We start from the raw sequence: 54,079 nt of genomic DNA on the forward strand, positions 1-54,079 counted from the left end.
GCGGGCGGGGCGCCGCGCGCCCGGCGCGCGGCCCCGCCCGCCCCCCCCCCCCCCGCCCCCCCCCCCCCCCCGCCGCACGATCAGCTCACCTGATCGTGCGGAACGGGGTCAGTGGCTGTGGCCGTGACCGTGCGAGTGGCCGTGGGTGTGGTGCCCGCCGCCCGCGTGGTCGTGCTCCTCCTCCGGCGCCTCGACGACGGCGGAGTCGGTGGTGAGCACCATCGCGGCGATCGACGCGGCGTTGCCCAGCGCGGCCTTGGTGACCTTGACCGGGTCGATGACGCCCTGGCCGGCCAGGTCGCCGTACTCGCCGGTGGCGGCGTTGAAGCCCTGGCCCACGCCGAGGTCGCGGACCTTGGCGACGACGACGCGGCCCTCGAAGCCGGCGTTGTCGGCGATGCGGGCCAGCGGGGCCTCCAGCGCGCGCTGCACGGCACGGGCGCCGGTCAGCTCGTCGCCGGTGAGGTCCAGCGCGTCGATGGCGGTGGCGGCGTGCACGAGCGCGGAGCCGCCCCCGGGGACGACGCCCTCCTCCACCGCGGCGCGGGTGGCGGCGATGGCGTCCTCGATGCGGTGCTTGCGCTCCTTGAGCTCGACCTCGGTGGCCGCGCCGACCCGGATGACGCCGATGCCGCCGGCCAGCTTGGCCAGCCGCTCCTGCAGCTTCTCGCGGTCCCAGTCGGAGTCGGTGGCCTCGATCTCGCGGCGGATCTGGGCGACCCGGTCGGAGATCGCGCCGGCCGTGCCGCCGCCGTCGACGACCGTCGTCGTGTCCTTGGTGACGGTCACGCGGCGGGCGGTGCCGAGCACCTCGAGGCCGACCTGGTCGAGCTTGAGGCCGACGTCCTCGCTGACGACCTGGCCGCCGGTGACGATGGCGAGGTCGGTCATGAAGGCCTTGCGGCGGTCGCCGAAGTAGGGCGACTTGACCGCGACGACGCGGATCGTCTTGCGGATCGAGTTGACGACGAGGGTCGACAGCGCCTCGCCCTCGACGTCCTCGGCGACGATCAGCAGCGGGCGGGCGCCGTTGCCGAGCACCTTCTCCAGCAGCGGGAGCAGGTCGGCCAGCGCGCTGACCTTGCCCTGCACCAGCAGCACGAGGGCGTCCTCGAGGACGGCCTCCATCGCCTCCTGGTCGGTGACGAAGTAGGGCGAGAGGTAGCCCTTGTCGAACTGCACGCCCTCGGTGACGTCGAGGTCGGTCGAGAGGGTGTTGCTCTCCTCGACGGTGATGACGCCGTCCTTGCCGACCTTCTCCATCGCCTCGCCGATCAGGGCGCCCACCTCGGCGTCCTGGGCGGAGATGGTGGCGACGCCGGCGATGGCCGACTGCTCGTCGACGGGGATGGCGACCTCGTCGAGGGCCTTCGACACCGCGTCGACGGCGGCGCGCATGCCGCGGCCGAGACCCATCGGGTTGGCGCCGGCGGCGACGTTGCGCATGCCCTCCTTGACCAGCGCCTGGGCCAGCACCGTGGCGGTGGTGGTGCCGTCACCGGCGACGTCGTTGGTCTTGGTGGCGACGTTCTTGGCCAGCTGGGCGCCGAGGTTCTCGTACGGGTCCTCGAGCTCCACCTCGCGGGCGATGGTGACGCCGTCGTTGGTGATGGTCGGGGCGCCGAACTTCTTGTCGAGGACGACGTTGCGCCCGCGCGGGCCGAGGGTGACCTTGACGGCGTCGGCGAGCTTGTCCACGCCGCGCTCGAGCGAGCGGCGGGCGTCCTCGTTGAACTTGATGATCTTGGCCATGGGGCCCTTCCGATCAGATCGCTACGGGGGTGAGACGGCGACCGCCCCGGGACCCGGTCAGTCGGGTCGCCGGGGCGGTCTGGTGCCGTGCTGGAACGGCCACTCCTCAGGGGCCCGCGCCGAGCTCGCTCGGCGTGGGGGGAAGGGTGGTCCTTCTACTTCTCCACGACGGCGAGCAGGTCGCGGGCGGAGAGCACGAGGTACTCCTCGCCGGCGTACTTGACCTCGGTGCCGCCGTACTTCGAGTAGATGACGACGTCGCCGACGTTGACGTCGAGCGGGACGCGGTTGCCGTTGTCGTCGATGCGGCCGGGGCCCACGGCGATGACCGTGCCCTCCTGCGGCTTCTCCTTGGCGGTGTCCGGGATGACCAGGCCGGAGGCGGTGGTGGTCTCGGCCTCGTTGGCCTGGACGACGACGCGGTCCTCGAGCGGCTTGATGGAGACCTTGGTAGCGGTCGTCACGAGGTGACGCCCCCTTCGGGATCGGACGGCTGGTGGGGTTGCACGTTGTGGCACGGGGGCCGGGCCTGCCGTCGCGGGGGTCAGGCGCCTGCCCGTGTCGGTTGGCACTCTACCCACGAGAGTGCCAGCCCCTCAACCGGGTCCACCGCTCGGAGGACGGGCCGCTGCGGGAGGCTGGTCGCCGTGCCCGATCCCGCCGCGCTGACCCTGCTGCGCACGCCCGAGGGAGCCGCCGCGACCGCCCGCGCCGCGGCGCTGCTGGCCGGGGGCGCCGACGTGCTGGCGGGGGTCGCGGCGCTGCGCGCGGAGGTCGGGCCGGAGCTGGCCGGTCCCGCCTGGGAGCTGGCCCGGCTGCGGGCGCGGGCCCGCCCGGTGTTCGGCACCGACGCCGACCGGCTGTTCCTCACCGCCGACACGCTCGAGCAGGCCGGCCGTCCCGCGCTCGCCGCCCGCCGGGCCGCCCGCCTGCTCGCCGACGGCACCGACTCCGCCGCCGACCTCGGCTGCGCGTCGGGCACCGACACCGTGGCGCTCGCCCGGGCCGGCGCGCGGGTGCTCGCCGTCGACCTCGACCCGGTGGCCCGCGAGCTCACGGCCGCCAACGCCGAGGCGCTCGGGGTGGCCGACGACGTGTGGGTGGTCGCGGGCGACGTCGTCGAGCTGGTGGACGCCGCCCGCGGGGGCGAGGTCGCCGGGTGCGCGGCCGCCGTCCTCGACCCCGCGCGGCGGGCGGGCGGCCGCCGGCAGCTCGACCCCGACCGCTGGTCGCCGCCCTGGTCGACGGTGACGGCGCTGCTCGACCGGGTGCCGCGCGCGGTGGTGAAGGTGGCGCCGGGCCTCGACCACGACCGGGTGCCCGAGGGCGTCGAGGCCGAGTGGGTGTCGGTGCGCGGGTCGATCGTCGAGGCGCTGCTGTGGGGCCGCGGGGTGTCCGAGGTGTGGCGGCGGGCGACCGTCGTCCGCGGCGACGACGTGCACGAGCTCACCGCCAGCGCCGACCCCGGGCCCGCGCCAGCCGGCCCGGTCGGGGCGTGGCTGCACGAGCCCGACCCCGCCGTCATCCGCTCCGGGCTGGTGTCCCTGGTGGCCGCGGAGCTCGGCGCGACGCTGGTCGACCCGACGATCGCCTACCTGACCTCCGGCGCGGCCGCGGACTCCCCGTGGGCCATCTCGTACCGCGTCGACGAGGTGCTGCCGTTCAACCTCAAGCGGCTGCGCGCGCTGCTGCGGGATCGCGGCGTCGGCCGGGTGGTGGTGAAGAAGCGCGGGTCGGCGATCGAGCCGGAGACCCTGGCGCGGCAGCTGCGCGGCCCGGGCGACCGGAGCGCCACCGTCGTCGTCACCCGGGTGGCCGGCGCCCCGACCGCCCTGGTGTGCGACGTCAGCGGGTGAGGAAGGACCCCGTCCCCCTCACCCCTCGCACGCTCGGGGTGAGCCTCTGGACGGGGCCGCGACCGCAACAGTCGTCGCTCAGCGGCTCACCGTCTGGATCGGCAGGCTGCTGTCGGCGCCCAGGTCGGGCGCGGAGGGCTCGACGCCCGCCGCGACCAGCCGGGAGCCGAGCGCCGCGACCATCGCGCCGTTGTCGGTGCACAGCCGCGGGCTGGGCACGCGCAGCACGATCCCGGCCGCGGCGCAGCGCTCCTCCGCCAGGGCCCGCAGCCGCGAGTTGGCCGCCACTCCCCCGCCGAGCACGAGGTGGTCGACGCCGGAGTCGCGGCAGGCGCGCACCGCCTTGGCCGTGAGCACGTCGGCGACCGCCTCCTGGAACGACGCCGCGACGTCGGCCACCGGTACCGGCTCCCCCGCCTTCCGCCGCGCCTCCACCCAGCGGGCGACGGCGGTCTTCAGGCCGGAGAAGGAGAAGTCGTAGGGCGCATCCCGGGGGCCGGTGAGCCCGCGCGGGAAGTCGATGGCCGCCGGGTCGCCGTCGCGGGCGGCGCGGTCGATGGGCGGGCCGCCGGGGAACGGCATGCCGAGCACGCGGGCGACCTTGTCGAAGGCCTCGCCGGCGGCGTCGTCGATGGTGCGGCCGAGCGAGGTGACCTCGCGGGCGAGGTCGGGCACGAGCAGCAGCGAGCTGTGCCCGCCCGACACCAGCAGCGCCAGCGACGGCTCGGCCAGCGGGCCGTGCTGCAGCTCGTCGACGGCGACGTGCGCGGCCAGGTGGTTGACCCCGTACAGCGGCTTGTCCAGCGCGAGGGCGTAGGCCTTCGCGGCGGCCAGCCCGACCAGCAGCGCGCCGGTGAGGCCGGGCCCGGCGGTGACCGCGACGGCGTCGACGTCGGACGCCGACACCCCGGCCTCGGCGAGCGCGCGGTGCACGGTCGGGACCATCGCCTCCAGGTGCGCCCGCGAGGCGATCTCGGGCACCACGCCGCCGAAGCGCTCGTGCTCGGCCATCGAGGTCGCCAGTGCGTCCGACAGCAGGGTGTGGCCGCGCACCAGGCCGACCCCGGTCTCGTCGCACGAGGTCTCGAACCCCAGGACCAGCGGCTCGCTCACCGCCGCACCTCCCGCTTCATCACGACGGCGTCGGTGCCGCTCGGCTGGTAGTAGCGCGGGCGCCGGCCGATCTCGGCGAACCCGCGGCGCCGGTAGAGGCCCTGCGCCACCTCGTTGTCGGCGCGCACCTCGAGCAGCACGACGGGGCTGCGCCGGTCGGCCTCGGCGAGCAGCGCGTCGAGCAGGGCCGCGCCGAGGCCCTCGCCCTGCCGGTCGCGGGCGACGCCGATCGTGGACACGTGCGCCTCGTCGTCGTAGGCGATGAGGCCCGCGTACCCGACGACGGCGCCGTCGTCCTCGCCGTCCGTGTCGACGGCCACGAGGTAGTGCCGGGTGTCGGTGCGCGACAGCTCGTCGCGGTACATCGCCCGGGTCCAGGTGTCCGGCGCGAAGAGCTCCTCCTCCAGCGCCAGCACGGCGTCGAGGTCGGCCAGTCGCATCGGCCGCAGCCGCGCGCTCACGACGTCGTCACCGGCTTGAACGACGTCGGCGGGACCGCGTCGGGGCGGCGCAGGTACAGCGGGACGAGCGGCCCGGCCGACGACGGGTCGTCGAGCAGCGGCGCCGCCGCCCGCAGCAGACCGGCGACCGTCACCTCGGCGGGCGTGACCGCGGCGCCGAGCCGCTCGGCGAAGCGCGGGTCGCCGACCAGCGGGCCGCGTGCGGCGAGCTCCTCCGGGCGGACGACGCCCGGCCCGTCGACGCGCGCTCCGGCGGCGTCGTAGGCGGCCCAGTAGACCTCCTTGCGCCGCGCGTCGGTGACCACCGTCCGCTCCCCCGACCCGACGGCGTCGAGCGAGCAGACGCCCACGGCGGGGACGCCGCCGGCGTCGGCAAGGGCGGCCGCGGTGACCACGCCGACCCGCAGGCCGGTGAACGGGCCGGGCCCGAGGCCGGTGACGACGGCGCCGACGTCGGCCAGCGCCACGCCGGCCTCGGCCAGGGCCTCGCGCACGGCGGGGACGAGCAGCTCGGCGTGCCGGTTGCCGGAGGGCACCGCCCGCTCGGCGAGGACCTCCACGCCGCCGTCGTCGGAGCGGCGGGCGACGCCGGCGACCAGCGTGGGGGTCGCGGTGTCGAGGACGAGGACCAGCACGACCGGCCAGCGTAGTCAGCCGTTGTCGCCCGGCGGCCCGGTCGGGCAGGATCGCCCGGCCCACGCCGTCGGGGAAGAGGACGCCGATGACCGCATCACTGCTGCTCGTGCACGGCGCCTGGCACGGCTCGTGGTGCTGGCGCCCCCTGGTGGAGGAGCTCGGCGACGACGTGCGGGCGCACACCGTCGACCTGCCCAGCGTCGGCGAGGACCCGGCCGCGCTGGGCGACCTCCGTGCCGACGCCGCGGCCGTGCGGGACGCCCTCGCGCGGGTCGACGGCCCGGTCGTCGTCCTCGGCCACTCGTACGGGGGCGCGGTGGTGACCGAGGCGGTCGCCGCGGACAGCGGCGTCGCGCACCTCGTCTACCTGTGCGCCTTCCAGCTCGACGTCGGGGACTCCCTCCTCGGGAGCGTCGGCGGGCAGGCGCCGCCCTGGTGGGAGGTCGGGGAGCACGCGATCGGGGTGACGGACCCGGCGGCGGTCTTCTACAACGGGGTGCCCGAGGAGCTGACGCGCGACGCGGTGGCCCGCGTCGGGCTGCAGTCCCGCGCCTCGGTGGAGCAGCCGCTGACCGGCGCGGCGTGGCGGCACGTGCCGAGCACCTACGTCGTGTGCGAGGACGACCAGGCCATCCCGGTGTTCGCCCAGGAGGCGATGTCGTCCCGGGCCGGCGAGGTGCTGCGTCTGCCGTCGGGGCACTCGCCGTTCCTCTCCCACCCCGCCGAGCTGGCGGCGCTGCTGCGACCGGTCCTCGACCGCGCCGGCTGAGCGGTCGCGGCGCCGGTCCTGGCGCGGACGGTCACACCGACAGCTCGGAGACGACCTCGACGCCGTCGACCGGGTCCACCTGCTCGCCCACGACGACGAAGCCGAACGGCCGGGCCACCGCCTGCGACGCGGTGTTCGACGGCGCGATCGACAGCCGCACCACCGACACGGCCGGCTCCGCCCGGGCGCGGGCGAGCAGCGCGGCCAGCGCCGCCCGCGCGTAGCCGCGGCGCCGGTGCTCGGGCAGCACGGCGTAGCCGATCTCGACCATGCCGCGCCCGTCGGGCGGGCCGTGGAAACCGGCGCGCCCGACGGCCAGCCGCCGGTCGGGGTCCCACACGACGCCGGTCACCCACGCGGCCGCGGCCGGGTCGGCGGCCACCTGCTCCGCGCGCATCCGCCACACCTCCGACCAGTCGGGATCGGCGAAGCCCGGCGGCAGCGGGACCGGGGACGCGGCGCCCGCGGCGGCGAGGTCGCCGGCGGCCAGCGCGGCGAACGCCGCCGCCGGGAGGGCGAGCACGTCGACCCGGACGCTCACCCGGCGCTCCCCGCCCAGCGGAGCACCTCGACGTCCGGGCCCAGGACGGCCCGCAGCCTCGCCAGGTCCCGCGGCGTCGGGTCGACGAGGTGCGGGACGCGCGCGGCGCGCAGCAGCGGCAGGTCGGAGGCGCTGTCGGAGTAGGCGTGGTCCAGCGGCAGCGGCACCCCGGCCGCCCGCAGCGCCTCGAGCTTCCCCTGCCCCCGGGCGGGGACCGCGGGTGCCGGCAGCCCCCAGCGGCTGCGCCGCAGGTCGGTGTCGACCACCTCGACGTCCGGCAGGCCGATCACCCGGCACACCTCCGCCGCCAGCGGTCGGGCGCACGCGGTGGCCACGACCACCCGGTCGCCGCGGGCGACGTGCTCGCGGACCCGGGCGACCGCGGCCGCGGCGGTGCGCCCGCCGGCCGGGCCGGCGTGCTCGGCGGCGAAGGCCCGCGCCGCCGCGGTGAACCCCTCGGCGTCGAGGCCCACCGCGGCAAGCCACACCAGCCAGCGCTCCGCGGGCACCCGCAGGCGCCCGGTCGCCAGCGCCGGCAGCCACACCGGCGCGGTCAGCAGCGCCGCGGCCAGCCGCAGGGGCTGCCGGGTGAGCAGGCGGCGGAGGAAGCCGCCGAAGGAGTCGCCGGCGACCAGCGTGCCGTCGAGGTCGAAGACGACGACCGCCGGCCGGCCCGGGGGGCTCACTCCGACAGCCGCCGCTCCCAGCCGGCGCCGGAGGGCACGAGGACGGCGGTGCGGACGTCGTCGTCGCGGCGGTCCAGGCGCACCTCGAGGTGCTCGTCGGTGAGCCGCTCGACCAGCCCGGCGCCCCACTCGACGACCGTCACCGACTCCTCGGTCGACGCGTCGAGGTCGAGGTCGTCGACGTCGGCGACGCTCCCCAGTCGGTAGGCGTCGACGTGCACCAGCGGCAGCCGCCCGCCGCGGTGCACGCGGGCGATGACGAAGGTCGGCGAGGTGACCGGCTCGGTCACCCCGAGCGCGGCACCGAGGCCCTGGGTGAGCGCGGTCTTGCCGGCGCCGAGCGGGCCGGTGAGCACCAGCAGGTCGCCCGGCTCCACGACGGCGGCGAGGGCGGCACCGAGGGCCCGGGTGTCGTCGACGGTGGGCAGCACGTGCTCGCGCCTCATGCCGCCAGGCTCCGGGCGACCGACGTCAGGTCCTCGAGCAGGCCGGCGCGGGGGGCGCCGTGGGGGCCGAACCGGATGGCCGCCGACGGGTGGTAGGTGGCCCAGACCGCCCGGCCGCCGACGTCGTGCGGGCGGCCGCGGGCCCCGGCGAGCACGGTGCGCGGGCCGAGGAACCACTTGGCCGACGACAGGCCCAGCGCCACGACGACCGGCGGGTCGAGCAGCTCGAGCTGGCGGCGCAGCCAGCCGCTGCAGCGGGCCACCTCCGGCGTCTTCGGCGTCCGGTTGCCCGGCGGTCGGCACTTCACGATGTTGAGCACGGCCGCCTCGGCGCGGTCGAGCCCGGCCTCGGCGAGCAGCTGGTCGAGCAGCTGGCCCGACTTCCCGACGAAGGGCCGGCCGGTCTCGTCCTCGTTGGCACCGGGCGCCTCGCCGATCAGGGCGAACCGCGCCCGCCCGCGCACCGGCGGGTCGCCGACGACGACGTGCTGCCGGGTGGCTGACAGCTCGGGGCAGGCGACGCAGGGCGTCGCGGCGGCGGCGAGCGCGGGCCAGTCGGCGGCGGCCGCGGCCGTGGCGGCGACCTCCTCGGCCGCGGCGTCGAACCGGGGCGGACGGGGGGCTGCCACGTCCCCGACCCTACGGCGGGCGCGGCCGGGGGGCTTCCGCGCCCGCTCCCGCCCTGTCACCGTGGGACAGGGCCCCCGCCGCGGGAGGAGTCGCCATGACCGAGCACCCCGACGTCTACGAGGTCGCCTGTCTGGCCGGCGGGCCGCAGCGGGTGGTCGACACCGCGCTGGTGGCCCTCGTGGTCACCGGCCGGGTGCGCGCGGTGGCGCCCGGGGAGCTGCAGGTCGTCGAGCCGCGGCGGCGCCACCCGGTGGAGGCCGCCGTCCTCGACGCCGTCGGGGGCCGGGGCCGCCGGTCGGTGGAGACGGTGCGCTGGCGCGCGCTGGCCGACGACCGGGTCACCGTCCTCCCCCGCCGGCTGCGCGCCGAGCGCCTGCTCGGCCGGTTCACCGGCCCGACCGCGGCCGGCCGGCGCGTGCTCGAGCGGGCGCGCGCCGCCGACGTCGGGCCGGTGCTGCACGTCGCCCTCGAGGGCCGCGACCGGCTGACCGACCCCGCGCTGCGGGAGGCCGTCTGCGACCCGCCGCGCCGCCCGGTGCTGCCCGGCGTCGCCGCCTCGCCGTGGGCGCTGTCCTACGCCGACGGGTGCGAGGTGGCCCAGCGGACCCGGGACACGCTGGTGGCCCGGGGCCTCGACGGCCGCCCCTGACGACGGACCGGCCGGGCTCCCCGCGGGGACCTACCGGCCGGGTTCCTGGCGGATGCGGGCGGTCTCCGCGGCCACCCGGCGCACCAGGCCGGCCAGCGCCCGGGTGACCTCCTGCGGCTTCTCCAGCGTCACCAGGTGCCCGGCGTCGTGGACGACGACGTGCTCGACCGCCGGCCCCTCGCCGCCGAGCAGCTCCACCAGGGTGTCGCTGTGCGCCGGCGGGATCATCCGGTCGGCGTCGCCGGTGAGCACGAGCGTGGGCACCCGGCGCAGCGGCGCGAGCGCGCCGGTCTCGTCGAGGCCGGCCAGCGCCGGGTAGAACTCGGCGATCACGTCGACCGGGGTGCCGGCGATCATCGCGTCGACGTAGCGGCCCAGCCGCGGATCGACGTCGGTGGAGGCGAACGACAGCGACCAGGTCGCCGCGGAGACGACGTCGGCGGCGAGCCGGCGGGTGCGCTCGGCGAACACCGGCCGCCGGCGCATCGTCCAGGCGGCCACGGGCAGCACCGCGGCGCGCACGCGGGTGAGGAAGTCGGGCAGGCCGAAGTCGAGGTCGGCCAGCTGGCCGCTGGAGGTGGACACCAGCGCGACGCCGGCGACCTTCGTGCCGAACAGCTCCGGGTGCAGGTCGGCCAGGCCCATGACGGTCATGCCGCCCATGGAGTGGCCGACCAGCACGACCGGCCCCTCCGGCACCCGCTCCTCGAGCACCCGCGCGAGGTCGCGGGCCAGCTGCTCGATCGTCGAGTTCTCCGCCGGCCCGCGGGACGACGAGCCGTGCCCGCGCTGGTCGTAGAAGACCAGCCGAGCGGTGGGCCGGTGGCCGTTCGCGGTGGCCAGCTCCGCGCCCAGGGACCGGCGCTGGTAGGTCCAGGAGGCCATCGACAGCGTGTAGCCGTGCACGAAGACGACGGTCAGCGGCGCGTCGAGCGGGCCGACCTCGTCCACGGCGAGCAGCACGCCGTCGTCGGCCTGCACCTGCGCCGTCCGGTCGGCCCGGCGCGCGGCGGCGCCGAGCGGGTCGTCCTCGCGCAGCTCGGCGTCGCTGGCGCCCTCCGGCAGCGCTCCGCCCGGGCTGAGCCGCTCGGCCCGCACCCGGCGGGTGGCGATGCGCGCGACGGCGACGCCGACGGCGGTGGTGGCCGCCGCGAGGCCGACGACCGCGCCGGCGATCCCGACCGCCGGGTGCCGCTCCAGCGCCCCGGTCAGTCCCGGGTGCGCCGGCGCCCGCCGGCTCGACCGCTGTGCCATCAGACCGCCCCCGCCGACCCGACGTGGCGGCGGGTGAACCGCCCGCCGACCCGGGTGACCAGCTCGTAGTGGATGGTGTCGACCGCGTCGGCCCACTGCTGGGCGGTCGGCTCGCCGCGCTCGTCCGAGCCCCACAGGACCACCTCGTCGCCCGGGGCGACGGCGTCGTCGCCGACGTCGAGCACGAACTGGTCCATGCACACGCGGCCGGCGATCGTCCGCTGCGCGCCGGCGGCGAGCACGGGTGCGCGGTTGCCCGCGGCGCGCGGGACGCCGTCGGCGTAGCCGACCGGGACCAGCGCCAGCGTCGTCTCCCGCTCCGGGGAGTAGGTGTGCCCGTAGGAGACGCCGACGCCGGCCGGCACCCGCTTGGTCAGCGCCACGCGTGCGCGCACGCTCATGGCCGGCCGCAGGCCGTGGACGGCGGGGTCGCCGCCGAGCGGGTCGAGGCCGTAGAGGGCGACGCCGGGCCGGACCATGTCGTACCAGGTGTCGGGCAGCGCGACGGTGGCCGCGGAGTTGGCCAGGTGCCGGGTGCCGTCGAGGCCGGCGGCGCGGGCGATGCCGACCGCCTCCTCGAACACCCGCACCTGCGCGCCGATCGTCGGGTGGGTGGGGGCGTCGGCGTAGGCCATGTGGCTCCACAGCCCGACCACCTCGACCTCGCCGTCGGCCTGCGCGCGGGCCGCCGCGGCCACCAGCGCGGGCCAGTCGGCGGTCGTGGCGCCCTCGCGGGACAGGCCCGTGTCGGCGCACAGGTGCAGCCGCGCGGGACGGCCGGTGGCGCGGGCGGCGGCCACGACCTCGGCCAGCCCCCACTCCGCGTTGGCCGACACCTCGACGCCGGCCTCCAGCGCGGGCGCGAAATCGGTGCCCGGCGCGTGCAGCCAGGCCAGCAGCGGCGCCGTGACCCCGGCGGCACGCAGCGCGAGCGCCTCCTCGAGGACGGCGACGCCGAGCGCGTCGGCACCGCCGGCGAGCACCGCCCGCGCGGCCGGCACCAGACCGTGCCCGTAGCCGTCGGCCTTGACCACCGCCATGAGCGGACGGCCGACCCGCTCGCGGAGCACGGCGGTGTTCGCCGCGATCGCGTCGAGGTCGACGACCACCTCGGCCCGGGGAGCTGGCTGCTTCACGCCCCCGAGTGTCCCAGGAGCGCGTCGCCGCCCCCGCGCACCCGGCCGACGGTGTCCGGCAGCACCCGCACGAGGTCGGAGGCGAGGATCGGCCCGCGAGCCGCGGCGACCTGGCCGGCCCGGCCGTGCAAGTGGGCGGCCGCCGCGGCCGTCTCCGCCGCGGGCGTGCCGGCGGCCAGCAGCGAGCCGAGGACCCCCGACAGGACGTCGCCGCTGCCGGCCGTGGCCAGGTCGGAGGTGCCGGTGGCGTTGACGAACGCGGTGCCGTCGGGCGCGGCGACCACGGTGGCGTCGCCCTTGAGCAGGACGACGGCGCCGAGGTCGGCGGCGAGCCGGCGGGCGCTGCCGATGCGGTCGCCGCCGACCGGGACGCCGAAGCGCTCGAACTCCCGGTCGTGCGGGGTCAGCACGGTGGGCGCGGTGCGGCCGCGGACGAGGTCCGGCTCGCGCGCGGCCATCGTCAGCGCGTCGGCGTCGACCACCACCGGCAGGTCGGTGGCCAGCACCTCGGCCAGCACGCTCCGGGCGTCGTCGTCGGTGCCCATCCCGGGGCCGGCCACCCAGGCCTGCACGCGGCCGGCGTCGCCGGGCCGGCCGTCGGTGACGATGGCCTCCGGCCAGGCGGCGCGGACGCCGTCGGCGGCGGTGCCGGCGTAGCGGACCAGCCCCGGGCGGGTGCGCAGCGCCGCCCCGGTGCACAGCACGGCGGCGCCGGGGTAGACCGCCGAGCCCGCCACCACCCCGACGACGCCGCGGGAGTACTTGTCGTCGGTGGGGCCGGGCGGTTCCAGGTGCGCGGCGACGTCGGCGTCGGTGAGCTGGTGCGCGCGGGCCGGGGCCAGGTGCGGGGCGAGACCGATGTCGACCAGGTGGACCGTGCCGGCGTACCCACGCCCCTCCCCCACGACGAGGCCGGGCTTGACCGCGCCGAAGGTGACCGTGTGCACCGCGGCGAACGCCGCGCCCTCGACCGCGCCGGTGTCGGCGTCCACGCCGCTCGGCACGTCGACGGCGACGGTCAGCCCCGGTCCGGTGGCCGCCCGCTCCGCCAGCCGGGCCGCCCCGGGGCGCAGGCCGCCGCGGCCGCCGATGCCCACGATGCCGTCGAGGACGAGGTCGGCGCGGTCGAGCTCGCCGGGCCCCTCCGGGCCGGTCACCCGCCCGCCGGCGCGGCGCAGCGCGGCCAGCCCGGCCGGGTGGGCGCGGTCCGCGTCGAGCAGGACGGCGGTCACCCGGGCGCCGCGGGCGGCCAGCTGCGCGCCGGCGAACAGCGCGTCCCCGCCGTTGTTGCCCGCGCCGACGAGCAGCGTGACGCGGGCGCCGTGCGCCCGGCCGAGCAGCCGCAGGCAGACGACGGCCAGGCCGGTGGCCGCCCGCTGCATGAGCGCGCCCTCGCGGGTGGCGGCGAGCAGCACGTCCTCGGCGGCGCGGACCTCGGCGGCGGTGGACAGCCCGATCACGCGGGTCCCCCCTCGGCGACGACCACCGCGGAGGCGATCCCGCCGTCGTGGCTCAGGGACACGTGCCAGCGGGTGATGCCGAGCTCCGCGGCCCGGGCGGCGACGGTGCCGCGCACCTCAAGGTGCGGGCGGCCGTGCTCGCCGACGGTCACCTCGGCGTCGTGCCACTGCAGTGCGCCGGGGGCGCCGAGCGTCTTGGCGACGGCCTCCTTGGCGGCGAACCGCGCGGCCAGCGACTCCGCCGTCCGCGGGTTGCCCGACGGCGTCACCTGCTCGGAGGCAGTGAACAGCCGGTCGCGGATGCCGGGCGTGCGGGTGAGCGACTCGGCGAAGCGGGTCACGGGGACCACGTCGATCCCCACCCCGATGATCACCGGGCCAGTCTGCCGTGCCGCCGTCGCCGTCGCCGTGCGGCCCGTCGCGCGGCTACTCGACGGTGACGCTCTTGGCCAGGTTGCGCGGCTGGTCGACGTCGAAGCCGCGGGTGTCGGCGATCTCGCAGGCGAGGATCTGCAGCGGCACCGTGGTCACCACCGGCGCGAGCAGGGTCGGCGTGCGCGGCACGCGGATGAGGTGGTCGGCGTAGGGCACGACGTCGTCGTCGCCGTCCTCGGCGATCACGATCGTGCGCGCGCCGCGGGCCCGGACCTCCTGGATGTTGGAGACGACCTTGCCGTGCACCGACTCGCGACTCCGGGGGGAGGGGACGACGACGACCACCGGCGTCCCCTGGTCGATGACCGCGATCGGGCCGTGCTTGAGCTCGCCTGCGGCGAAGCCCTCGGCGTGGATGTAGGCGAGCTCCTTGAGCTTGAGCGCGCCCTCGAGCGCCACGGGGAAGCCCACGTGCCGGCCGAGGAACAGGATCGTGTCGGCGTCGGCCAGCGAGCGGCCGAGCTCGCGCACCGGCTCCATCTGGGCCAGCACCCGCTCGACGGCCTCGGGCAGCTTCTGCAGCTCGTGGACGATCGAGGCGACCTCGTCGGTGTACTTGATCCCCCGCACCTGCGCGAGGAACAGCCCGACGAGGTAGCAGGCGACGATCTGCGCCAGGAAGCTCTTGGTCGAGGCGACCGCGATCTCGGGGCCGGCGTGGGTGTAGAGCACGGCGTCGGACTCGCGCGGGATGGTCGACCCGTTGACGTTGCAGATCGCCAGGACGCGGGCCTTCTGTTCCTTGGCGTGCCGCAGCGCCATGAGGGTGTCCATCGTCTCGCCGGACTGGCTGATGACGACGACGAGCGTGGAGCGGTCGAGGACCGGGTCGCGGTAACGGAACTCGCTGGCCACCTCGACCTCGACCGGGATGCGGGTCCAGTGCTCGATGGCGTACTTCGCGATCAGGCCGGCGTGGAACGAGGTGCCGCAGGAGACGACGAAGATCTTGTCGATGTCGCGCAACTCCTGGTCGGACAGCCGGACCTCGTCGAGGAGGAGCTCCCCGTCGTCACCGAGCCGGCCGAGCAGGGTGTCGGCGACCGCCTGGGGCTGCTCGGCGATCTCCTTGAGCATGAACCAGTCGTGGCCGCCCTTCTCGGCGGCGGCGGCGTCCCAGTCGACGGTGTAGGCGAGCGGCTCGACGGCAGCGCCGTCGAAGTCGGTGACCGACAGGCCGCGGGCGCGGTCGATCTCGACGACCTGGTCCTGGCCCAGCTCGCGCGCCTCGCGGGTGTGCGCGATGAAGGCGGCGACGTCGGAGCCGAGGAAGTACTCGCCGTCGCCGACGCCGACCACCAGCGGGCTGTTGCGGCGGGACGCGACGAGCGTGTCGGGCTCGTCCGCGTGCGTGGCGACGAGGGTGAAGGCGCCCTCGAGGCGGCGGGAGACCAGGCGCAGCGCTTCGGCGAAGCGGCCCGTGCCCGCGGGGAGCTCGGCGTACTGGGCGGCCAGCAGGTGGGCGACGACCTCGGTGTCGGTCTCGGACGTCATCTCGACGCCCGCGGCCTCGCACTCGGCGCGCAGCGCGGCGAAGTTCTCGATGATCCCGTTGTGGATCACGGCCACCCGGCCGTCCGCGGACAGGTGCGGGTGGGCGTTGCGGTCGGTCGGCCCGCCGTGGGTGGCCCACCGGGTGTGGCCGATGCCGATGGTCGACTCCGGCAACGGCGCGTCGGCCAGCACCTTCTCGAGGTTGGCCAGCTTGCCGGCCTTCTTGGCCGAGGCGAGCTCTCCGTCGCCGTCCCCGCCGACCCGGACCGCCACGCCCGCGGAGTCGTAGCCCCGGTACTCGAGCCGCCGCAGGCCCTCCAGGACGACGTCCAGGGCGTTCTGCGGGCCGACATAACCCACGATGCCGCACATGTGGACCGAGGGTACCGGGGAAGGAGGACCGATCCGTCCCTCTGCGGTGTGAGACGCGGTGCCCCTCCCACCCGCCCCACCCGACCGGTCAGGACCAGGGGGTGACCGGGCGGGCGCGCGGCGTGCCGTCGACGGCGACGTCGAAGCGCTCGTCGAAGAAGCACAGCAGCCCGGTGAGCTGGGCCGCGTCGGGCAGCGGGTCGGGGTAGCTCCACACCGCGTCGGGCACGAGGCCGTCGTCGGTGCGCACCGACCAGTAGTGCGCCACGCCCTTGTAGGCGCACTCCGTCCGGGTCGGGCTCGGCTCCAGGTCGGCGACGACGTCCGCGGCGGGCAGGTACCAGCGGACCGGCAGCAAAGTCTCGAAGACCAGCGCGGGCCGCGCCGAGTCGGCGAGCAGCTGGCCGCCGGCCGACACCCGCACCGAGCGCGACCCGGCGCGGACGTCGACCCGGTGGAAGGGGTCGCGCGGGTGGCCGTGCAGGCGCTCGTCCTCCTCGAACCAGGCGTCGCAGCCGGCCCAGTCGAGGACGACGTACCCGGCCAGCGCCGGGTCGGCCGGGCAGAACCCCTCGACCGTGCGGTCGCTCCCGGGGACCGGCACCAGCACCGGCTCCCCCGGCGTGCTGCGGACGGCGAAGGGCACCCGCGGGTCGAGCACGCGCAGCCCGGTCACGTCGGGCAGGGCGAAGCCGGTCCCCGCGGGCTCGTCCGGCACGACGCCGGGGTCCGGGACCGGCGCCGCGCGCAGGTCCTCGACCGGCACCGCGTAGGCGGGCACCACCCGGCGGGGCTCCCAGACCAGCAGCGCCCGGTCGGTCAGGGCGACGACGGCGCCGTCCACCTCGGCCCGGACGCGCTTGGCCGTCGGCTCGTACCGGAGCCGGTCGACCACACCGCCGAGCAGGTCCCTCATCCGCACGGTCACGACGTCCCTCCCGGAGGCCGGTGGGGACGATCGTCGTCCCGCCCGGCCCGGCGGTCCAGGGGTCAGTCGACGGCGGCGACGACCTCGGCCAGCCGCGCGGCGATCGCGTCGGCGGACTCCTGGGTGGGCGCCTCGACCATGACCCGCACCAGCTGCTCCGTGCCCGACGGGCGCAGCAGCACCCGGCCGTCGTCGCCGAGCTCGGCCTCGGCGGCGTTGACCGCGCCGGCGACGGCGTCGCTCTCGACGACGGCGATCCGGTCGCGCACCGGCACGTTCACCAGCACCTGCGGCAGCCGCTGCACGACCGAGGCGAGCTCGGCGAGCGAGGCGCCGGTGACCGACATCCGCGACAGCAGCGACAGGCCGGTGAGCAGGCCGTCGCCGGTGGTGGCGTGGTCGAGGAAGACCAGGTGGCCGCTCTGCTCGCCGCCGAGGGACAGCCCGCGGGCGCGCAGCGCCTCGAGCACGTAGCGGTCGCCGACGGCGGTGGTGTGCACGGCGATGCCGGCGTCGCGCATCGTGTGGTGGAACCCGAGGTTGCTCATCACGGTGGCGACGACGGTGTCCTGCGCCAGCGCGCCGCGCTCCTTGAGGCCGAGTGCGCAGACGGCGAGGATCGCGTCGCCGTCGACGACCTCACCGTCGGCGGTCACCGCCAGGCAGCGGTCGGCGTCGCCGTCGTGGGCGATGCCGAGGTCGGCGCCGGTGGCGCGGACGGCCTCGGTCAGCGGGCCCAGGTGGGTGGAGCCGATGCCGTCGTTGATGTTCCAGCCGTCGGGCTCGCCTCCGATGACGGTGACCTCGGCGCCGGCGCGTCGATAGACGTCGGGGGCGACGGTGGCGGCCGAACCGTGCGCGCAGTCGACGACCAGGCGCAGGCCGGACACCGACGCCGGGAGCGTCGACAGCAGGTGGTCCGCGTAGTCGTCGACTGCGCCAGGCACGTCCCGGACCCGGCCGATGTCGGCCCCGGTCGGGCGGCGGCCGTCGGTGCTCCGACGGGAGGTGGCGATGCTCGCCTCGATCGCCGCCTCGACGGCGTCGGGCAGCTTGTGGCCGCCGCGGCTGAACAGCTTGATGCCGTTGTCGGGCATCGGGTTGTGGCTCGCCGAGATCATGACGCCGAGGTCGGCGCCGGTCTCGGCGGTGAGGAAGGCGACGGCCGGCGTCGGGAGCACGCCCACGCGGAGCACCTCGGCGCCGGCGCTGGCCAGGCCCGCGACGACGGCCGCCTCGAGCATCTCCCCGCTGGCGCGGGGATCACGGCCGACGACCGCGACGGGACGCGAGGTCCCGTCGCGGTCGGCGAGCACACCGGCGGCCGCACGGGCCACCGAGAGGGCCAACTCCGGCGTGAGGTCGGCGTTGGCCCGACCCCGGACGCCGTCGGTCCCGAACAGGCGACCCACGGCGGTACCGGTCAGCGCTTCGAGTACTGAGGCGCCTTGCGGGCCTTCTTGAGGCCGTACTTCTTGCGCTCCTTGACCCGCGCGTCGCGGGTGAGGAAGCCGGCCTTCTTGAGCGCCGGGCGGTCCTCGGCCTCGACCTCGATGAGGGCGCGGGCGATCGCCAGGCGCAGCGCGCCGGCCTGGCCGGTGACGCCGCCGCCCTTGAGGATGCCGACGACGTCGTACTGCTCGGCCTTCTCGAGGGTCACGAACGGCTCACGGATGAGCTGCTGGTGGACCTTGTTCGGGAAGTACTGCTCGAGCGTCCGGCCGTTGAGGCGGAACTGGCCGGTGCCCGGCACGAGCCGCACGCGGACGACGGCCTCCTTGCGCCGGCCGACGGTCTGGACGGGACGCCCCTCGGCGTCGGTCACGGTCAGGGCGGAGGTCACTGGGCCACCTGCTTGATCTCGAAGGTCTGGGGCTGCTGGGCGGCGTGCGGGTGCTCGGGGCCCGCGTACACCTTCAGCTTCTTGATCATCTGCCGGCCGAGGCTGTTGTGCGGCAGCATGCCCTTGACGGCGCGCTCGACGACGCGGTCGGGGTGCGTGCGCAGCTGGTCGCCGACGTTGATCGCCCGGAGGCCGCCCGGGTAGCCGGAGTGCCGGTAGGCGGTCTTCTGGTCCCGCTTGGAGCCGGTCAGGGCGACCTTGCCGGCGTTCACGACGACGACGAAGTCGCCGACGTCGACGTGCGGTGCGAACTGGGGCTTGTGCTTGCCGCGCAGCAGGGTCGCGATCTGGCTGGCGAGTCGACCGAGCACCACGTCGGTGGCGTCGATGACGTGCCAGACCCGGTCGACCTCGCCGGGCTTGGGTGAGTACGTGCGCACGGCACTGTCCTCCGTCGTCGTCGGGGCGGCTGGTGGGATCGCCTCACCGAGCACGGGAGACGGGGACGGCGCGCGCGCACCAGCCGGCGGCCGCGCACCAGCCGACGACGATACCAGCCGGTTCAGCCGTCGATCAGGTCGCGCTGGGCGGGCAGCAGCCGGTCCATCGCGGCGACGTCGTCGGCCGCGGTGAGGCCGAGCACGTCGACGCTCGCGAGGTAACTGCCGTAGCCGACGTAGCAGCGCTGGTAGAAGCTCTCCCCCGACTCGAACCAGAAGCAGGGCGCGTCGGGGATCGACGGCAGCGTGAACCGGGTGCCGCCGAACTCCGTGGCCTCGAGCTCGGCGAACGTCGTGTAGACGGCGTTGGTCTGCGTCGACGTCGGGAAGGCGTAGAGCGCCACCGCGTAGCTGAGCTCGTCCTCGTCGGACTGCTTGGAGTAGAAGCCGCGGAACCCGTTGGCCGACAGCAGGTCGCGCTCGCGCGCCGGGTCGATCGCCAGCCGCAGGTAGCCCTCGAGGTCGTAGGGGCCGGAGAAGTCGGTGAAGTCACCCGGCGGGTCGAGCGTGAGCGACTGGAGGCCCACCGGGTCGGTGGGCAGCGTGGGCACCTGCGCCTGCGGCGTGGGCGTGAACCCCTGCAGCAGCCCGACCTGGTCGGTCATCAGCCGGCCGACGTCGCCGAGGCCCTGGCCCGCGGCCGCCGTGTGGTACGCGTAGGCCAGCATCCGGCCGACCGGCACGAAGACCTGGACGACGTCCTCGCCGCCGTCCTCCAGCAGCACGGCCTCGCCGTCGACGCCGGGCACCGAGGCCGGCTCGTAGCCGGCGCCGGCCTGGTCGGCGGCGAGCTCGACGGCGGCCCGCCGCGCCGACTCCGGGTCCGACAGCTCGGCCACCATCGTCAGGGTCGCGCGGCCGTCGGCCGGGTCGCTGTTGCACTGCCCCCACGCGGTGACGAAGCCCCAGCGGTCCAGGACCGTCCCCGCGGTGCCCGAGCCGAAGTAGGCCGCGTCGAGGGCGCCGGCGTCGCTCCACGGCCCGCTCGGGAAGCAGGTGTCGGTGCGCGCCGGGAAGGTCGCCTGCACCAGCGAGGTCACCGAGGCGATGCGGTGCGCCTCGAGCAGCGTGCCGACCGTGGGCGCGGGCGCCGGGGTGACGTCGACCGGCGGCTCCGACGGCGTGGGGTCGGGCGCCTCGCTCGTCGTCGGCGGGGCGCTGGCCAGCGGCGTCGCCGTCCCGGACACCGTGCTGGTGCAGCCCGCCAGCAGCACCCCCGCCGCGACCGCGCCGGCCGCCGTCCACCTGCTCCGCGTCCCCGTCACGGGGCGCGAGCCTAGTGACGGGGACGGGTGGTCAGTCGGCCTCGACGCGGTGGAGTCGCCCGGTCGTGACGTCGTAGACGGTCCCGCAGACGTCCTTCGACAGCAGGAACGGGCTCGCGCGCAGCTTCCGGATCGACTCGCGGACGTCCTCGTCGACGTCGGTGAAGGCCTGCGCCGGCCACGGCGGGCGCGCCCCGGTGGCCTCCTCGACGAGGTCGGCGAAGGAGGCGTCGTCGGTCTTCTGCAGCCCGCAGTCGGTGTGGTGCACGAGCACGATCTCGCGGGTGCCGAGCAGGTGCTGGGAGATGGTCAGCGACCGGATGGTGTCGTCGGTGACGACGCCGCCGGCGTTGCGGATGACGTGCGCGTCGCCGACGGCCAGCCCCAGCAGCGGGAACAGCGGCATCCGGCTGTCCATGCAGGCGACGACGGCGACCTTGCGCGCCGGGGCCACGGGCAGGGCGCCCGGGAAGTCGCGGGCCCACTCCTCGTTGGCGGCCAGCATCCGCTCGTACTCGGCCACGTGGTGCTCCTCTCGGGTGGCAGGCATCGGAAGCTGTCCGCACGTTCCGGGCGTGCGGACGCAGGGAGAGCTTCCTATGCCCGCGCCGCGCGCTCGCGGGCGACCTGCGCGGCGAGGTCCGCGGCGGTCAGCGCGGGGCGCCCGCCGAGCCGGCCGACGGTCAGCGTGGCCGCCGCGGACGCCGCCCGGGCCGCGTCCTCCGGGGTGGCACCGCCGAGCACCGCGGCCGTCAGCGCGGCGACGGTGGAGTCCCCGCCGCCGGTCGGGTCGGCGGGGTGGTGGTCGTGCAGCGGCATGAGCAGGTCGCCGTCGTCCGGCCACGGCTGCCCGCCGGCCGCCGGGGAGGGGCCGCCGCGCCAGGCCACCAGGTCGCCGTCGGCGCCCGCGGACAGCGCGACCAGCCGCGGGCCGGCCGCGAGCAGCTCCCGCGCGGCCGCCCGGACGTCGCCGACCCCGTCGAGCCCGCGGCCGACCAGCAGCGCGGCCTCGGAGGCGTCGGCGCGGAGCACGGCGGCGCGGGCGAGCACCGCGTCCCGCGTGCCGTCGTCGGCGGGGGCGCCGTCGGCGACGACGAGCGCCTCGGGGCCGACCCGGTCGAGGGCCGCCCGGACCGCCTCCCCCGGCTGCTGCAGCTGCAGGACCAGCGCGGCGCACCCGGCGAGCAGGTCCCCGGCCGCGGCGACGTCCGCGGCGGTGAGCAGCACGCCGTCCGGGACGTCCTCGAGCAGCCGGCGGGTGCCGTCGGCCTCGACGACGTCGACCAGCAGCGCGCTGGGGACGCCCGGCCGGCGGACGACGGCGGTGACGTCGACCCCGTCGGCGCGGGCCCGGTCCAGCAGCGGCTCGCCGTCCTCCCCCACGACGCCGACCAGCGCCACCGGGAGGCCGAGCTGCGCGAGCGCGACGGCCTGGTTGGCGCCCTTGCCGCCGGCCACCTCGCGGCGCTCGCCGACGTCGGCGGACCCGCCCGCGCCGGGCAGCTCCGCGACCCGCAGCACGAGGTCTCGCCCCACCTGCCCGAGCACCACCACGCCGGTCACGGCTGCCCACGCTGCCCGCCGCCCCGGACGCCCGCCAGCCGGCCGCGGGGCGATCGGCCAGGATGACCCGGTGCGCACGGTCGAGGAACACCAGGCGGCGGTGGCCGCGCTGCTCGCCCCGCTCGGCGAGGAGGAGGTGCCGGTCGCCGCGGCGCACGGCCGGGTGCTCGCCCGCGACGTGACCGCCGGCGTCCCCCTGCCCGGCTTCGACAACTCGGCGATGGACGGCTACGCCGCCCGCGCCGCCGACCTCGGGCGGCTGCCCGTGCGGCTGCCGGTCGCCGACGACCTGCCCGCCGGGCGCACCGGCGTCGACCCGCTGCAGCCTGGCACCGTGCAGCGGATCATGACCGGCGCGCTGCTGCCCCCGGGCGCCGACGTCGTCGTCCCCGTGGAGCTCACCGACGCGGCCACCGACGTCGTCGAGATCCGCGACGCCCCCGCCGCCGGCACCCACCTGCGCCGCGCCGGGGAGGACATCACCGCCGGCACCGTCGCGCTGGAGGCCGGCAGCCCACTGGGCGCCGCGCAGCTGGGCCTCGCCGCCGCGGTCGGCGCGCGCACGCTGTGGGTGCGCCGCCGCCCGCGGGTGCTCGTGCTGTCCACCGGCAGCGAACTGGTGGAGCCCGGCGAGCCGCTCCTGCCCGGCCAGGTCTACGAGTCCAACTCGCTGCTGCTGTGCGCGGCGGTCGAGGACGCCGGCGGCACCGCGCGGCGGCTGCACTTCGTCCCCGACGACGTCGACCAGTTCCTCGCCACCGTGCGCGCCGAGCTGGCCGAGGCCGACCTGCTGGTCACCAGCGGCGGGGTGAGCGCGGGCGCCTACGAGGTGGTCAAGGACGCGTTCCGCACCCTCGGCACGGTCGAGTTCCTCAAGGTCGCGATGCAGCCCGGCGGGCCCCAGGGCTGCGGCACCGTCGACGGCGTGCCGGTGGTGACCCTGCCGGGCAACCCGGTCAGCTCGTTCGTGTCCTTCGAGGTGTTCGTGCGCCCGGCGCTGCGGCAGGCGCTCGGCCACGCGGCCCCCGGCCGGCTGCGGGCGCCCGCGGTGCTCACCGCGCCGCTGCGCTCCCCCGCCGGGCGCCGCCAGTTCCTCCGCGGCCGCTACGACGCCGGCCGCGTCTCCCAGGTCGGCGGGCCCGGCTCGCACCTGGTCGCCCACCTGGCCCGGGCCAACTGCCTGGTCGTCGTGCCCGAGGACGTCACCGAGCTGCCCGCGGGCGCCGAGGTCGACGTCGTCCTGATCGAGGGAGCGCTGCAGTGAGCGACCGTCTCACCCACGTCGACGAGTCCGGGGCGGCCCGGATGGTCGACGTCTCCGCCAAGCCCGTCACCGCCCGCGAGGCCACCGCGGCCGGCCGGGTGCTGGTCAGCCCCGAGGTGGTGGCGCTGCTGCGCGGGGAGGGCGTGCCCAAGGGCGACGCCGTCGCCGTCGCGCGGATCGCCGGCATCGCCGGGGCCAAGCGAACGCCGGACCTCGTTCCGCTGTGCCACCCGATCGCCCTGCACGGCGTCACCGTGGACGTGACCGTCGCCGACGACGCCGTGGAGATCACCGCCACCGCCCGCACCGCCGACCGGACGGGCGTGGAGATGGAGGCGCTGACGTCGGTGGCGGTGGCCGGGCTGACCGTCATCGACATGGTCAAGGCGGTCGACCCGCGGGCGGCGATCACCGACGTGCGGCTGCTGGCGAAGTCCGGCGGCAAGAGCGGGGAGTGGCGGCGGTGAGCGAGCTCCCAGCGGACGCGCGCGCCGTCGTCGTCACCGCGTCCAACCGGGCCTCGGCCGGGGTCTACGAGGACCGCAGCGGGCAGGCGCTGGCCGAGGGGCTGCGCGCGCTGGGGTTCGCCGTCGAGGGCCCGCACGTGCGCCCGGACGACGCCGAGGCGCTGGCCGCGGTGATCCGCGAGGCGGTCGCGTCCGGCGCCGACGTCGTCCTCACCACCGGCGGCACGGGCCTCTCCCCCACCGACGTGACGCCCGAGGCGACCCGCGCGGTCGTCGAGCGCGAGGCGCCCGGCCTGGCCGAGGCGGTGCGCCGCTACGGGGAGGGGAAGGTGCCGACGTCGGTGCTCTCCCGCGGCATCGCCGGCACCGCGGGACGGACGCTGGTCGTCAACCTGCCCGGCTCGACCGGCGGGGTGCGCGACGGGCTCGCGGTCCTCGGTCCGCTCCTCCCCCACGTCGTGTCGCAGCTGCGCGGCGGCGACCATGTCTGACGTCGGCCTCCGGCTGACACCGCGGCCAGGTGCCGTCCCGGCCTGCGCTGAGCCCCTTCCGGCGACCCGCCGGGGACCCTCCGGGCCCGCCACCGGGTCACCGCCTCGCGGGGCGGCTCAGTCCAGCAGCACTCTGTCCGTCCTGCTGTAGACGTTGCAGCCGTCGCCGCGGAGGAAGCCGACCAGCGTGATCCCGGCGTCCGCGGCCAGCTCCACCGCGAGCGACGACGGCGCCGACACCGCCGCCAGCACCGGGATGCCGGCCATCGCCGCTTTCTGCGTCAGCTCGAAGCTGGCCCGCCCGCTCACCATGAGCACGTGCCCGGCCAGCGGCAGCCGGCCCTCGCGCACGCCGTCGCCGATCACCTTGTCCACCGCGTTGTGCCGGCCCACGTCCTCGCGCAGCGACACCAGCTCGCCGTCGGCGGTGAACAGTCCGGCCGCGTGCAGCCCGCCGGTCTTGCTGAACACCTCCTGCGCCGCCCGCAGCCGGTCCGGCATCGCGAGCAGGGTGCCGAGGTCGAGCCGGATGGGATCGGCGGCCACGTCGTGGCGGCTGCGGGTGCGGATCGCCTCGATGCTCGCCTTACCGCACACCCCGCAGGAGCTCGACGTCAGGAAGTTGCGGTCCAGCGCGGTGGCCGGCGGCTCGACGCCGGTGGCCAGGTCGACGTCGACGACGTTGTAGGTGTTGCGGCCCTCGTCGTCCACGGAGTTGCAGTAGCGCAGGCCCGCGACGTCCTCGATGCCGACGATCACGCCCTCGGTGGCGAGGAAGCCGTGCACCAGGTCGAAGTCCGCGCCGGGGGTGCGCATCGTGACGGCCAGCGGCGACCCGTTGAGCCGGATCTCCAGCGGCTCCTCCGACGCCACCGTGTCGGGCCGGGTGGTGTGCACGGGGCCGCGGATGCGGAGCACGGGCGTGCGGCTGGTGACTCGTCCCACGAACGGCGACGGTACCCACGCCGGGCCCCTACGGTGCGGTCGTGGACGCGACGCCGGCCCCCCTGCCGCCCTACGCGGCCGTGGTGCTCGCCGGCGGGCGGGCGGCGCGGCTCGGCGGGCGCGCCAAGCCCCAGCTCGAGGTGGGCGGCCGCCCGATCCTCGCCCGCGTCCTCGACGCGGTCGCCGACGCCGACCACCGGGTGGTCGTCGGGCCGCCGCAGCCGGTCCCCGACGGCGTCGTCGTGGTGCGCGAGCACCCGCCCGGCGGCGGGCCGGTGGCGGCCCTGCGCGCGGGGCTGGCGGCCGTCGGCACCGACGTCGTGGCGGTGCTCGCCGGCGACCTCCCGTTCGTGACCCCGGCGGTCGTCTGCGAGCTACGCGGGCGGCTCACCGCCGACGGGGTTCTCGTCGTCGACGACGCCGGACGCGACCAGTACCTGCTCGGCGTCTGGCGGACCGCGGCGCTGCGGCGGACGGTCGGCGCGGCGCAGGGCCCGGCGCCGGTCCGCCGCGTCGTGGCCGCGCTGACGGTGACCCGCTGGCGCCCCGTCCCGGCGCCCGGCGCCCCGGCCCCCTGGACCGACTGCGACACCCCCGCCGACCTCGCCCGCGCCCGCGAGCAGGCCGGCGGGTGACCGGGCGCCCCGGCGGGTAGCCCGGCGGCATGCGCGTCGTCATCGCCGGTGCCCACGGACAGATCGCCCGCCGCCTCGGCCGGCTCCTCGCCGCCCGCGGGGACACGGCGGTGGGGATCGTCCGCAACCCCGACCACACGGCCGACCTCGAGGCCGACGGCGTCGAGCCCGCCGTCCTGGACCTGGAGTCCGCTTCGGTCGAGGAGGTGGCCGAGGTGGTGCGCGGGGCCGATGCCGTCGTCTTCGCGGCCGGGGCCGGACCGAACAGCGGCGAGGCCCGCAAGCACACCGTCGACCACGGCGCGGCCGTGCTCCTCGCGCACGCCGCCGAGCACGCCGGGGTGCGGCCCTACCTCCTGGTCTCCTCGATGGGCGTCGAGCAGGCCCGGCACGGCACGCCGCAGGGCATGGACCCGGTCTTCGCAATCTACCTGCAGGCCAAGCTGCGAGCCGAGGACGAGATCCTGCCCCGCACGGCCCTCGACACCGTCATCGTGCGACCCGGCCGGCTCACCGACGACCCGGGCACCGGGCGCGTCACCCTCGCCCACGGCGTCGGGTACGGCGAGGTGCCGCGCGACGACGTCGCCGCGGTCCTGCTCGCCCTGCTCGACGCGGGGAAGGTGGACGAGGTGGTCGAGCTGGTCGGCGGCGACACCCCGATCGACGAGGCGGTCGCGGCGCTGCCCTGACGCCTCAGCTGCGCAGCGCGCGGGTCCGCTCCACCCGGGCGGCGAGGTCGGCGTCGGCCGGGTAGTCCACCCGCACCAGCGTCAGCCCGCCCGGCGGGGCGACGACGACCTCGTCGGCCCGCACGCGGCGGGTGAGCAGCTGCGCCGGCCAGCCGGGCTCCCGGCGGCCCTCCCCCACGGCCAGCAGCGCGCCGACGAGGCTGCGCACCATCGAGTGGCAGAACGCGTCCGCCGACGCCCGCACCGTCACCAGGTCGCCGTCGCGTTCGACGCCGAGGTCGAGCAGCACGCGGATCGTGGTCGCGCCCTCGCGGCGGCGGCAGAACGCGGCGAAGTCGTGCTGGCCGAGCAGCAGCCCCGCAGCGGTGTCCATGGCGGCCGCGTCGACCCGGCGGGGCCAGCCGACGGTGTCGGCCCGCCGCAACGGCGGGGGGCCGCCGTCGGCGTCGGTGAGCCGGTAGCGGTAGTGCCGGGCGAGCGCGGCGAAGCGCGCGTCGAAGCCCGCGGGCGCCTCGCTCACGGTGTGCACGGCGACGTCGGGCGGCAGGACGCCGCGCAGCCGCCGCACCAGCCGGGCGCGGTGCTCCTCCCACAGGTCGCGGGCCACGTCGGCGTGCGCCACCTGACCGGTCGCGTGCACGCCGGTGTCGGTGCGCCCGGCGACGGTGAGCCGGACCGGACGGCGCAGCACGGTGGCCAGGCCGTCCTCGAGCTCGGCCTGCACGGTGCGCCGGCCGGGCTGGCGGGCCCAGCCGGAAAAGGCGGTGCCGTCGTAGGCGACGTCGAGGCGGAGACGGACGAGCCCGCCCCCGGGATCGGGGGCGGGCTCGTCCGTGGTGTGCGCGGGGTTCAGCGACGGCTACCGGGGGTCGGGTGCCGACTCGCCGCCGGGGGCGTGGGTGCCCGCGGTGGCGGCGTCGCCGAGCTCGGCGGCCTCGACCTCGGCCGCGGCCGCGGCGGCCACGTCCGGGGACAGCGCCGGGTCCTCGACGACGGCGACGTTCTCCGCCTTCGGCTGCTCGGTCACCGCGCCGTCGTCCTGACGGTCGCCGTCGGGGTTGAAGACGTCGGTGACGACCTGCTGCGCCTCGGGGTCGACCTCACCGGAGACCACGGCGGGCGAGGTGTCGCCGCCGGGACCGGTGGTCTCGCCCTCGAACGTGGCGCCCTGGTCGCCGCCGCCGGGGCGGACGCCGGCCGCGCCGGCGTCGCCGCCCTGGCCGGGCTGCTCGCTCACTTGGCGCCGTCCGCGGCGGCCTCGTCCGCGTCGGTCTCCGCCGGGGCGGCCTCGTCGACGGCGTCGCCGCTGGTGTTGCTGCCGGCCTCGGCGTCGTCGGAGGCCTCGATCGCCTCGACGGCGGCGTCGGTGTCGGCGTCGGTGACTTCGGCGTCGTCAGCCGTGGTGTCGGCCTCGACGGCGTCGGCGGTGACCTCACCGGACGCGGCGGCCGCGCCGGCACCGGCGGCGAAGCGGGTCCCGCGGGCGCGCTCGGCCTCGCCGACGGCCTCCTGCGCCACGGTCAGGCCCTCGACCAGCTCGATGACCGCCATGGGGGCGTTGTCGCCCTTGCGCGGGCCGACCTTGGTGATGCGGGTGTAGCCGCCGGGCCGGTTCTCGAAGCGGGGGCCGATCTCGGCGAACAGGTGGTGGACGACGTCCTTGTCCCGGATGACGGTCATCACCTGGCGGCGCGCGTGCAGGTCACCGCGCTTGGCGAAGGTCACCAGCTTCTCGGCGAACGGCCGCAGCCGCTTCGCCTTCGCCTCGGTGGTGGTGATCCGCCCGTGCTCGAACAGCGAGGTGGCCAGGTTGGCCAGCATCAGCCGCTCGTGGGAGGCGGACCCGCCGAGACGGGGGCCCTTGGTGGGGGTGGGCATGTCGGTCCTTCCTCAGGCGGCCGGGGGCGTCTGCCGGCTGCAACCAGGTGGTGCTGTCGTTCGCTGGATCGAGTGTGGCGGGCGCTCCCGCCCGGACGGGCGGCAGGTCCCCCCGCCGCCCGTCCGTGGCAGCGTCAGAGCTGCTCGGTCTCCTGGTAGGAGCCGTCGTCGTACTGGACCTGGCCGTACTCGGTGCCGTACTCGGCGCTGCCGTGGTACGCGTCGGTCTCGTAGCCCTCGTCGTAGCTCTCGACGGAGGTGGGGATGAACCCGGGCGGGCTGTCCTTGAGCGCGAGGCCCATGGCCGCCAGCTTCATCTTGACCTCGTCGATCGACTTGGCCCCGAAGTTGCGGATGTCGAGCAGGTCGGCCTCCGAGCGGGTGACCAGCTCGCCGACGGTGTGCACGCCCTCGCGCTTGAGGCAGTTGTAGGACCGGACGGTGAGGTCCATGTCCTCGATCGGCATCGAGAAGTTCGCGATGTCGGCGGCCTCGGCCGGGCTCGGGCCGACCTCGATGCCCTCGGCGTCGACGTTCAGCTCGCGCAGCAGGCCGAACAGCTCGACCAGCGTGGAGCCGGCGGAGGCGATGGCGTCGCGCGGGGCGATCGACGGCTTGGTCTCGACGTCGACGACGAGGCGGTCGAAGTCGGTGCGCTGCTCGACGCGGGTGGCCTCGACGGCGTAGGTGACCTTGAGGACCGGCGAGTAGATCGAGTCGACCGGGATGCGGCCGATCTCCTGGCCGGGCTGCTTGTTCTGCGGGGCGGGGACGTAGCCGCGGCCGCGCTCGACGACCAGCTCGATCTCCAGCCGGCCCTTGCCGTTCAGGGTGGCGATGTGCAGGTCGGGGTTGTGCACCTCGACACCGGCCGGGGGCGCGATGTCGGCGGCGGTGACCTCACCGGGGCCCTGCTTGCGCAGGTACATGGTCACCGGCTCGTCGGAGTCGGAGCTGACGACCAGGCCCTTGAGGTTGAGGATGATCTCGGTGACGTCCTCCTTGACCCCGGGCACGGTGGTGAACTCGTGCAGGGTGCCCTCGATCCGGATGCTGGTGACGGCAGCGCCCGGGATCGACGACAGGAGGGTGCGGCGCAGCGAGTTGCCGAGGGTGTAGCCGAAGCCCGGCTCGAGCGGCTCGATGACGAACCGCGAGCGGTGCTCGGTGATGGTCTCCTCGGTCAGCGTCGGACGCTGTGCGATGAGCACGGTTGTTCTCCTTCTCGGTCCTCCGGCGCCCGCCATATGACGCCGTGAGGGGGGTGGTGCTGGCCCCGGCGGACATCGGTCCGCCCGCCGGGGCCGGGTGGTGCTGTGGTGCTGCGAGCCCTTACTTGGAGTAGAGCTCGACGATCAGCTGCTCCTGGACCGGGGTGTCGATCACCTGGCGGGCCGGGACGCTGTGCACGACCGCGCGCAGCTGGCCGGTGATGACCTCCAGCCACGGCGGCACGGGACGCTCGCCGGCGCGGGCCTGGGCGATCTCGAAGGGCACCATCCGCCGCGACTTCTCGGCGACCTCGATGATGTCGTTCGCGCTGACCCGGTAGGACGGGATGTCGACCTTGCGGCCGTTCACCCGGATGTGGCCGTGCTTGACCAGCTGGCGGGCCATGTCGCGGCTCTCGCCCCAGCCGGCCCGGTACACGACGTTGTCCAGGCGGGACTCGAGGATCTGCAGCAGGACCTCACCGGTCTTGCCGGTCTTGCGGTTGGCCTCCTCGTAGTAGCCGCGGAACTGCTTCTCGAGGACGCCGTAGATGCGGCGGGCCTTCTGCTTCTCGCGCAGCTGCAGGAGGTACTCGCTGTCCTTGCTGCGGCCCCGGCCGTGCTCGCCCGGCGGGTACGGCCGGATCTCGATCGGGCACTTCGGGGACTCGCACTTGCTGCCCTTGAGGAACAGCTTCATCTTCTCGCGCCGGCAGAGGCGGCAGTCGGCTCCGGCGTAACGGGCCACGTCAGGTACTCCTCGTTCTTCTCGTCAGTGGCCGGTCAGACCCGGCGGCGCTTCTTGGGGCGGCAGCCGTTGTGCGGCTGCGGCGTCACGTCCTGGATCTGGCCGACCTCGAGGCCGGTCGCCTGCAGCGAACGGATCGCGGTCTCGCGACCCGAGCCCGGGCCCTTCACGAAGACGTCGACCTTGCGCATGCCGTGCTCCTGGGCCTTGCGCGCGGCGTTCTCGGCGGCCATCTGGGCGGCGAACGGCGTGGACTTGCGCGAGCCCTTGAAGCCGACGTGGCCGGCGGAGGCCCAGCTGATCACGTTGCCCGTGGGGTCGGTGATCGACACGATCGTGTTGTTGAACGTGCTCTTGATGTGCGCGGCGCCGTGGGCGACGTTCTTCTTCTCCTTGCGGCGGACCTTCTTGGCACCAGCCGCTGCGCGAGCCCTGGGAGGCATGTCTCTCCGGTTTCCTTCTGAACGATCAGTGGCCAGATGAGCACGAGCGGCGCGCCGTCGCTCCCGCCCTCACGGGGCCTGCGACGGCGCGCCTCACGGCTTACTTCTTGCCGGCCTTCTTCTTGCCGGCGATGGTCTTGCGCGGGCCCTTGCTCGAGCGCGCGTTCGTGCGGGTGCGCTGACCGTGCACGGGCAGGCCACGACGGTGGCGCAGGCCCTGGTAGCAGCCGATCTCCACCTTGCGGCGGATGTCGGCGGCCACCTCGCGGCGGAGGTCACCCTCGACGCGGAAGTGCTCGTCGATGTAGTCGCGCAGCTTCAGCAGGTCCTCGTCGCCGAGGTCCTTGACCCGCAGGTCGGGGCTCACGCCGGTGGCCGCGAGGGTCTCCTTGGCGTGGGTCTTGCCGATCCCGTAGATGTAGGTGAGCGCGATCTCCATCCGCTTCTCGCGGGGCAGGTCGACGCCGGCCAGTCGTGCCATGTCTCAGGTACTCCCTCAGCCCTGCCGCTGCTTGTGGCGGGCGTTGTCGCAGATGACCATGACCCGGCCGTGCCGGCGGATCACCTTGCACTTGTCGCAGATCTTCTTCACCGACGGCTGGACCTTCACCGGTGCCGCCCCTCATTCCTGTCGATCGATGGCCACGGGCGCGGCACCTGTCGGTGCCCCGCGCCGGTGGCGGTCACTTGTAGCGGTAGACGATGCGACCGCGGGTCAGGTCGTAGGGCGAGAGCTCCACGACGACGCGGTCCTCCGGCAGGATGCGGATGTAGTGCTGGCGCATCTTGCCGCTGATGTGGGCGAGCACCCGGTGCCCGTTCTGCAGCTCGACCCGGAACATCGCGTTGGGCAGCGGCTCGACGACGCGACCCTCGACCTCGATGGCCCCGTCCTTCTTCGCCATGCCCGACACGGCCTCCCTGACTCGGTGGTGCTCGTTGATGTGCTGGAGTCACGTGCGACCATGCCGGAGCCGGCCCGGCCGTACGTGGTGGTTGCAGTCCAGGTGGTGCAGGCGTTCCCGCGAGGGCGTCCCGGTCCGTGCGGCCACAGCACGACGACAGGACGGCGCGAACGCCGTCGTTCACTGTACCCCGCCGCAACGGGGCCCTCCAACCCGCCCTCCGTCACACGGAAGGACGCCCAGAGGCGCTCCCCGCCCTACTGGCGCGGGGTGATGCCGAAGGGCGCGAGCCCCGCGACGCCGCCGTCCTCGGCCGTCAGGACCCAGGGACCCTCGGGCGTGATCGCGACGGTGTGCTCGAAGTGGGCGGCCCGCGAGCCGTCCTTGGTCACGACGGTCCAGCCGTCCTCGAGCTCGACGGTGGCCGGGTCCCCGACGGTGACCATCGGCTCGATGGCCAGCGCCAGGCCGGGCACGAGCTTCGGCCCGCGGCCGGCGCGGCCGTAGTTCAGGACGTGCGGGTCCTGGTGCATCTCGGTGCCGATGCCGTGCCCGCCGTAGTGGTCGACGATCCCGTAGGGGTGCGTCTCGGCCGTGACGGCCTCCTCGACGGCGGCGCTGATGTCGGTGAGCCGCCCACCGGCGACCGCCCGCGCGAGGCCCGCCCACATGCTGCGCTCGGTGACGGCGATGAGGGCCGCGTCCTCGTCGGACGGCGGGCCGACGGTCACGGTCACCGCCGAGTCACCGTGCCAGCCCTCGAGGATGGCGCCGCAGTCGATGGAGATGTTGTCGCCCTCGGAGAGCGCGCGCTCCGGGTCCGGGATCCCGTGCACGACCTCGTCGTTGATCGAGGCGCAGATGCTGCCGGTGAACCCGTGGTAACCGAGGAAGGACGGGATCGCCCCCGCCGAGCGGATGGTGTCCTCGGCGATGGCGTCGAGCTCCCCCGTGGTCACCCCGGGGCGGACGGCGGCGCGCACGGCCGAGATGGCGCGGGCGACCACGAGGCCGGCGCCGCGCATGAGCTCGATCTCGTGCGGTGTCTTGATCTGGATCATGCGTCCACTCCACTTCGCCAGCAGCGGGAGGCGGGTCAGGATCCCGGCCGACATGCGTGGCGCCGTCCCCTCAGCTGTCGCCCGGGCGTCCCGGGGTGCCGAGGGCGGTCATCACGCGCTCGGTGACCTCCTCAATGGAGCCGATCGCGTCGATGCGCGACAGCAGCCCCTCGCCCTCGTAGAACCCCGACAGCGGAGCGGTCTGTTCCCGGTAGACCTCGAGCCGGTGACGCACGGTCTCCGGCTTGTCGTCGTCGCGCTGGACCCACTCGCCGTCGACGAGCATGCGCCGGCCGGACAACCGGCGGACGAGCTCGTCCTCCTCGACGACGAGCTCGAGCACGCGGTCGAGGTGGTGGCCGAGCTCCTCCAGCGAGCTGCGCAACTGCTCGCCCTGGGCGATGGTGCGCGGGAAGCCGTCGAGCAGGAAGCCGGCCTTGGCGTCGGGCTCGGCCAGGCGGTCCTTGACCATCGCGACGGTGATCTCGTCGGGGACCAGGTCGCCGGCGTCCATGTAGACCTTCGCCTTGAGGCCGAGCTCGGTCTGGCCGCTGACGTTGGCCCGGAAGATGTCGCCGGTCGAGATGGCCGGCACACCGAGCCGGCCCGCGATGACCTGCGCCTGGGTCCCCTTGCCGGCTCCGGGAGGACCGAGCAGCACGACGCGCACTACTTCAGGAACCCTTCGTAGTTGCGCTGGTTGAGCTGCGTCTCGATCTGCTTCACCGTCTCCAAGCCCACTCCCACCATGATCAGCACTGCGGTCCCGCCGAACGGGAAGTTCTGGTTCGCTCCCTGCTGCGTGATCGACAGGAAGAAGTTGGGCAGCACCGCGACGATCCCCAGGTAGATCGACCCGGGGAGGGTGATCCGGGAGAGCACGTACTGCAGGTACTCCGCCGTCGGCCGGCCCGGGCGGATGCCGGGGATGAAGCCGCCGTAGCGCTTCATGTCGTCGGCCCGCTCCTCCGGGTTGAACGTGATCGACACGTAGAAGTACGTGAAGAAGACGATCAGGCCGAAGTACAGCGCGACGTGCACCGGGCTGCTCTGGTCGATGACGTAGTTCTCGAAGAACTGCCGCACCGGACCGGTCTCATCGCCCTGCAGCTGGGTGATCAGCTGCGGCAGGTAGAGCAGCGACGACGCGAAGATGACCGGGATGACGCCGGCCTGGTTGACCTTGAGCGGCAGGTAGGTCGACGTGCCGCCGTACATCCGGCGCCCGACCATCCGCTTGGCGTACTGCACCGGGATGCGCCGTTGCGCCTGTTCGACGTAGACCACCGCGCCGATGATGAGGAGCGCGAAGGCGCAGACGACGGCGAAGACGACGCCGCCGCGGGTCTGCAGGATCGAGCCGCCCTCGGCCGGGATCCGCGCGGCGATCGAGGTGAAGATCAGCACGGACATGCCGTTGCCGATCCCCTTCTCGGTGAGCAGCTCGCCCAGCCACATGATCACGGCGGTGCCGGCGGTCAGCGTGACCACCAGGACGACCGTCGACCAGATGCTCTGCGACGGGATGATCTCCTGCTGGCAGCCGGGGAACAGCTGGCCGCTGCGGGCCAGGGCGATGATGCCGGTGCTCTGCAGGATCGCCAGGGCGATCGTCAGGTAGCGGGTGTACTGGGTCAGCTTGGCCTGACCCGACTGCCCTTCCTTCTTCAGCTGCTCGAACCGCGGGATCACCACGACCAGCAGCTGCACGATGATGCTGGCGGTGATGTACGGCATGATGCCGAGCGCGAAGATCGACAGCCGCAGCAGCGCCCCGCCGGAGAACAGGTTCACCAGCGAGTAGACGTCGCGCTGGTCGGAGGCCTGGGCCTGCTCGAGACAGCTGTTGATCGCCTCGACGGAGACACCCGGACCCGGGACGGCCGCGCCGAGCCGGTAGACGGCGATGATCGCCAGGGAGAACAGCAACTTTCGCCGGAGGTCTGGCGTCCGGAACGCCGCGGCGAACGCCTGCAGCACGTGCCCTCCCCTTCTCGGTCGGACGAGGTTAGCAACGGTCGGGGTCGGACCGGTCACAGCCCTCCCCCTCCGGGTGGCCCGGGCACGGCCTCACGGCCGGCCCGGGAGCGACCCGGGCGGGCCCGTCCGCGGGGGACGGCGCCCGAACAGCAGACGACCCCCGGGGCGTCGGCCCCGGGGGTCGTCCATCGCTCAGATGCGGGTGGTGCTGCCCCCGGCCGCGGCGATCTTCTCGGCCGCCGAGGCGGAGAAGCCGTGCGCGTGCACGGTGACCTGGACGCCGCCCAGGTCGCCGGTGCCGAGGACCTTCACCGGCTGGCCACGGCGGACCGCGCCGGCGGCGGCGAGCGTGTCGGGGTCGACGTGCCCGCCCTGCGGGAACAGGGCGGCGATCCGGTCGAGGTTGACGACCTGGAACACGACCTTGTTCGGGCTCTTGAAGCCGGACATCTTGGGCAGCCGCATGTGCAGCGGCGTCTGACCGCCCTCGAAGCGCGCGGAGGTGTTCCCGCGCGCCCCGGTGCCCTTGGTGCCGCGACCGGCGGTCTTGCCCTTGGAGCCCTCACCACGGCCGACGCGCGTCTTGGGGGTGTGGGCGCCCGGGGCGGGACGCAGGTGGTGGACCTTGAGAGTCATGACTGGTTCCTGCTCAGATCTCTTCGACGGCGACGAGGTGCGTCACCGTGGCGACCATCCCGCGGATCTCGGGACGGTCCTCCTGGACGACCGAGTCGTTGATCCGCTTGAGGCCCAGGGACCGCAGCGTCTGCCGCTGGTTGGGCTTCGTGCCGATCGCCGACCGGACCTGGGTGACCTTCAGCTGAGCCACGTCAGACCCCCTGACCCGCACGCGCCCGCAGCATGGCGGCCGGAGCGACGTCCTCGAGGGGCAGCCCGCGACGGGCGGCGATCTCCTCGGGGCGGACGAGGTCCTTCAGCGCCTGCATGGTGGCGTGCACGATGTTGATCGGGTTCGACGAGCCGAGGCTCTTCGAGAGCACGTCGTGGATGCCGGCGCACTCGAGCACGGCACGCACCGGGCCACCGGCGATGACACCGGTGCCGGGGCTGGCCGGCTTGAGCAGCACGACGCCCGCCGCCGCCTCACCCTGCACCGGGTGCGGGATGGTGCTGGCGATGCGCGGCACCTTGTAGAAGTGCTTCTTGGCCTCCTCGACGCCCTTGGCGATCGCCGCGGGCACCTCCTTGGCCTTGCCGTAGCCGACACCCACGGTGCCGTCGCCGTCGCCGACGATCACCAGCGCGGTGAAGCTGAAGCGCCGACCGCCCTTGACGACCTTCGACACGCGGTTGATGGCCACCACGCGCTCGATGTACTGGCTCTTCTCGGCAGGCGCGCCGCCGGGCCCCCGCCCGCCGTCACGACGGTCGCGGCGGTCGTTGCCGCCGCCGGCGCCGCCGCCGCGTCGCTGTGGTCCTGGCATCAGACGTCCCTCTCGATCTGCTCGTTCGCGGTGTCGCTCATCAGAAGTCCAGCCCGCCCTCACGCGCGCCGTCGGCCAGCGCGGCGATGCGGCCCTGGTAGCGGTTGCCACCCCGGTCGAAGACGACCTTGGTGATGCCGGCGGCCTGGGCGCGCTCGGCGACCAGGGCACCGACCCGGCGGGCCAGGGCGGACTTGTCGCCCTCGGTGCCGCGCAGGCTGGCGTCCAGCGTGGAGGCGCTCACCAGCGTACGGCCGACGGTGTCGTCGACGACCTGCACGTGGATGTGCCGCGAGCTGCGGTTGACCACCAGGCGCGGGCGCTCCGCCGTGCCGCCGACCCGCTTGCGGAGCCGGTTGTGGCGGCGCAGCCGCGAGACGCGGCGCCGGGTGCTGATGTCGGTGCCGACCGGGGTGTGCACCCGAGCGGCCTTCTCGGTCTGTGCCATCACTTACCCGTCTTCCCGACCTTGCGCTTGACGACCTCGCCCTGGTAGCGGACGCCCTTGCCCTTGTACGGGTCCGGCCGGCGCAGCTTGCGGATGTTGGCGGCCACCTGGCCGACCTGCTGCTTGTCGATGCCGGCCACCCGCAGACGCGTGGGCGACTCGACCGTGAAGGTGATGCCCTCCGGGGCCCGCACGGGCACCGGGTGGCTGTAGCCGAGGGCGAACTCGAGGTCGCTCCCCCGCGCCTGCACGCGGTAACCGACGCCGACGATCTCGAGGGTCTTGGTGTAGCCCTCGGTGACGCCGGTGATCATGTTGGCGATCAGGGTGCGGGACAGGCCGTGGAGGGCCTTGCTCTCGCGCTGGTCGTCGGGACGGGCCACCGCGAGGGTGCCGTCCTCGCTCTTCTCGACGGTGATCGGCGCGGCGACGGTGTGGGCCAGGGTCCCCTTGGGGCCCTTCACGTTGACCGTCTGGCCGTCGATGGTGACGTCCACACCACCGGGCACCGGAATCGGCAGTCGTCCGATCCGTGACATCTCGCTCGCTCCTCTTACCAGACGTAGGCGAGGACTTCCCCGCCCACGCCCTTCTTGTTCGCCTGCCGGTCGGTCAGCAGCCCGGTCGAGGTGGAGATGATCGCCACCCCGAGGCCGCCGAGCACCTTGGGCAGCGCGTTGGACTTCGCGTAGACCCGCAGGCCCGGCTTGGACACCCGGCGGACGCCGGCGATGCTGCGCTCGCGGTTGGGGCCGTACTTGAGGTCCACCACCAGCTCCTTGCGGGTGGAGCCGTCCTTCTCGACCTCGTCGACGCGCCAGCCGGCGATGTAACCCTCCTGCTGGAGGATCTCGGCGATCTTCGTCTTGAGCTTCGACGACGGCATGGCTGCCGAGTCGTGGTACGCCGTGTTCGCGTTGCGCAGCCGCGTGAGCATGTCCGCGATCGGATCGGTCATCGTCATGGGTGTCGTGCCTCTCTCGCCGCGGTTCCTCACGCGGACCTCGCGTGGGCCTCTCGGCGACCGGTGGTGCTGGGGACCCGCCCCGCGCGGTCAGCGCGCGGGGCGGGGACTGCGGACTACCAGCTGGACTTGCTCACACCCGGCAGCTCGCCGGCGTGCGCCATCTCCCGCAGGCAGATCCGGCACAGGCCGAACTTGCGGAAGACGGAGTGCGGACGCCCGCACCGCTGGCAGCGGGTGTAGCCGCGGACCGCGAACTTGGGCTTGCGGGCCGCCTTGTTGATCAGCGCCTTCTTGGCCATCTGTCTGTCTCCTCGGCCCGGCTCAGCGGATGGTGGTGACGACGGGCTGGCCGGCGAACGGGAAGCCCAGGAGGCGGAGCAGCTCGCGACCCTCCTCGTCGTTCGTCGCGGTGGTGACCAGCGTGATGTCCATGCCGCGCGGCCGGTCGATCTTGTCGACGTCGATCTCGCGGAACATCGACTGCTCGGTCAGCCCGAAGGTGTAGTTGCCGTGCCCGTCGAACTGCTTGGCGTTCAGGCCGCGGAAGTCGCGGATGCGGGGCAGGGCCAGCGCCAGGAGCCGGTCGAGGAACTCCCACATGCGGTCGCCGCGGAGGGTGACCTTGGCGCCGATGGGCATGCCCTCGCGCAGCTTGAACTGCGCGATGGACTTGCGGGCCCGGACGACGGCGGGACGCTGGCCGGTGATGGCGGTGAGGTCGCGGACCGCGCCGTCCATGAGCTTGGCGTCGCGGGTGGCCTCGCCGACGCCCATGTTGACGACGATCTTCGTCAGCCGCGGGATCTGCATGACGTTCTCGAAGCCGAACTCGTCCTGCAGGGCCGGCACGATCGACTCGCGGTAGTGCGCCAGCAGGCGCGGGAGCTCGCGGGTGGGGGCAGTCATCGTCACAGGTCCTTACCGGTCCGCCGCGACACCCGGATGGTGCGGCCGTCCTCGTCCTTGCGGTGGCCGACCCGGGTCGGCTTCCCCTCGGAGTCGATCACCATCACGTTGCTCACGTGGATGGGAGCCTCCTGGGTGACGATGCCGCCCTGCTGGGCGCCCCGCTGGTTCGAGCTGATGCGGGTGTGCTTCTTGACCCGGCCGACGCCCTCGACGAGGACCTTCTGCAGCTGGGGGAAGGCGGCGATGACGCGACCGCGCGCGCCCTTGTCCTTGCCGGCCAGGACGACGACCGTGTCGCCCTTCTTGACCTTCATGGACGGGGCCTTCTTCTTGGTGTCCGTCTTCTTCGGGGCGGCCATGGTCAGAGCACCTCCGGGGCGAGCGAGATGATCCGCATGAAGCGCTTGTCGCGCAGCTCGCGGCCGACGGGCCCGAAGATGCGGGTGCCGCGCGGGTCGCCGCTGTCGCGGATGATCACCGCGGCGTTCTCGTCGAAGCGGATGTAGGAGCCGTCGGGACGACGACGCTCCTTGGCGGTGCGGACGACGACGGCCTTGACCACGTCGCCCTTCTTGACGCCGGCGCCGGGGATGGCGTCCTTCACGGTGCCGACGATGACGTCGCCGATGCCCGCATAGCGCCGCCCGGACCCGCCGAGCACCCGGATGCAGAGGATCTCCTTCGCACCGGTGTTGTCGGCGACCCGGAGCCGTGACTCCTGCTGGATCACGTCCTACTCCCAATCTCAGTGGTGACAGCCGGGCCGGAACGGTGAACCGGCTGTCCGGCACCCACGTGCGGACGCACCGGCGACTGATGCCGCCGGTGCGTCCGACACGGGTACCGGGATGTGGCGCTCACCCGGAGGGGCGCCAGTCGTCCAGGGTACCCGGTCCCGCGACCGCGCCCGAGGGCGTGGGTCACAGGGAGCCGGAGGCACCCGGACGGGTCCTACTTGGCCTTCTCGAGGACCTCGACCAGCCGCCACCGCTTGGTGGCCGACAGCGGCCGGGTCTCCATGATCTGCACGCGGTCACCGATGCCGGCGACCCCCTGCTCGTCGTGGGCCTTCAGCTTGCTCGTGCGCCGGAGGACCTTGCCGTACAGACCGTGCTTCACGCGGTCCTCGACCTCGACGACGATGGTCTTGTCCATCTTGTCGCTGACCACGAGGCCCTCGCGGACCTTGCGGTAGCCACGGCCGGCCAGGCCGGGGCCGCTGGCGACAGCGGCGTTGTCGGACTCGCTCATGCCACACCCTCGTTCGGGGCGGCCGAGAGACCCAGCTCGCGCTCGCGCATGATCGTGTAGATCCGGGCGATGTCGCGGCGGACGGTCTGCAGCCGCCGGTTGTTGTCCAGCTGGCCGGTGGCCACCTGGAACCTCAGGTTGAACAGCTCTTCCTTGTGCTCACGCAGCCGCGTGGCGAGCTCGTCCGCAGACAGCTCGCGCAGCTCCGGGGCGGTCAGGCCGGCGGCCATCACACCTCTCCTTCGCGCGTGATGAAGCGGCACTTCATGGGCAGCTTGTGGATGGCGCGGCGCATGGCCTCGCGGGCGACCGGCTCGGCCACACCGGAGAGCTCGAAGAGCACCCGGCCCGGCTTCACGTTGGCGACCCACCACTCGGGCGAGCCCTTACCGGAACCCATGCGGGTCTCGGCCGGCTTCTTGGTCAGCGGACGGTCCGGGTAGATCGAGATCCACACCTTGCCGCCACGGCGGATGTGCCGCGTCATGGCGATACGGGCGGACTCGATCTGCCGGTTGGTGACGTACGCCGGCTCGAGGGCCTGGATGGCGTACTCACCGAAGTTGATCTCGGTGCCGCCCTTGGCCCGGCCGGAGCGGTCCGGGTGGTGCTGCTTGCGGTGCTTGACGCGCCGGGGGATCAGCACGTGTCAGCCCTCCGTCTGGGTCTCGGTCGCCGTCGACTCGGCAGCGGCGGTCCCCTCGGGACCCGCGGCCTGGGCGACGGTCTGCTCGGGCGCGACCTCGCCGGAGGTCACGGCCACGGTGCTGTCGGCGGTGTCGGGGCCGGTCGTGGACTCGCCCGACGCGGCGGCGCGGCCGGCCTCGGTGCCACCGGCGGTGGTGCCGCTGGAGCCCGACCGGCGCGGACGCTGCGGGCGCTCACGGCGCTGCTGCCGCGCGGCGAGGGCCTCGAGGGCCTCCCGCTCGGCACGCGAGCCGCTGACGTCGCCCTTGTAGATCCACACCTTCACGCCGATGCGGCCGAAGGTGGTGCGGGCCTCGTACAGGCCGTAGTCGATGTTCGCGCGGAGCGTGTGCAGCGGCACGCGACCCTCGCGGTAGAACTCCGACCGGCTCATCTCGGTGCCGCCGAGGCGACCCGAGCACTGCACGCGGATGCCCTTGACCTGCGGGCTGCGCTGGGCCGACTGCATGGCCTTGCGCATGGCGCGGCGGAAGCTCACGCGGCTCGACAGCTGCTCGGCGACCGCCTGGGCCACGAGCTGGGCGTCGGCCTCGGGGTTCTTGACCTCGAGGATGTTGAGCTGCACCTGCTTGCCGGTCAGCTTCTCCAGCTCGCCGCGGATGCGGTCGGCCTCGGCGCCGCGGCGGCCGATGACGATGCCGGGGCGGGCGGTGTGGATGTCGACGCGGACCCGGTCACGGGTGCGCTCGATCTCCACCTTCGAGATGCCGGCGCGCTCCATGCCCTTGGACATGAGCTTGCGGATGGCCACGTCTTCCTTGACGTAGTCCTTGTACAGCTTGTCGGCGTACCACCGGGACTTGTAGTCGGTGGTGATGCCCAGGCGGAACCCGTGCGGGTTGACCTTCTGACCCACTAGCGGGTCCCTCCCCTCGTGTTGGAGCGCTGCTGCGTGCCCTGCTGCTGCCCCGTCTGCTGCGTGGCCGGCCCGGACTGGCCGGTGCGGCGGCGCGCGGTGCGGGACTTGCCGGCGAGCTCGGCGCTGGCGCCGACCTCGGTCACCTCGACGGTGATGTGGCTGGTCCGCTTGTTGATGCGGTAGGCCCGGCCCTGCGCACGCGGACGGATCCGCTTGAGCGTGGGGCCCTCGTCGACGTAGGCGGCGCTGACGACGAGCGCGGCCGGGTCGAGCCGCAGGTTGTGCTCGGCGTTGGCGACGGCGCTGGCGACGACCTTGGCCACCGGCTCACTGGCGGCCTGCGGGGCGAACCGCAGCAGGGCCAGGGCCTCGTCGGTGGGCAGGTAGCGGATGAGGTCCACCACCCGGCGTGCCTTCATGGGGGCGACGCGGACGAACCGGGCGGTGGCCCGGGCGACCTGCGTCTCCTCTCCCAGCTGGGAAGTCATCTCGTGTCTCTCTCTCCCGGGTCCGCGTCAGCCCCGCCGGGACCGGCGGTCGTCCTTGACGTGGCCCCGGAAGGTCCGGGTGGGGGCGAACTCGCCGAGCTTGTGCCCGACCATGGCCTCGGTCACGAAGACCGGCACGTGCTTGCGCCCGTCGTGCACGGCGATGGTGTGGCCGAGCATGTCCGGGATGATCGTCGAGCGCCGCGACCAGGTCCGGATGACCGTCTTGGTGCCCTTCTCGTTCTGGACGTCCACCTTCTTGAGCAGGTGGTCGTCCACGAACGGGCCCTTCTTCAGGCTGCGTGGCATGTCTGTCGTACTCCTCTACCCGCTCAGCGCTTCTTGTTGGTACGCCGGCGGCGCACGATGAGGGCATCGCTGGCCTTGCGCTTGCGCGTACGGCCCTCGGGCTTGCCCTTCGGGTTGACGGGGTGACGACCACCGGAGGTCTTGCCCTCACCACCACCGTGCGGGTGGTCGACCGGGTTCATCGCCACACCACGGACGGTCGGGCGCTTGCCCTTCCACCGCATGCGGCCGGCCTTGCCCCAGTTGATGTTCGACTGCTCGGCGTTGCCCACCTCGCCGACGGTGGCGCGGCAGCGCACGTCGACGTTGCGGATCTCGCCCGAGGGCATGCGCAGCTGGGCGAAGCGGCCCTCACGGGCGACCAGCTGGACGCTCGTGCCGGCCGAGCGGGCGATCTTCGCGCCGCCACCCGGGCGCAGCTCGATGGCGTGGACCACCGTGCCGACCGGGATGTTGCGCAGCGGCAGGTTGTTGCCCGGCTTGATGTCGGCCGCGGGGCCGCACTCCACCGTGTCGCCCTGCTTCAGGCGGGCCGGCGCGATGATGTAGCGCTTCTCGCCGTCGGCGAAGTGCAGCAGCGCGATGCGCGAGGTGCGGTTCGGGTCGTACTCGATGTGCGCGACCTTCGCCGGCACGCCGTCCTTGTCCGCCCGACGGAAGTCGATGACGCGGTAGGCGCGCTTGTGGCCGCCGCCCTGGTGGCGAGCGGTGACCTTCCCGTGCACGTTGCGCCCACCGCGGCCGTGCAGCGGCCGGACCAGCGACTTCTCGGGATGGTCGCGGGTGACCTCGGCGAAGTCGGCGACACTCGAGCCGCGGCGGCCCGGCGTCGTCGGCTTGTACTTGCGGATAGCCATTGCTGACTCAGTTCCTCTGTCTCTGGTCCGAACGGTCCGGGCCCTCAGGCGCCGGGACCACCGAAGATCTCGATGCGGTCGCCGGGGGCCACCGAGACGATGGCGCGCTTGGTGTCCTTGCGCTTGCCCATCCGGGTGCCCCGGCTGCGCTTGCGCTTGCCCTGGCGGTTGATCGTGTTGACCGACAGGACCTTGACGTCGAAGACCTGCTCGACGGCGATCTTGATCTGCGTCTTGTTGGCCTCGGGCAGGACCACGAACGTGTACTGGTTGTCGTCCAGCAGCCCGTAGCTCTTCTCCGAGATGACCGGCGCCAGCAGGACGTCACGGGGGTCGCGGACGCTCACGCCTTCTCCTCGGTGGTGTCGGTGGCCTCGTCGGCGAGGTCCAGGTCGGTGGTGCCCACGGCCGGCTGGATCGACGGGATCGCGCCGGGGATGTCCGGCGTCGTCAGGTCCGGCTTGGTGAGCGAGGTGCCGCCCGTGCTGCCGCCGTGCGGGCCGGCGACGAACTCGGCGAGCGCGGTCTCGGTGAAGACCACCTCGTCGCTGACGAGCACGTCGTAGGTGTTGAGCTGGCCGGCCTCGATGAGGTGCACCCGCTGCTCGTTGCGCAGGCTCACCCAGTTGAGGACGTCGTCGCGGTCGAGGACCACGAGCACCCGCTTGGCCGAGGTGACGGCGTCGAGGGTGGCCAGCGCCGCCTTGGTCTTGGGCGCGTCGCCGTCGACGAAGGTGGTGACGACGTGCACGCGGCCGTCGCGCGCCCGGTCCGACAGGGCGCCGCGGAGGGCGGCGGCCTTCATCTTCTTGGGCGTGCGCTGCGAGTAGTCGCGGGGCTGCGGGCCGTGGACGGTGCCACCGCCGGAGAACTGCGGCGCGCGGATCGAGCCCTGGCGGGCGCGGCCGGTGCCCTTCTGGCGGTAGGGCTTCACGCCACCGCCGCTGACGGCGCCGCGCGTCTTGGTCGCGTGCGTGCCCTGGCGGGCCGCGGCGAGCTGCGCCACGACGACCTGGTGCATCAGCGAGACGTTGGCGTTCGCGTCGAACAGGGCGCCGGGCAGCGTCACGCTGCCGGAGGTCTCCCCCCCGGGCGTGCGGACGTCGACCTGGCGGTCGGCGCGCGCGGCCTCGGTGGTGGCCGTGGTCGCGGTCGACTGGGTCACTTGGTGTCACTCCCCACGGGACCGCCCTTGACGGCCGAGCGGACGAGCACGAGGCCGCCCTTCGGGCCGGGGACGGCGCCCTTGATCAGGATCAGGCCGCGCTCGGCGTCGACCTTGTGGACGACGAGCGAGAGCGTCGTGGTCTTGACCGCGCCCATGCGGCCGGCCATGCGCAGGCCCTTGAAGACCCGGCCGGGGGTGGCGCAGCCACCGATGGAGCCCGGCGACCGGTGCTTGCGCTGGGTGCCGTGGCTGGCGCCGAGGCCCTTGAAGCCGTGGCGCTTCATGACACCGGCGGTGCCCTTGCCCTTGCTGGTGCCGATCACGTCGACCTTGGCCACGCCGTCGAACACGTCGACGGTGAGCTCCTGGCCGGCCGCGTACTGCGTGGCGTCCTCGGTGCGGAGCTCGACGACGTGGCGGCGCGGGGTCACGCCGGCCTTCGCGAAGTGACCGCCCTCGGGCTTGTTCACCTTGCGGGGGTCGATCTCGCCGTAACCGAGCTGGAGAGCGGTGTAGCCGTCCACCTCGGGGGTGCGCACCTGCGTCACCACGTTCGGGCCCGCCTTGACGACGGTCACCGGCACGATGCGGTTGTTCTCGTCGAAGACCTGGGTCATCCCCAGCTTCGTGCCGAGGAGTCCGCGGAACGTACTCGCCATGACTGGTCTCGGTCCCTTACTGGATGTTGACGTCGACCGAGGCCGGCAGGTCGATGCGCATGAGCGCGTCGACCGTCTTCGGCGTCGGGTCGAGGATGTCGATGAGCCGCTTGTGCGTGCGCATCTCGAAGTGCTCGCGCGAGTCCTTGTACTTGTGCGGCGAGCGGATGACGCAGTACACGTTCTTCTCCGTCGGCAGCGGCACCGGGCCGACGACGCGCGCACCGGTCTTGGTGACCGTGTCGACGATGCGCCGCGCCGAGGCGTCGATGGCCTCGTGGTCGTAGGCCTTCAGCCTGATGCGGATCTTCTGTCCCGCCATCGCTGTCTCTGCTCCTGCCGATCGCTGTTCTGCTAGCTGGGGGAACGCCGGGTGCGTCCGGAACTCATCCGGCGCGGCCCCAGCGGGGAGGGTGGCGGTGCACACACGCAGCACGCCGACCCGGGGACGGGCGGCGGCGCAGGGGTGCGCCGCCGCCCGTCGGGGGTGTTACTTGAGGATCTTGGTGACGCGACCCGCGCCGACGGTACGGCCACCCTCACGGATGGCGAACCGCAGGCCCTCCTCCATGGCGATGGGCTGGATGAGCTCCACCGTCATCTCGGTGTTGTCGCCCGGCATGACCATCTCGGTGCCGGCCGGCAGGGTCACGACGCCGGTGACGTCGGTCGTCCGGAAGTAGAACTGCGGACGGTAGTTGTTGAAGAACGGCGTGTGACGGCCACCCTCGTCCTTCGAGAGGATGTAGACCGAACCCTCGAAGTTGGTGTGCGGGGTGATCGAGCCGGGCTTCACGACGACCTGGCCGCGCTCCACGTCCTCGCGCTTGATGCCGCGCAGCAGCAGGCCCACGTTGTCGCCGGCCTGACCCTGGTCGAGCAGCTTGCGGAACATCTCGACGCCGGTGACGGTCGTCTGGGTCGAGGTGGGGCGGATGCCGACGATCTCGACGGTCTCCGACACCTTGACGATGCCGCGCTCCACGCGACCGGTCACGACGGTGCCGCGGCCGGTGATGGTGAAGACGTCCTCGACGGGCATGAGGAACGGCTTGTCGATCTCGCGCTCCGGCTCGGGGATCGCCGTGTCGACGGCGTTCATGAGCTCCATGAGCTTGTCGCCCCACTCGGCGTCGCCCTCGAGGGCCTTCAGCGCCGAGACGCGGACCACGGGGACGTCGTCGCCCGGGAACTCGTACTCGGACAGCAGCTCACGGACCTCCAGCTCGACGAGCTCGAGGATCTCCTCGTCGTCGACCATGTCGGCCTTGTTCAGCGCCACGACGATGTAGGGGACGCCGACCTGGCGGGCCAGGAGGACGTGCTCCTTGGTCTGCGGCATCGGGCCGTCGGTCGCGGCGACCACCAGGATGGCGCCGTCCATCTGCGCCGCACCGGTGATCATGTTCTTGATGTAGTCGGCGTGCCCGGGGCAGTCGACGTGCGCGTAGTGACGGTTCTCCGTCTGGTACTCGACGTGGGCGATCGAGATCGTGATGCCGCGGGCCTTCTCCTCGGGCGCCTTGTCGATCTGGTCGAAGGCCGACGCCTCGTTGAGGTCCGGGTACTTGTCGTGCAGCACCTTGGTGATCGCCGCGGTCAGCGTGGTCTTGCCGTGGTCGATGTGCCCGATGGTGCCGATGTTGACGTGCGGCTTGGTCCGCTCGAACTTGGCCTTGGCCACTGGGTTCCTCTCCTCGTGGTCTCGCGTCGTGCGCGAACTCTGGGGTGGGCTTGCTGGGGGTGCCGGCCGGGGTCCTACCCCGGCCGGCGGGTCACTCGCCGGTGGCCTTGGCGATGATCTCCTTGGCCACGTTCTGCGGGACCTCGGCGTACGAGTCGAACACCATGGTGTAGCTCGCCCGCCCCTGGGTGCGGCTGCGCAGGTCGCCCACGTAGCCGAACATCTCCGAGAGCGGGACGAGGGCCCGGACGACGCGGGCGCCGGAGCGCTCCTCCATCGCCTGGATCATCCCGCGCCGGGAGTTCAGGTCGCCGATGACGTCGCCCATGTAGTCCTCGGGCGTGACGACCTCGACGGCCATCATCGGCTCGAGCAGGGCCGGGCTGGCCTTGCGCGCGGCCTCCTTGAAGACCATCGAGCCGGCGATCTTGAAGGCCATCTCCGAGGAGTCGACCTCGTGGTACTGGCCGTCGACGAGCGTGGCCTTGACCCCGACCATCGGGTAGCCGGCGAGGATGCCGTACTGCATGGCGTCCTGCATGCCCTGGTCGACCGAGGGGATGTACTCCTTCGGGATGCGGCCACCGGTGACGCCGTTGACGAACTCGTAGGTCGGGCCGTCGCCGGAGACCTCGAGCGGCTCGATGCTGACCTGCACCTTGGCGAACTGGCCGGACCCACCCGTCTGCTTCTTGTGGGTGTAGTCGACCTTCTCGATCGCCTTGCGGATCGTCTCGCGGTAGGCCACCTGCGGCTTGCCGACGTTGGCCTCGACGCGGAACTCGCGGCGCATGCGGTCGACGAGGATCTCCAGGTGGAGCTCGCCCATGCCGGAGATGACGGTCTGGCCGGTCTCGTCGTCGAGGCGGACCTGGAAGGTCGGGTCCTCCTCGGCGAGCTTCTGGATGGCCGTGCCGAGCTTCTCCTGGTCGCCCTTGGTCTTGGGCTCGATCGCGACCGAGATGACCGGCGCCGGGAAGGTCATCGACTCGAGGATCACCGGGTTCTGCGGGTCGCAGAGGGTGTCACCCGTGGTCGTCTGCTTGAGGCCGACGACGGCGACGATCTGACCGGCGCCCACGCCCTCGCGCTCCTCGCGCTTGTTCGCGTGCATCTGGTAGATCTTGCCGATCCGCTCCTTGCGGTCCTTGGTGCTGTTGAGCACCGGGGACCCGGAGTTGAGCCGGCCCGAGTAGACCCGGACGTAGGTCAGCTTGCCGAGGTGCTGGTCGGTCTGGATCTTGAAGGCCAGCGCGGAGAACGGCTCGTCCTCGTCGGCGTGCCGCAGGACCTCGGTCTCACCGTCGAGCGCGGTGCCGACGATGGCCTCGATGTCCAGCGGGCTGGGCAGGTAGTCCACGACGGCGTCGAGCAGGGGCTGCACGCCCTTGTTCTTGAACGCCGTGCCGGTGAGGACCGGGTTGATCTGCGCGTTGATCGTGGCCTTGCGGATCGCGGCCTTCAGCGTCTCGACGGAGATCTCCTCGCCACCGAGGTAGGCCTCCATGATCGCGTCGTCGGTCTCGGCGACGGTCTCGAGCAGCTTGTCGCGGTACTCCGCAGCCTGGTCGGCGAGCTCGGCCGGGATCTCCTCGACGGCGTAGTCCTCGCCCATCTTGGTCTCACCGCGCCAGGTGAGCGCGCGCATCTGCACCAGGTCGACGACGCCGATGAAGTCGGCCTCGGCGCCGATGGGCAGCTGCAGGACGGCGGGGTTGGCGGCGAGCCGCTCGACCATCATGTCGACGCAGCGGAAGAAGTTCGCACCGGTGCGGTCGAGCTTGTTGACGAAGCACATGCGCGGGACGCCGTACTTCTCCGCCTGCCGCCAGACCTGCTCGGTCTGCGGCTCCACGCCGGCGACGCCGTCGTAGACGGCCACGGCACCGTCGAGCACGCGCAGGGACCGCTCCACCTCGACGGTGAAGTCGACGTGCCCCGGGGTGTCGATGATGTTGATGTCGTGGTCGTTCCAGGTGCACTTCGTCGCGGCGGACGTGATGGTGATGCCGCGCTCCTGCTCCTGCTCCATCCAGTCCATCGTGGCCGCGCCGTCGTGGACCTCACCGATCTTGTAGTTGATACCGGTGTAGAAGAGGATGCGCTCGGTCGTCGTGGTCTTGCCGGCGTCGATGTGCGCCATGATCCCGATGTTGCGGGTCTTGGCGAGCTGGGCCTTGATGTCGGCCATCTGTCTCGTCTCCTCTTTCTCTCTGGTCCGCGTGCGGTGTCCGGGGGTGGCCCGGCGTTCCCGCCGGCGGGTGCTGGTGGACGGGTGTCACCAGCGGGGTGCGACTACCAGCGGTAGTGCGCGAAGGCCTTGTTCGACTCGGCCATCTTGTGGGTGTCCTCGCGGCGCTTGACCGCGGCACCGAGGCCGTTGCTGGCGTCGAGCAGCTCGTTCATGAGGCGCTCGGTCATCGTCTTCTCGCGGCGCGCGCGGCTGTACTGGATCAGCCAGCGCAGGCCCAGCGTCGTGCTGCGGGAGGCGCGGACCTCGACCGGGACCTGGTAGGTCGCACCACCGACGCGGCGGCTGCGGACCTCGAGGGCCGGCTTGACGTTGTCCAGCGCCCGCTTGAGCGTGACCACCGGGTCGGTGTCGGTCTTGGCGCGGGCGCCCTCGAGGGCGCCGTAGACGATCGCCTCGGCGACGGAGCGCTTGCCGTCGACCAGGACCTTGTTCACCAGCTGGGTGACCAGCGGCGACTGGTAGACCGGGTCGGCGACCAGCGGACGGCGCGGCGCGGGGCCCTTGCGCGGCATTAGCTCTTCTCCTTCTTCGCGCCGTACCGGCTGCGAGCCTGCTTACGGTTGCGGACGCCCTGCGTGTCCAGCGACCCGCGGATGATCTTGTAGCGCACACCCGGGAGGTCCTTCACGCGGCCGCCGCGCACGAGCACCATCGAGTGCTCCTGCAGGTTGTGGCCGACACCCGGGATGTAGGCGGTCACCTCGATGCCACTGGTGAGGCGGACGCGAGCGACCTTGCGCAGCGCCGAGTTCGGCTTCTTCGGCGTCGTCGTGTACACGCGGGTGCACACGCCACGACGCTGAGGGGAGCCCTTCAGCGCCGGGGTCTTGGTCTTCTCGACCTTGTCCTCGCGGCCCTTGCGGACCAGCTGGTTGATCGTGGGCATGGGTGGCCTGGATCTCCTACCTGCGCTGGGTCGTGCTGTGGACGGTTCTGCTCTGCGTGCCGGTACCGGTCCTGCCGGGGCCATCTGCCCTGGTCACGCCCCACCCACCGGCCCCCGCGGTCGGGCGTGTCGCCCTCCCCAGGACCGGCCGGCGGTCGAACCGGACTGGTCGCCCCCCGCGACTCGGCGCCGCCACCTCCGGACACCGTCCACCGTGGACGGCCCACCGGGGCGGACCCGCGGCCAGGAGGAGGACCTCCGGACACCCAGGCGCACCGCGAACGGGAGCAGGCCCAGGGCACCCTGGGCACGGCTGACCACGATACCCGCGGTACCGGAGGCGGTCAAAGCCGGGTCCCGGTCGCCTGGCGGGCGGTCGCCTGCCTGTCCCCGGGGCCCATCGATCCGCACAACGGCGCGGTCGCCGGACCGTATTCCCGGCGCCCGCGCGGGCCGCACGGGGCGGCCCCGGGGTGGCGAGCACCATACCGCGCGACGGCGCCCGCGCCAGCCCTCCGCCACCCGACGCGGGAACGCGCGACTGTCGGTGCCTCCCCCTACCGTCGGTGTCAGGTAAGGCACTCACCGCAACGGAGGTCCCCCGTGCTGATCGACTCGGCGCGCGAGCTCAAGGCGCGCCTGTCCGCGCGGCTGGCCGAGGGCTTCCCCCTCGCCACCGCCAGTGGCCTGGGTGGCCGGCCCTGGACCCGGCCGGCCATCGGGCTGACCCCGGTGGCGCCCGGGCGGGCGCACCTGGCCATCCGGGTCGCCGTGGAGGACGACGCCCGCGTGCTCCTCACCGGCCTCGCCGACGTGGTCCGCGCCGAGGTCGACGTCCGGGTGACCGGCCCGATACTGCCCCAGGCGCGGCACCGGGCCTCCCCTCCCCCGGCCGACCTGCAGCGGCGCACCCGGCCGCTGGTGCCCGGCCTGTCCATCGCGCACGCTGCCGTGTCGGCCGGGACGCTCGGCGGCTTCGTCCGGCTCGACGGGCGGCTGGCGGTGCTGTCGAACAACCACGTGCTGGCCGCGGAGGGCGCGGGCGCCGTCGGGGACCCCGTGCTGCAGCCCGGGCCCGCCGACGGCGGCACCGCGACCGACCGGGTGGCCACGCTGGCCGCCGTCGCGCCCCTCACCGACGGGCCCAACCGCGTCGACGCCGCCGTCGCCACCCTCGACGAGGGCGTGACCGCCGAGCCCGGCGACGTCCCGGGCGGCCCGCTCGGGGCCGCCGTGCCCGACGGGCTGGAGGTCGAGCCCGACGAGGAGGTCGAGAAGGTGGGCCGCACCACCGGGCACACCCGCGGGCGGATCACCGCCGTGGAGGTGGACGGTGTAGCCGTCCAGTACGACGACGGCGTGCACGTCTTCGACGACCAGATCGAGATCGAGGGGCTGTCGGGGGCGTTCTCCTCCGGCGGCGACAGCGGCTCGGTCATCTGGCGCAGCAGCGACCGGGCACCGCTCGCCCTGCTCTTCGCCGGCAGCGGCCGGGGCGGGCGCACCGGCGCCGGGCTGACCTTCGCCCACCCGCTGTCGACCGTGCTGGCCACGCTCGGGGCGGAGTGGGTCGCCACCTGAGCACACTCCCCAGGTCAGGGGGATGTCGCTCCGGGCGGGGACGAGGCACCATGGGGAGGTGACCGAGCCCGCCCGGCTCCCCGGGGCCTCCCTCGCCCCGGGCACCCCGGCCGGTGGGCCTCAGCGAGGAGCCCGCGTGACCGACCGAGCCGCCGCCCGCGCCGCCAAGAGCGCCCTCGCCACCCAGCTGTCGGCCGCCCCCGGCGTCGTGGGGATCGGCCTGGCCCGGCGCGACAGCGGCTACGTCGTCAAGGTCGACGTCGCCGACGCCGACGCGGCCGGCCGGGTGCCTCGCGACGTCGACGGCGTCCGGGTCGTCACCGAGGTCGTGGGCGTGGTCCGCCCGCTGCGCAGCCGCACCGCCTGAGCCCTCTCCCCCGCCGGGGCACCCGCTACGGTCGCCGGAGGCGCCGACGCGGGCGCCGCCGACCGAAGGAGTGCAGGTGCGCATCGGCATCCAGGCCAGCTACGCCGGGGGTTTCCAGGAGACGGCGGCGGAGATCGTCGACCTGGAGGCCGCCGGGCTCGACCTCGCGATGTGCGCGGAGGTGTACACCTTCGACGCCGTCAGCCAGCTCGGCTACCTCGCCGCGGTCACCCAGCGGGTGGAGCTGATGAGCGCCATCCTGCCGATCTACAGCCGCACGCCGGCGCTCACGGCCATGACGGCGGCCGGCCTGGACTTCGTCTCCGGCGGGCGGTTCACGCTCGGTCTCGGCGCCTCGGGGCCGCAGGTGATCGAGGGCTGGCACGGCGTCCCCTACGACGCCCCGCTGCAGCGCACGCGTGAGGTCGTGGAGATCTGCCGGCAGGTGTGGCGGCGCGAGCGGCTCGTGCACGAGGGGCCGAAGTACACCGTGCCGCTGCCGGCCGAGCAGGGCACCGGCCTGGGCAAGCCGCTGAAGCTGATCAACACGCCGGTGCGCGAGCGCATCCCCGTCATGCTGGCCGCGCTCGGCCCCAAGAACGTGGAGCTGGCGGCGGAGATCGCCGAGGTGTGGGAGCCGATCTGGTTCATGCCGGAGCGCGCCGACGAGGTGTGGGGCGACTCGCTGCGGGCCGGCAAGGCCAAGCGGGACGCGGCCCTCGGCGACCTGCAGGTCATCTGCGGCGTCCCCGTGGCGATCGGCGAGGACGTCGACCACCTGCACGACCACGTCCGGCCGCAGCTGGCCCTCTACGTCGGCGGCATGGGCGCCAAGGGCAAGAACTTCTACAACGACCTCGCGCGGCGCTACGGCTACGAGGAGGCCGCGGAGACCGTCCAGGAGCTGTACCTGGGCGGGCGCAAGGACGAGGCGGCCGCGGCGCTGCCCGAGGAGTTCGTCCGCAAGGTGTCGCTCATCGGGCCGGAGTCCTACGTGGCCGAGCGGGTGGCCGCCTACGCCGAGGCCGGCGTCACCACCCTCGCGCTGCAGCCCCTCGACGACAGCCGCGAGAGCCGGCTGCGCACCGTGGAGACCATGCGGGAGCTGGCCGACCAATAGGTCGAGTCTTGCGTCACGTGACGGCTCGGAGGTCGCCGGGCTGTCGGTGAGGTCCGCGGCGTCGCCGGGCACGGCCGGGCAACCGGGAGTGGCCCGGTCGCGGGGCCCGGAGGGTCCCCGACCGGGACACGGGGAGGGCTCCGCGGCGGCCGGGACGGCACCTGGCCGCGGTGGAGCCCGGTAGGGCGACGGAGTGCACGGGAAGGGCCCCGCAGATCTCGCGATCTGCGGGGCCCTTCTCACGTGCTACCGGGGATCAGCCCCGCCAGTCGTACTCCTCGAGGCGCACGGCCTCACCGGAGCCCGACCCGAAGACGTCGGGGCTGTAGTACTGCCCGTCGTCGTACCCGGCCATCGTGTAGACGGCGGCGCGGGCCTCCTCGGTCGGCTCGACCGTGATGTTCCGGTAGCGGCTGATGCCCGTACCCGCCGGGATCAGCTTGCCGATGATCACGTTCTCCTTGAGGCCGAGGAGCGAGTCGCTCTTGCCCTGGATCGCGGCGTCGGTGAGCACCTTGGTCGTCTCCTGGAAGGAGGCGGCCGACAGCCACGACTCGGTCGCGAGCGAGGCCTTGGTGATGCCCATGAGCACCGGACGGGCCGAGGCCGGCTCGCCGCCCTCGGCGACGACGCGGCGGTTCTCGGTCTCGAACAGCGTCCGCTCGACCAGCGCACCGGGGAGGAACTCCGTGGCGCCCGAGTCGATGATGGTCACCCGCTTCAGCATCTGGCGGATGATCACCTCGATGTGCTTGTCGTGGATCGACACGCCCTGGCTGCGGTAGACCTCCTGGACCTCGCGGACCAGGTGCAGCTGCACCTCGCGCGGGCCCATGATCCGCAGCACCTCGTGCGGGTCCACCGCACCCTCGGTGAGCTGCTCGCCGACCTCGACGTGGGCGCCGTCCTCGACCCGCAGCCGCGACCGGCGCGACAGCTTGTCGTAGACGACCTCGTCGGAGCCGTCGTCCGGGGTGATCGTCAGCTTGCGGAACTGCTCGCCGTCCTCGATCCGGACGGAGCCGGCCAGCTCGGCGATCGGGGCCTTGCCCTTGGGGACGCGGGCCTCGAAGAGCTCCACCACACGCGGCAGACCGTGGGTGATGTCCTCACCCGCGACACCACCGGTGTGGAAGGTGCGCATCGTCAGCTGGGTGCCGGGCTCACCGATCGACTGGGCGGCGATGATGCCGACCGCCTCGCCGACGTCGACGAGCTTGCCGGTGGCCAGCGAGCGGCCGTAGCAGGTGGCGCAGGTGCCGAGCAGCGACTCACAGGTGAGCACGCAGCGGACCTTGACCTCCGCGACGTTCGCGTCGACCAGCTCGCCGATCAGCACGTCGCCCAGGTCCTGGCCGGCCTGCGCGACCAGCGTGCCGTCCTCGGCCACCACGTCGGCGGCCAGGGAGCGGGCGTAGACGCTGGTCTCGACGTGCGCGTCCCGGGTGAGGACACCGTCGATGACGGTCGCGATCGGCATGATCACGCCGCGCTCGGTGCCGCAGTCCTCCTCGCGGATGATGACGTCCTGGGAGACGTCGACCAGCCGCCGGGTGAGGTACCCGGAGTCCGCGGTCCGCAGGGCGGTGTCGGCCAGACCCTTGCGCGCA

At 74.0% G+C, this 54,079-nt stretch carries 71 protein-coding genes (1 of these 71 cut by a window edge); 11 read left to right on the forward strand and 60 right to left on the reverse strand.

The genetic code is table 11. From position 1 onward, the window contains the following. Positions 1–108: 108 nt before the first annotated feature. Both groL and groES read right to left on the reverse strand, forming a co-directional pair. The gene (gene groL, locus ACI78R_RS00005; RefSeq protein ID WP_073421423.1) at positions 109–1,752 is read right to left on the reverse strand and encodes a chaperonin GroEL; all 1,644 of its coding nucleotides are present in this window, start codon (positions 1,750–1,752) and stop codon (positions 109–111) included. A 155-nt stretch (positions 1,753–1,907) separates the two neighbouring features. Then, on the reverse strand, positions 1,908–2,216 hold the full coding sequence (gene groES / locus ACI78R_RS00010; RefSeq protein WP_073421422.1) for a co-chaperone GroES: 309 nt from the start codon (positions 2,214–2,216) through the stop codon (positions 1,908–1,910). Between the two features lie 183 nt (positions 2,217–2,399). Between groES and ACI78R_RS00015 the strand changes: the two genes are divergently transcribed. Beyond that, a complete protein-coding gene (locus ACI78R_RS00015; RefSeq protein ID WP_457039253.1) occupies positions 2,400–3,608 on the forward strand; it encodes a THUMP-like domain-containing protein in 1,209 nt (402 codons plus the stop codon). 78 nt (positions 3,609–3,686) lie between these two features. Here ACI78R_RS00015 and tsaD read toward each other — a convergent pair whose 3' ends face one another. From tsaD to tsaB, 3 genes are read right to left on the reverse strand one after another with little or no spacing between them, the layout of a single operon-like run. Continuing rightward, the gene (gene tsaD / locus ACI78R_RS00020; RefSeq protein ID WP_073421421.1) at positions 3,687–4,721 is read right to left on the reverse strand and encodes a tRNA (adenosine(37)-N6)-threonylcarbamoyltransferase complex transferase subunit TsaD; all 1,035 of its coding nucleotides are present in this window, start codon (positions 4,719–4,721) and stop codon (positions 3,687–3,689) included. Then, on the reverse strand, positions 4,718–5,182 hold the full coding sequence (gene rimI / locus ACI78R_RS00025) for a ribosomal protein S18-alanine N-acetyltransferase (RefSeq protein WP_457039254.1): 465 nt from the start codon (positions 5,180–5,182) through the stop codon (positions 4,718–4,720). The genes tsaD and rimI overlap by 4 nt, the downstream gene beginning before the upstream one ends. Continuing rightward, positions 5,179–5,817: a tRNA (adenosine(37)-N6)-threonylcarbamoyltransferase complex dimerization subunit type 1 TsaB gene (gene tsaB, locus ACI78R_RS00030; protein ID WP_073421420.1), complete on the reverse strand. Its 639-nt coding sequence runs from the start codon at positions 5,815–5,817 to the stop codon at positions 5,179–5,181. Before tsaB ends, rimI begins: the two co-directional genes overlap by 4 nt. An 86-nt stretch (positions 5,818–5,903) precedes the next feature. Here tsaB and ACI78R_RS00035 point away from each other — a divergent pair, with 86 nt between their 5' ends. Further along, entirely contained in the window at positions 5,904–6,587 is a 684-nt protein-coding gene (locus ACI78R_RS00035; RefSeq protein ID WP_073421418.1) for an alpha/beta hydrolase, read from the forward strand. A gap of 31 nt (positions 6,588–6,618) precedes the next feature. Here ACI78R_RS00035 and ACI78R_RS00040 read toward each other — a convergent pair whose 3' ends face one another. Genes ACI78R_RS00040 through ACI78R_RS00055 form a run of 4 tightly spaced genes read right to left on the reverse strand, consistent with a single transcriptional unit; the run spans position 6,619 to position 8,889 of the window. Beyond that, entirely contained in the window at positions 6,619–7,128 is a 510-nt protein-coding gene (locus ACI78R_RS00040; protein ID WP_457039255.1) for a GNAT family N-acetyltransferase, read from the reverse strand. Next, the gene (locus ACI78R_RS00045; protein WP_457039256.1) at positions 7,125–7,814 is read right to left on the reverse strand and encodes a haloacid dehalogenase-like hydrolase; all 690 of its coding nucleotides are present in this window, start codon (positions 7,812–7,814) and stop codon (positions 7,125–7,127) included. Before ACI78R_RS00045 ends, ACI78R_RS00040 begins: the two co-directional genes overlap by 4 nt. Further along, entirely contained in the window at positions 7,811–8,260 is a 450-nt protein-coding gene (gene tsaE, locus ACI78R_RS00050; protein WP_457039257.1) for a tRNA (adenosine(37)-N6)-threonylcarbamoyltransferase complex ATPase subunit type 1 TsaE, read from the reverse strand. The genes ACI78R_RS00045 and tsaE overlap by 4 nt, the downstream gene beginning before the upstream one ends. Further along, positions 8,257–8,889 carry a uracil-DNA glycosylase gene (locus tag ACI78R_RS00055; protein ID WP_457039258.1) on the reverse strand — a complete coding sequence of 211 codons (633 nt, stop codon included), beginning with the start codon at positions 8,887–8,889 and terminating at the stop codon, positions 8,257–8,259. Before ACI78R_RS00055 ends, tsaE begins: the two co-directional genes overlap by 4 nt. Positions 8,890–8,942: 53 nt before the next feature. On the opposite strand from ACI78R_RS00055, the gene ACI78R_RS00060 reads away from it, so the two are divergent. Then, complete coding sequence (locus ACI78R_RS00060) at positions 8,943–9,539, forward strand: TIGR04222 domain-containing membrane protein (RefSeq protein WP_281248096.1); 597 nt, start codon at positions 8,943–8,945, stop codon at positions 9,537–9,539. A 30-nt stretch (positions 9,540–9,569) separates the two neighbouring features. Here the strand turns inward: ACI78R_RS00060 and ACI78R_RS00065 are convergent, their stop codons facing one another. The 12 genes from ACI78R_RS00065 to ACI78R_RS00120 form a co-directional block, all read right to left on the reverse strand. Further along, a complete protein-coding gene (locus ACI78R_RS00065; RefSeq protein ID WP_083628773.1) occupies positions 9,570–10,793 on the reverse strand; it encodes an alpha/beta fold hydrolase in 1,224 nt (407 codons plus the stop codon). Continuing rightward, on the reverse strand, positions 10,793–11,929 hold the full coding sequence (alr, locus tag ACI78R_RS00070; protein ID WP_457039259.1) for an alanine racemase: 1,137 nt from the start codon (positions 11,927–11,929) through the stop codon (positions 10,793–10,795). Before alr ends, ACI78R_RS00065 begins: the two co-directional genes overlap by 1 nt. After that, entirely contained in the window at positions 11,926–13,389 is a 1,464-nt protein-coding gene (locus ACI78R_RS00075; protein ID WP_457039260.1) for an NAD(P)H-hydrate dehydratase, read from the reverse strand. Before ACI78R_RS00075 ends, alr begins: the two co-directional genes overlap by 4 nt. Further along, a complete protein-coding gene (locus tag ACI78R_RS00080) occupies positions 13,386–13,763 on the reverse strand; it encodes a holo-ACP synthase (protein WP_073421405.1) in 378 nt (125 codons plus the stop codon). Before ACI78R_RS00080 ends, ACI78R_RS00075 begins: the two co-directional genes overlap by 4 nt. Positions 13,764–13,815: 52 nt before the next feature. Further along, positions 13,816–15,690, reverse strand: coding sequence for a glutamine--fructose-6-phosphate transaminase (isomerizing) (glmS, locus tag ACI78R_RS00085; RefSeq protein ID WP_457039261.1), 1,875 nt, complete (start codon positions 15,688–15,690; stop codon positions 13,816–13,818). 88 nt (positions 15,691–15,778) lie between these two features. Continuing rightward, positions 15,779–16,618: a DUF427 domain-containing protein gene (locus tag ACI78R_RS00090; RefSeq protein ID WP_457039262.1), complete on the reverse strand. Its 840-nt coding sequence runs from the start codon at positions 16,616–16,618 to the stop codon at positions 15,779–15,781. A 62-nt stretch (positions 16,619–16,680) separates the two neighbouring features. After that, positions 16,681–18,030: a phosphoglucosamine mutase gene (glmM, locus tag ACI78R_RS00095; RefSeq protein ID WP_457039263.1), complete on the reverse strand. Its 1,350-nt coding sequence runs from the start codon at positions 18,028–18,030 to the stop codon at positions 16,681–16,683. Between the two features lie 11 nt (positions 18,031–18,041). Further along, the gene (rpsI, locus tag ACI78R_RS00100) at positions 18,042–18,461 is read right to left on the reverse strand and encodes a 30S ribosomal protein S9 (RefSeq protein WP_073421399.1); all 420 of its coding nucleotides are present in this window, start codon (positions 18,459–18,461) and stop codon (positions 18,042–18,044) included. Then, positions 18,458–18,901 carry a 50S ribosomal protein L13 gene (gene rplM, locus ACI78R_RS00105; RefSeq protein ID WP_073421397.1) on the reverse strand — a complete coding sequence of 148 codons (444 nt, stop codon included), beginning with the start codon at positions 18,899–18,901 and terminating at the stop codon, positions 18,458–18,460. The genes rpsI and rplM overlap by 4 nt, the downstream gene beginning before the upstream one ends. 122 nt (positions 18,902–19,023) lie before the next feature. Next, positions 19,024–20,226, reverse strand: a complete 1,203-nt coding sequence (locus tag ACI78R_RS00110; RefSeq protein ID WP_457039264.1) for a DUF7373 family lipoprotein — start codon at positions 20,224–20,226, stop codon at positions 19,024–19,026. 31 nt (positions 20,227–20,257) lie between these two features. Then, positions 20,258–20,776 carry a beta-class carbonic anhydrase gene (locus ACI78R_RS00115; RefSeq protein ID WP_457039265.1) on the reverse strand — a complete coding sequence of 173 codons (519 nt, stop codon included), beginning with the start codon at positions 20,774–20,776 and terminating at the stop codon, positions 20,258–20,260. Between the two features lie 47 nt (positions 20,777–20,823). Further along, positions 20,824–21,789 (reverse strand): PfkB family carbohydrate kinase, encoded by a 966-nt coding sequence (locus ACI78R_RS00120; protein ID WP_457039266.1) that lies wholly within the window; start codon positions 21,787–21,789, stop codon positions 20,824–20,826. Between the two features lie 70 nt (positions 21,790–21,859). On the opposite strand from ACI78R_RS00120, the gene moeA reads away from it, so the two are divergent. From moeA to ACI78R_RS00135, 3 genes are read left to right on the forward strand one after another with little or no spacing between them, the layout of a single operon-like run. After that, a complete protein-coding gene (gene moeA / locus ACI78R_RS00125; RefSeq protein WP_457039267.1) occupies positions 21,860–23,053 on the forward strand; it encodes a molybdopterin molybdotransferase MoeA in 1,194 nt (397 codons plus the stop codon). After that, positions 23,050–23,520, forward strand: a complete 471-nt coding sequence (gene moaC / locus ACI78R_RS00130; protein ID WP_073421388.1) for a cyclic pyranopterin monophosphate synthase MoaC — start codon at positions 23,050–23,052, stop codon at positions 23,518–23,520. The genes moeA and moaC overlap by 4 nt, the downstream gene beginning before the upstream one ends. Further along, on the forward strand, positions 23,517–24,011 hold the full coding sequence (locus ACI78R_RS00135; RefSeq protein ID WP_457039268.1) for a MogA/MoaB family molybdenum cofactor biosynthesis protein: 495 nt from the start codon (positions 23,517–23,519) through the stop codon (positions 24,009–24,011). Before moaC ends, ACI78R_RS00135 begins: the two co-directional genes overlap by 4 nt. Before the next feature lie 117 nt (positions 24,012–24,128). Here the strand turns inward: ACI78R_RS00135 and fdhD are convergent, their stop codons facing one another. Continuing rightward, positions 24,129–24,956: a formate dehydrogenase accessory sulfurtransferase FdhD gene (gene fdhD, locus ACI78R_RS00140; protein ID WP_457039269.1), complete on the reverse strand. Its 828-nt coding sequence runs from the start codon at positions 24,954–24,956 to the stop codon at positions 24,129–24,131. Between the two features lie 41 nt (positions 24,957–24,997). Here fdhD and mobA point away from each other — a divergent pair, with 41 nt between their 5' ends. Together mobA and ACI78R_RS00150 are read left to right on the forward strand one after the other, a co-directional pair. Beyond that, positions 24,998–25,591 carry a molybdenum cofactor guanylyltransferase gene (gene mobA / locus ACI78R_RS00145; protein ID WP_457039270.1) on the forward strand — a complete coding sequence of 198 codons (594 nt, stop codon included), beginning with the start codon at positions 24,998–25,000 and terminating at the stop codon, positions 25,589–25,591. A 29-nt stretch (positions 25,592–25,620) separates the two neighbouring features. Then, positions 25,621–26,283 carry an NAD(P)H-binding protein gene (locus ACI78R_RS00150; RefSeq protein ID WP_457039271.1) on the forward strand — a complete coding sequence of 221 codons (663 nt, stop codon included), beginning with the start codon at positions 25,621–25,623 and terminating at the stop codon, positions 26,281–26,283. A 4-nt stretch (positions 26,284–26,287) separates the two neighbouring features. On the opposite strand, the gene truA is transcribed toward ACI78R_RS00150, so the two are convergent. From truA to rpsL, 37 genes are all read right to left on the reverse strand, one after another. Continuing rightward, positions 26,288–27,136 carry a tRNA pseudouridine(38-40) synthase TruA gene (gene truA / locus ACI78R_RS00155; protein ID WP_457039488.1) on the reverse strand — a complete coding sequence of 283 codons (849 nt, stop codon included), beginning with the start codon at positions 27,134–27,136 and terminating at the stop codon, positions 26,288–26,290. Between the two features lie 6 nt (positions 27,137–27,142). Next, complete coding sequence (locus ACI78R_RS00160; protein ID WP_457039272.1) at positions 27,143–27,520, reverse strand: hypothetical protein; 378 nt, start codon at positions 27,518–27,520, stop codon at positions 27,143–27,145. After that, positions 27,517–28,161 carry a 50S ribosomal protein L17 gene (gene rplQ, locus ACI78R_RS00165; protein WP_457039273.1) on the reverse strand — a complete coding sequence of 215 codons (645 nt, stop codon included), beginning with the start codon at positions 28,159–28,161 and terminating at the stop codon, positions 27,517–27,519. The genes ACI78R_RS00160 and rplQ overlap by 4 nt, the downstream gene beginning before the upstream one ends. Before the next feature lie 134 nt (positions 28,162–28,295). After that, a complete protein-coding gene (locus ACI78R_RS00170; protein ID WP_073421376.1) occupies positions 28,296–29,372 on the reverse strand; it encodes a DNA-directed RNA polymerase subunit alpha in 1,077 nt (358 codons plus the stop codon). A 121-nt stretch (positions 29,373–29,493) separates the two neighbouring features. Next, the gene (rpsD, locus tag ACI78R_RS00175) at positions 29,494–30,120 is read right to left on the reverse strand and encodes a 30S ribosomal protein S4 (RefSeq protein WP_073421374.1); all 627 of its coding nucleotides are present in this window, start codon (positions 30,118–30,120) and stop codon (positions 29,494–29,496) included. Between the two features lie 35 nt (positions 30,121–30,155). After that, entirely contained in the window at positions 30,156–30,563 is a 408-nt protein-coding gene (gene rpsK / locus ACI78R_RS00180) for a 30S ribosomal protein S11 (RefSeq protein WP_012950456.1), read from the reverse strand. A gap of 100 nt (positions 30,564–30,663) precedes the next feature. Continuing rightward, on the reverse strand, positions 30,664–31,044 hold the full coding sequence (rpsM, locus tag ACI78R_RS00185; protein WP_073421372.1) for a 30S ribosomal protein S13: 381 nt from the start codon (positions 31,042–31,044) through the stop codon (positions 30,664–30,666). Positions 31,045–31,059: 15 nt separating this feature from the next. Further along, the gene (gene rpmJ, locus ACI78R_RS00190; RefSeq protein WP_012950458.1) at positions 31,060–31,173 is read right to left on the reverse strand and encodes a 50S ribosomal protein L36; all 114 of its coding nucleotides are present in this window, start codon (positions 31,171–31,173) and stop codon (positions 31,060–31,062) included. Between the two features lie 73 nt (positions 31,174–31,246). Then, positions 31,247–31,468: a translation initiation factor IF-1 gene (gene infA / locus ACI78R_RS00195; protein ID WP_012950459.1), complete on the reverse strand. Its 222-nt coding sequence runs from the start codon at positions 31,466–31,468 to the stop codon at positions 31,247–31,249. A 257-nt stretch (positions 31,469–31,725) separates the two neighbouring features. Beyond that, positions 31,726–32,529 (reverse strand): type I methionyl aminopeptidase, encoded by an 804-nt coding sequence (gene map, locus ACI78R_RS00200; protein ID WP_457039274.1) that lies wholly within the window; start codon positions 32,527–32,529, stop codon positions 31,726–31,728. Positions 32,530–32,599: 70 nt separating this feature from the next. After that, positions 32,600–33,190 carry an adenylate kinase gene (locus tag ACI78R_RS00205; protein WP_336028174.1) on the reverse strand — a complete coding sequence of 197 codons (591 nt, stop codon included), beginning with the start codon at positions 33,188–33,190 and terminating at the stop codon, positions 32,600–32,602. An 8-nt stretch (positions 33,191–33,198) separates the two neighbouring features. After that, on the reverse strand, positions 33,199–34,509 hold the full coding sequence (gene secY / locus ACI78R_RS00210; RefSeq protein ID WP_336028176.1) for a preprotein translocase subunit SecY: 1,311 nt from the start codon (positions 34,507–34,509) through the stop codon (positions 33,199–33,201). Positions 34,510–34,701: 192 nt separating this feature from the next. After that, the gene (gene rplO, locus ACI78R_RS00215; protein WP_457039275.1) at positions 34,702–35,145 is read right to left on the reverse strand and encodes a 50S ribosomal protein L15; all 444 of its coding nucleotides are present in this window, start codon (positions 35,143–35,145) and stop codon (positions 34,702–34,704) included. A 13-nt stretch (positions 35,146–35,158) separates the two neighbouring features. Beyond that, positions 35,159–35,338 (reverse strand): 50S ribosomal protein L30, encoded by a 180-nt coding sequence (rpmD, locus tag ACI78R_RS00220; RefSeq protein ID WP_073421368.1) that lies wholly within the window; start codon positions 35,336–35,338, stop codon positions 35,159–35,161. Position 35,339: 1 nt separating this feature from the next. Further along, positions 35,340–35,954 (reverse strand): 30S ribosomal protein S5, encoded by a 615-nt coding sequence (rpsE, locus tag ACI78R_RS00225; RefSeq protein ID WP_073421366.1) that lies wholly within the window; start codon positions 35,952–35,954, stop codon positions 35,340–35,342. Positions 35,955–35,994: 40 nt separating this feature from the next. After that, complete coding sequence (gene rplR, locus ACI78R_RS00230) at positions 35,995–36,402, reverse strand: 50S ribosomal protein L18 (protein ID WP_073421942.1); 408 nt, start codon at positions 36,400–36,402, stop codon at positions 35,995–35,997. After that, positions 36,402–36,941 (reverse strand): 50S ribosomal protein L6, encoded by a 540-nt coding sequence (rplF, locus tag ACI78R_RS00235; protein WP_073421365.1) that lies wholly within the window; start codon positions 36,939–36,941, stop codon positions 36,402–36,404. Before rplF ends, rplR begins: the two co-directional genes overlap by 1 nt. Before the next feature lie 14 nt (positions 36,942–36,955). Then, on the reverse strand, positions 36,956–37,360 hold the full coding sequence (gene rpsH, locus ACI78R_RS00240) for a 30S ribosomal protein S8 (RefSeq protein ID WP_425432423.1): 405 nt from the start codon (positions 37,358–37,360) through the stop codon (positions 36,956–36,958). A 122-nt stretch (positions 37,361–37,482) separates the two neighbouring features. Beyond that, on the reverse strand, positions 37,483–37,668 hold the full coding sequence (locus ACI78R_RS00245; RefSeq protein WP_012950469.1) for a type Z 30S ribosomal protein S14: 186 nt from the start codon (positions 37,666–37,668) through the stop codon (positions 37,483–37,485). Between the two features lie 22 nt (positions 37,669–37,690). Further along, complete coding sequence (rplE, locus tag ACI78R_RS00250) at positions 37,691–38,275, reverse strand: 50S ribosomal protein L5 (RefSeq protein WP_073421361.1); 585 nt, start codon at positions 38,273–38,275, stop codon at positions 37,691–37,693. A 2-nt stretch (positions 38,276–38,277) separates the two neighbouring features. Next, positions 38,278–38,637 (reverse strand): 50S ribosomal protein L24, encoded by a 360-nt coding sequence (gene rplX, locus ACI78R_RS00255; RefSeq protein WP_425432422.1) that lies wholly within the window; start codon positions 38,635–38,637, stop codon positions 38,278–38,280. A 2-nt stretch (positions 38,638–38,639) separates the two neighbouring features. Further along, complete coding sequence (gene rplN / locus ACI78R_RS00260; RefSeq protein WP_073421359.1) at positions 38,640–39,008, reverse strand: 50S ribosomal protein L14; 369 nt, start codon at positions 39,006–39,008, stop codon at positions 38,640–38,642. Between the two features lie 221 nt (positions 39,009–39,229). Next, positions 39,230–39,529, reverse strand: coding sequence for a 30S ribosomal protein S17 (gene rpsQ, locus ACI78R_RS00265; protein WP_073421356.1), 300 nt, complete (start codon positions 39,527–39,529; stop codon positions 39,230–39,232). Beyond that, positions 39,526–39,759, reverse strand: a complete 234-nt coding sequence (gene rpmC, locus ACI78R_RS00270; protein WP_073421354.1) for a 50S ribosomal protein L29 — start codon at positions 39,757–39,759, stop codon at positions 39,526–39,528. The genes rpsQ and rpmC overlap by 4 nt, the downstream gene beginning before the upstream one ends. Then, positions 39,759–40,175: a 50S ribosomal protein L16 gene (gene rplP / locus ACI78R_RS00275; protein ID WP_073421352.1), complete on the reverse strand. Its 417-nt coding sequence runs from the start codon at positions 40,173–40,175 to the stop codon at positions 39,759–39,761. Before rplP ends, rpmC begins: the two co-directional genes overlap by 1 nt. A 3-nt stretch (positions 40,176–40,178) precedes the next feature. Beyond that, positions 40,179–41,093, reverse strand: coding sequence for a 30S ribosomal protein S3 (rpsC, locus tag ACI78R_RS00280; RefSeq protein WP_073421350.1), 915 nt, complete (start codon positions 41,091–41,093; stop codon positions 40,179–40,181). After that, entirely contained in the window at positions 41,093–41,584 is a 492-nt protein-coding gene (gene rplV / locus ACI78R_RS00285; RefSeq protein WP_442901977.1) for a 50S ribosomal protein L22, read from the reverse strand. Before rplV ends, rpsC begins: the two co-directional genes overlap by 1 nt. 27 nt (positions 41,585–41,611) lie before the next feature. After that, the gene (rpsS, locus tag ACI78R_RS00290; RefSeq protein ID WP_073421347.1) at positions 41,612–41,893 is read right to left on the reverse strand and encodes a 30S ribosomal protein S19; all 282 of its coding nucleotides are present in this window, start codon (positions 41,891–41,893) and stop codon (positions 41,612–41,614) included. Positions 41,894–41,916: 23 nt separating this feature from the next. Continuing rightward, the gene (gene rplB / locus ACI78R_RS00295) at positions 41,917–42,750 is read right to left on the reverse strand and encodes a 50S ribosomal protein L2 (protein ID WP_073421345.1); all 834 of its coding nucleotides are present in this window, start codon (positions 42,748–42,750) and stop codon (positions 41,917–41,919) included. 44 nt (positions 42,751–42,794) lie between these two features. Continuing rightward, entirely contained in the window at positions 42,795–43,097 is a 303-nt protein-coding gene (rplW, locus tag ACI78R_RS00300; protein WP_073421343.1) for a 50S ribosomal protein L23, read from the reverse strand. Then, complete coding sequence (gene rplD / locus ACI78R_RS00305; RefSeq protein ID WP_457039276.1) at positions 43,094–43,915, reverse strand: 50S ribosomal protein L4; 822 nt, start codon at positions 43,913–43,915, stop codon at positions 43,094–43,096. Before rplD ends, rplW begins: the two co-directional genes overlap by 4 nt. Further along, positions 43,912–44,577: a 50S ribosomal protein L3 gene (gene rplC / locus ACI78R_RS00310; protein WP_073421340.1), complete on the reverse strand. Its 666-nt coding sequence runs from the start codon at positions 44,575–44,577 to the stop codon at positions 43,912–43,914. Before rplC ends, rplD begins: the two co-directional genes overlap by 4 nt. 16 nt (positions 44,578–44,593) lie before the next feature. Beyond that, positions 44,594–44,899 (reverse strand): 30S ribosomal protein S10, encoded by a 306-nt coding sequence (rpsJ, locus tag ACI78R_RS00315; protein ID WP_014742859.1) that lies wholly within the window; start codon positions 44,897–44,899, stop codon positions 44,594–44,596. A gap of 168 nt (positions 44,900–45,067) precedes the next feature. Then, positions 45,068–46,261, reverse strand: coding sequence for an elongation factor Tu (gene tuf / locus ACI78R_RS00320; RefSeq protein ID WP_073421338.1), 1,194 nt, complete (start codon positions 46,259–46,261; stop codon positions 45,068–45,070). 91 nt (positions 46,262–46,352) lie between these two features. Beyond that, a complete protein-coding gene (gene fusA, locus ACI78R_RS00325) occupies positions 46,353–48,452 on the reverse strand; it encodes an elongation factor G (protein WP_073421337.1) in 2,100 nt (699 codons plus the stop codon). A 104-nt stretch (positions 48,453–48,556) separates the two neighbouring features. Beyond that, the gene (gene rpsG, locus ACI78R_RS00330; protein WP_073421335.1) at positions 48,557–49,027 is read right to left on the reverse strand and encodes a 30S ribosomal protein S7; all 471 of its coding nucleotides are present in this window, start codon (positions 49,025–49,027) and stop codon (positions 48,557–48,559) included. Beyond that, positions 49,027–49,401 carry a 30S ribosomal protein S12 gene (gene rpsL / locus ACI78R_RS00335; RefSeq protein WP_012950487.1) on the reverse strand — a complete coding sequence of 125 codons (375 nt, stop codon included), beginning with the start codon at positions 49,399–49,401 and terminating at the stop codon, positions 49,027–49,029. Before rpsL ends, rpsG begins: the two co-directional genes overlap by 1 nt. Positions 49,402–50,004: 603 nt before the next feature. Here rpsL and ACI78R_RS00340 point away from each other — a divergent pair. The 3 genes from ACI78R_RS00340 (at position 50,005) to ACI78R_RS00350 (ending at position 52,469) form a co-directional block, all read left to right on the forward strand. Then, complete coding sequence (locus tag ACI78R_RS00340; protein ID WP_457039277.1) at positions 50,005–50,982, forward strand: hypothetical protein; 978 nt, start codon at positions 50,005–50,007, stop codon at positions 50,980–50,982. Between the two features lie 136 nt (positions 50,983–51,118). Then, entirely contained in the window at positions 51,119–51,349 is a 231-nt protein-coding gene (locus tag ACI78R_RS00345) for a hypothetical protein (protein ID WP_073421332.1), read from the forward strand. Positions 51,350–51,425: 76 nt separating this feature from the next. Next, positions 51,426–52,469, forward strand: a complete 1,044-nt coding sequence (locus ACI78R_RS00350) for an LLM class F420-dependent oxidoreductase (RefSeq protein WP_457039278.1) — start codon at positions 51,426–51,428, stop codon at positions 52,467–52,469. A gap of 256 nt (positions 52,470–52,725) precedes the next feature. Here the strand turns inward: ACI78R_RS00350 and ACI78R_RS00355 are convergent, their stop codons facing one another. After that, positions 52,726–54,079 carry the 3' portion of a DNA-directed RNA polymerase subunit beta' gene (locus ACI78R_RS00355; protein WP_073421329.1) on the reverse strand. The gene runs 2,552 nt beyond the window's last position, so the window shows 1,354 of its 3,906 coding nt (coding positions 2,553–3,906); its start codon lies beyond the right edge, outside the window — the gene reads right to left on this strand; its stop codon occupies positions 52,726–52,728.

This window comes from Geodermatophilus sp. SYSU D01106, assembly GCF_054049995.1.

Coding starts and splice junctions, on each gene's coding strand:
- groL (WP_073421423.1), bottom strand. CDS start 1,752: ATGGCCAAGATCATCAAGTTCAACGAGGACGCCCGCCGCTCGCTCGAG.
- ACI78R_RS00035 (WP_073421418.1), top strand. CDS start 5,904: ATGACCGCATCACTGCTGCTCGTGCACGGCGCCTGGCACGGCTCGTGG.
- tsaE (WP_457039257.1), bottom strand. CDS start 8,260: ATGAGGCGCGAGCACGTGCTGCCCACCGTCGACGACACCCGGGCCCTC.
- ACI78R_RS00065 (WP_083628773.1), bottom strand. CDS start 10,793: ATGGCACAGCGGTCGAGCCGGCGGGCGCCGGCGCACCCGGGACTGACC.
- glmS (WP_457039261.1), bottom strand. CDS start 15,690: ATGTGCGGCATCGTGGGTTATGTCGGCCCGCAGAACGCCCTGGACGTC.
- ACI78R_RS00115 (WP_457039265.1), bottom strand. CDS start 20,776: ATGCCTGCCACCCGAGAGGAGCACCACGTGGCCGAGTACGAGCGGATG.
- ACI78R_RS00150 (WP_457039271.1), top strand. CDS start 25,621: ATGCGCGTCGTCATCGCCGGTGCCCACGGACAGATCGCCCGCCGCCTC.
- rplQ (WP_457039273.1), bottom strand. CDS start 28,161: ATGCCCACCCCCACCAAGGGCCCCCGTCTCGGCGGGTCCGCCTCCCAC.
- rpsK (WP_012950456.1), bottom strand. CDS start 30,563: ATGCCTCCCAGGGCTCGCGCAGCGGCTGGTGCCAAGAAGGTCCGCCGC.
- rpsM (WP_073421372.1), bottom strand. CDS start 31,044: ATGGCACGACTGGCCGGCGTCGACCTGCCCCGCGAGAAGCGGATGGAG.
- infA (WP_012950459.1), bottom strand. CDS start 31,468: ATGGCGAAGAAGGACGGGGCCATCGAGGTCGAGGGTCGCGTCGTCGAG.
- map (WP_457039274.1), bottom strand. CDS start 32,529: ATGATCCAGATCAAGACACCGCACGAGATCGAGCTCATGCGCGGCGCC.
- rplO (WP_457039275.1), bottom strand. CDS start 35,145: ATGACTCTCAAGGTCCACCACCTGCGTCCCGCCCCGGGCGCCCACACC.
- rpsE (WP_073421366.1), bottom strand. CDS start 35,954: ATGCCAGGACCACAGCGACGCGGCGGCGGCGCCGGCGGCGGCAACGAC.
- rplR (WP_073421942.1), bottom strand. CDS start 36,402: ATGGCACAGACCGAGAAGGCCGCTCGGGTGCACACCCCGGTCGGCACC.
- rplF (WP_073421365.1), bottom strand. CDS start 36,941: ATGTCACGGATCGGACGACTGCCGATTCCGGTGCCCGGTGGTGTGGAC.
- rpsH (WP_425432423.1), bottom strand. CDS start 37,360: ATGACCGATCCGATCGCGGACATGCTCACGCGGCTGCGCAACGCGAAC.
- ACI78R_RS00245 (WP_012950469.1), bottom strand. CDS start 37,668: ATGGCCAAGAAGGCGCTGATCAACAAGGCGGCCCGCAAGCCCAAGTTC.
- rplE (WP_073421361.1), bottom strand. CDS start 38,275: ATGACTGCCCCCACCCGCGAGCTCCCGCGCCTGCTGGCGCACTACCGC.
- rplX (WP_425432422.1), bottom strand. CDS start 38,637: ATGGCCGCCCCGAAGAAGACGGACACCAAGAAGAAGGCCCCGTCCATG.
- rpsQ (WP_073421356.1), bottom strand. CDS start 39,529: ATGAGCGAGTCCGACAACGCCGCTGTCGCCAGCGGCCCCGGCCTGGCC.
- rpmC (WP_073421354.1), bottom strand. CDS start 39,759: ATGGCCGCCGGCCTGACCGCCCCGGAGCTGCGCGAGCTGTCTGCGGAC.
- rplV (WP_442901977.1), bottom strand. CDS start 41,584: ATGACTTCCCAGCTGGGAGAGGAGACGCAGGTCGCCCGGGCCACCGCC.
- rpsS (WP_073421347.1), bottom strand. CDS start 41,893: ATGCCACGCAGCCTGAAGAAGGGCCCGTTCGTGGACGACCACCTGCTC.
- rplB (WP_073421345.1), bottom strand. CDS start 42,750: ATGGCTATCCGCAAGTACAAGCCGACGACGCCGGGCCGCCGCGGCTCG.
- rplC (WP_073421340.1), bottom strand. CDS start 44,577: ATGGCGAGTACGTTCCGCGGACTCCTCGGCACGAAGCTGGGGATGACC.
- rpsJ (WP_014742859.1), bottom strand. CDS start 44,899: ATGGCGGGACAGAAGATCCGCATCAGGCTGAAGGCCTACGACCACGAG.
- fusA (WP_073421337.1), bottom strand. CDS start 48,452: ATGGCCGACATCAAGGCCCAGCTCGCCAAGACCCGCAACATCGGGATC.
- rpsG (WP_073421335.1), bottom strand. CDS start 49,027: ATGCCGCGCAAGGGCCCCGCGCCGCGCCGTCCGCTGGTCGCCGACCCG.
- rpsL (WP_012950487.1), bottom strand. CDS start 49,401: ATGCCCACGATCAACCAGCTGGTCCGCAAGGGCCGCGAGGACAAGGTC.